This is a genomic window from Collinsella aerofaciens (assembly GCF_015560135.1).
GTDB lineage: Bacteria > Actinomycetota > Coriobacteriia > Coriobacteriales > Coriobacteriaceae > Collinsella > Collinsella aerofaciens_AN.
In genome coordinates this window covers 1-41,584 of sequence record NZ_JADMRH010000022.1, presented here as the reverse complement: position 1 = coordinate 41,584, position 41,584 = coordinate 1, and the positions used below count along the sequence as shown (strand labels likewise).

30 protein-coding genes and 4 tRNA genes are annotated in these 41,584 nt (G+C 58.3%); 14 read left to right on the top strand and 20 right to left on the bottom strand.

What is annotated here, in order from left to right:
- Window positions 1-225: 225 nt before the first annotated feature.
- The 16 genes from I2H19_RS08585 to I2H19_RS08510 form a co-directional block, all read right to left on the bottom strand.
- Window positions 226-1,758 (bottom strand): SpaA isopeptide-forming pilin-related protein, encoded by a 1,533-nt coding sequence (locus I2H19_RS08585; protein WP_271759850.1) that lies wholly within the window; start codon window positions 1,756-1,758, stop codon window positions 226-228.
- A gap of 106 nt (window positions 1,759-1,864) precedes the next feature.
- A complete protein-coding gene (locus I2H19_RS08580; RefSeq protein ID WP_195622377.1) occupies window positions 1,865-5,599 on the bottom strand; it encodes a Spy0128 family protein in 3,735 nt (1,244 codons plus the stop codon).
- Between the two features lie 425 nt (window positions 5,600-6,024).
- A complete protein-coding gene (typA, locus tag I2H19_RS08575; RefSeq protein WP_195622376.1) occupies window positions 6,025-7,863 on the bottom strand; it encodes a translational GTPase TypA in 1,839 nt (612 codons plus the stop codon).
- 117 nt (window positions 7,864-7,980) lie between these two features.
- A complete protein-coding gene (locus tag I2H19_RS08570; protein WP_055287538.1) occupies window positions 7,981-8,430 on the bottom strand; it encodes a hypothetical protein in 450 nt (149 codons plus the stop codon).
- A gap of 30 nt (window positions 8,431-8,460) precedes the next feature.
- Window positions 8,461-8,832, bottom strand: a complete 372-nt coding sequence (locus I2H19_RS08565) for a hypothetical protein (RefSeq protein WP_195622375.1) — start codon at window positions 8,830-8,832, stop codon at window positions 8,461-8,463.
- 18 nt (window positions 8,833-8,850) lie between these two features.
- On the bottom strand, window positions 8,851-9,351 hold the full coding sequence (locus I2H19_RS08560; RefSeq protein WP_195622374.1) for a bifunctional nuclease family protein: 501 nt from the start codon (window positions 9,349-9,351) through the stop codon (window positions 8,851-8,853).
- Between the two features lie 159 nt (window positions 9,352-9,510).
- A tRNA-Ile gene (locus tag I2H19_RS08555) sits at window positions 9,511-9,587 on the bottom strand.
- 4 nt (window positions 9,588-9,591) lie between these two features.
- Window positions 9,592-9,667, bottom strand: a tRNA-Ala gene (locus tag I2H19_RS08550).
- A gap of 67 nt (window positions 9,668-9,734) precedes the next feature.
- Window positions 9,735-9,811: transfer RNA gene (locus I2H19_RS08545), tRNA-Ile, on the bottom strand.
- 195 nt (window positions 9,812-10,006) lie between these two features.
- A complete protein-coding gene (gyrA, locus tag I2H19_RS08540) occupies window positions 10,007-12,718 on the bottom strand; it encodes a DNA gyrase subunit A (protein ID WP_195622382.1) in 2,712 nt (903 codons plus the stop codon).
- A 41-nt stretch (window positions 12,719-12,759) separates the two neighbouring features.
- Window positions 12,760-14,790, bottom strand: a complete 2,031-nt coding sequence (gyrB, locus tag I2H19_RS08535) for a DNA topoisomerase (ATP-hydrolyzing) subunit B (RefSeq protein WP_195622373.1) — start codon at window positions 14,788-14,790, stop codon at window positions 12,760-12,762.
- A 105-nt stretch (window positions 14,791-14,895) separates the two neighbouring features.
- On the bottom strand, window positions 14,896-15,459 hold the full coding sequence (locus I2H19_RS08530; protein WP_271745847.1) for a DciA family protein: 564 nt from the start codon (window positions 15,457-15,459) through the stop codon (window positions 14,896-14,898).
- Window positions 15,446-16,552 (bottom strand): DNA replication/repair protein RecF, encoded by a 1,107-nt coding sequence (recF, locus tag I2H19_RS08525; RefSeq protein ID WP_195444043.1) that lies wholly within the window; start codon window positions 16,550-16,552, stop codon window positions 15,446-15,448. Before recF ends, I2H19_RS08530 begins: the two co-directional genes overlap by 14 nt.
- A gap of 9 nt (window positions 16,553-16,561) precedes the next feature.
- On the bottom strand, window positions 16,562-17,665 hold the full coding sequence (dnaN, locus tag I2H19_RS08520) for a DNA polymerase III subunit beta (protein ID WP_195622372.1): 1,104 nt from the start codon (window positions 17,663-17,665) through the stop codon (window positions 16,562-16,564).
- Window positions 17,666-17,903: 238 nt separating this feature from the next.
- Window positions 17,904-19,628: a DnaA ATPase domain-containing protein gene (locus I2H19_RS08515; RefSeq protein ID WP_324252743.1), complete on the bottom strand. Its 1,725-nt coding sequence runs from the start codon at window positions 19,626-19,628 to the stop codon at window positions 17,904-17,906.
- Between the two features lie 15 nt (window positions 19,629-19,643).
- Window positions 19,644-20,996, bottom strand: a complete 1,353-nt coding sequence (locus I2H19_RS08510; protein ID WP_195622371.1) for an ATP-binding protein — start codon at window positions 20,994-20,996, stop codon at window positions 19,644-19,646.
- Window positions 20,997-21,341: 345 nt separating this feature from the next.
- Here I2H19_RS08510 and rpmH point away from each other — a divergent pair, with 345 nt between their 5' ends.
- From rpmH to I2H19_RS08465, 9 genes are all read left to right on the top strand, one after another.
- Window positions 21,342-21,476 carry a 50S ribosomal protein L34 gene (gene rpmH / locus I2H19_RS08505; RefSeq protein ID WP_019127408.1) on the top strand — a complete coding sequence of 45 codons (135 nt, stop codon included), beginning with the start codon at window positions 21,342-21,344 and terminating at the stop codon, window positions 21,474-21,476.
- 20 nt (window positions 21,477-21,496) lie between these two features.
- Window positions 21,497-21,835 carry a ribonuclease P protein component gene (gene rnpA / locus I2H19_RS08500; protein ID WP_006236191.1) on the top strand — a complete coding sequence of 113 codons (339 nt, stop codon included), beginning with the start codon at window positions 21,497-21,499 and terminating at the stop codon, window positions 21,833-21,835.
- Window positions 21,832-22,056, top strand: coding sequence for a membrane protein insertion efficiency factor YidD (gene yidD, locus I2H19_RS08495; protein ID WP_082222962.1), 225 nt, complete (start codon window positions 21,832-21,834; stop codon window positions 22,054-22,056). The genes rnpA and yidD overlap by 4 nt, the downstream gene beginning before the upstream one ends.
- Before the next feature lie 29 nt (window positions 22,057-22,085).
- Window positions 22,086-22,856, top strand: coding sequence for a YidC/Oxa1 family membrane protein insertase (locus tag I2H19_RS08490; RefSeq protein ID WP_022093803.1), 771 nt, complete (start codon window positions 22,086-22,088; stop codon window positions 22,854-22,856).
- 44 nt (window positions 22,857-22,900) lie between these two features.
- On the top strand, window positions 22,901-23,470 hold the full coding sequence (locus I2H19_RS08485) for a Jag family protein (protein ID WP_195622370.1): 570 nt from the start codon (window positions 22,901-22,903) through the stop codon (window positions 23,468-23,470).
- A gap of 102 nt (window positions 23,471-23,572) precedes the next feature.
- Window positions 23,573-24,304 (top strand): 16S rRNA (guanine(527)-N(7))-methyltransferase RsmG, encoded by a 732-nt coding sequence (rsmG, locus tag I2H19_RS08480; RefSeq protein ID WP_271745849.1) that lies wholly within the window; start codon window positions 23,573-23,575, stop codon window positions 24,302-24,304.
- A gap of 134 nt (window positions 24,305-24,438) precedes the next feature.
- The gene (locus tag I2H19_RS08475) at window positions 24,439-25,239 is read left to right on the top strand and encodes a ParA family protein (RefSeq protein WP_195622368.1); all 801 of its coding nucleotides are present in this window, start codon (window positions 24,439-24,441) and stop codon (window positions 25,237-25,239) included.
- A gap of 43 nt (window positions 25,240-25,282) precedes the next feature.
- Window positions 25,283-26,137 carry a ParB/RepB/Spo0J family partition protein gene (locus tag I2H19_RS08470; protein ID WP_195622379.1) on the top strand — a complete coding sequence of 285 codons (855 nt, stop codon included), beginning with the start codon at window positions 25,283-25,285 and terminating at the stop codon, window positions 26,135-26,137.
- Window positions 26,127-26,381 carry a hypothetical protein gene (locus I2H19_RS08465; RefSeq protein ID WP_195622367.1) on the top strand — a complete coding sequence of 85 codons (255 nt, stop codon included), beginning with the start codon at window positions 26,127-26,129 and terminating at the stop codon, window positions 26,379-26,381. Before I2H19_RS08470 ends, I2H19_RS08465 begins: the two co-directional genes overlap by 11 nt.
- Before the next feature lie 194 nt (window positions 26,382-26,575).
- On the opposite strand, the gene rlmN is transcribed toward I2H19_RS08465, so the two are convergent.
- Window positions 26,576-27,628, bottom strand: a complete 1,053-nt coding sequence (gene rlmN / locus I2H19_RS08460; RefSeq protein ID WP_195622366.1) for a dual-specificity RNA methyltransferase RlmN — start codon at window positions 27,626-27,628, stop codon at window positions 26,576-26,578.
- Between the two features lie 85 nt (window positions 27,629-27,713).
- Between rlmN and I2H19_RS08455 the strand changes: the two genes are divergently transcribed.
- Complete coding sequence (locus tag I2H19_RS08455) at window positions 27,714-28,679, top strand: D-alanine--D-alanine ligase family protein (protein ID WP_195622365.1); 966 nt, start codon at window positions 27,714-27,716, stop codon at window positions 28,677-28,679.
- Window positions 28,673-31,567 carry a helicase C-terminal domain-containing protein gene (locus tag I2H19_RS08450; protein ID WP_195622364.1) on the top strand — a complete coding sequence of 965 codons (2,895 nt, stop codon included), beginning with the start codon at window positions 28,673-28,675 and terminating at the stop codon, window positions 31,565-31,567. The genes I2H19_RS08455 and I2H19_RS08450 overlap by 7 nt, the downstream gene beginning before the upstream one ends.
- Here I2H19_RS08450 and I2H19_RS08445 read toward each other — a convergent pair.
- Window positions 31,564-32,481 carry a helix-turn-helix transcriptional regulator gene (locus I2H19_RS08445; RefSeq protein WP_195622363.1) on the bottom strand — a complete coding sequence of 306 codons (918 nt, stop codon included), beginning with the start codon at window positions 32,479-32,481 and terminating at the stop codon, window positions 31,564-31,566. The two genes, I2H19_RS08450 and I2H19_RS08445, sit on opposite strands and share 4 nt — an antisense overlap.
- Entirely contained in the window at window positions 32,468-33,490 is a 1,023-nt protein-coding gene (locus I2H19_RS08440; RefSeq protein ID WP_195622362.1) for a helix-turn-helix transcriptional regulator, read from the bottom strand. Before I2H19_RS08440 ends, I2H19_RS08445 begins: the two co-directional genes overlap by 14 nt.
- Before the next feature lie 198 nt (window positions 33,491-33,688).
- On the opposite strand from I2H19_RS08440, the gene I2H19_RS08435 reads away from it, so the two are divergent.
- Entirely contained in the window at window positions 33,689-36,862 is a 3,174-nt protein-coding gene (locus tag I2H19_RS08435; RefSeq protein WP_195622361.1) for a hypothetical protein, read from the top strand.
- Between the two features lie 21 nt (window positions 36,863-36,883).
- Window positions 36,884-37,102, top strand: coding sequence for a hypothetical protein (locus I2H19_RS08430; RefSeq protein ID WP_022094153.1), 219 nt, complete (start codon window positions 36,884-36,886; stop codon window positions 37,100-37,102).
- Between the two features lie 66 nt (window positions 37,103-37,168).
- On the opposite strand, the gene I2H19_RS08425 is transcribed toward I2H19_RS08430, so the two are convergent.
- Window positions 37,169-40,600 carry a SpaA isopeptide-forming pilin-related protein gene (locus tag I2H19_RS08425; protein WP_195622360.1) on the bottom strand — a complete coding sequence of 1,144 codons (3,432 nt, stop codon included), beginning with the start codon at window positions 40,598-40,600 and terminating at the stop codon, window positions 37,169-37,171.
- Between the two features lie 297 nt (window positions 40,601-40,897).
- Between I2H19_RS08425 and I2H19_RS08420 the strand changes: the two genes are divergently transcribed.
- Window positions 40,898-40,972, top strand: a tRNA-Gly gene (locus tag I2H19_RS08420).
- Window positions 40,973-41,584 lie beyond the last annotated feature (612 nt).

The window sequence follows — 41,584 nt, the reverse complement described above, 5'->3', positions numbered from 1 at the left end:
GCCGTTTGGCCCCACCCGCATAGCGGGTGGTTTCTGATGCGGCGCGCTGCGCGCCCCGCACAGGCTAAAGCCCGTAACGAGGCGGGGCACTCGGTCATATCGACCGGGTGCCCCGCTTTTCATGGAGGGTTCTCTAGTAACTTTTTCAAAACCAATGATCATCAGGTCGGTAGGCCTACGCATCACTCGCTACGGAGGCAGTTCGCCATTGAGCAGAGGGGATAATTATTTTTCACGGCGACCTCCTCCCCGCTTGATGACGAGCGCGACAACAATAACCGCCACTCCGATGGCAGCCAAAACCGCCACTAGCACCAACGTTCTATCTCCCGTCGAGGGCATAAAGCCTCGACTTGCTTCTTTGCTTGGGGTGTTGAGCACCGACAGCTCAATCGAACCCGTCCCGGCATCGGCGGTATCAACCCGCAGAGGGCTTTCGGCCGACACGGTCACCTTGGGCTTCGCGACTGCAACCTGTTTAACGTCCAATCCCTCGGCCGTAACCGTCACCGTACGTTTGCCTTCAAAGGCGGTGTAGCCCTTGGGAGCCGCGACCTCCTCGACGGTGTAGACACCCGCGTCAACACCGCTCAATTCCACATGGCCATCCGCGCCCGTGGTGACGCACGCGTCGGCATCCGTCGACCACGAGCCGTCGGTCGTTAGGATGCGCCCGCGGTCATCGATGATGCGCAATTTGGCGCCCGCGAGCGGTTTATCGTCCGAGCTTGAGCGCTTGATGAGGCTGAGTCCCCAGGTGTAGGCGCACGCGTCATCGCTCGGCGTGCGGGTGAAGCCGGCGTCACCGGACTGGTCGGCAAAGGGAGAGCGCGGGTAGCGCAGGTAGACCTCGTTGGGGTTGCCCTTCGCGATGCCGTGGTTGCATGCGCTGCTGAGCGGCGCATTGTACACGGCGACCACGCGGGCGCCCGCGGTAAAGGCGTCGGCCCCGCCGAGCGCGGCGATCAGGTCGCCGGTGCGCACGGTGAAGGTCTTACCGTCGACCGAGACCCCGCACTGGGCCGTGATGTCGGTCCAGCCCTTCGCGGGCTCGGTGCCGGCGCGGCCGTCCTTGCCGGTCGGGACGGCGTCAAAGCCGCCGTCCGCGCCCGCCGCCACGTACACGCGCATGCTCGCGGCCACCTTGGAGGGGTCGAGTCCCGCGCCCATGGTGTCGACGAACCGCACCGTATAGGTGTCGTAGGCCGTGAGCCCGGCCGGGACCGTAGCCGAGAGGCGCCAGTACAGGTCGTCGGCGACCGTGGCGTCGGCGGCCTTCTGCCATGCAGTGGTGCTGTCCTCCAGCACGTGCTTGGCGACCTTGGGCGTCGCAGCCTTGGGCTTGACGGTGACGGCGCTGCCGCCGACCAGGGCCATGATCGGCGCGGTGCCGGCCTCGCCCTGGGCGATGGCGTCGTCGTCGGCGACGATGAGCCAGTAGCCGCAGGGCAGCTCGGCCACCGTGCCCGCGTTAAGGGCCACGGAAGGGACGCCGGATCTGCAAATTGCTCTGGCGAGTTTTGTCGCCAGAGCGGTCGTCATGTGTCCGTCGCCATTCATCCATTCGGCAGCCTCTTGCGCCGTCGATGCCGAGCTATCAAGCCCCACGTCATGAAGCACCGGGAGAACGGCCTGGCAAACGGCATCATTCGCCCACGTTACGTCAGTTGCAATTTTTTGGTCAGTATCGGCGTCGTCGACAACGGTCGCCGAAAAGAGCCGGTACGCGTCATACCGCGTCGCAACCGTACCGTCCACCGTAATGGCTCCAGTGCCTGCCGCGCGGGCCATCCCGGGCAACATCGCAAAAGAGAGCATTGCGACCGTAACTATTGTCGCGATAGCCAACAAGCGGCGGCAAAGCCTACTCACGGCTACCACCTCGACCTTGATCGCGATGGCGACGAGTATGCATCCATGTCGCAGCAAAACACAGCATCGAAGCACCAGCTAAATACGTCATAGTCAAACCAGCCCCGCCCGCCTCAGGTAGCGTGGTCGAATACTTGTTGATAAAAGTCGGCGGCACCTGGGAGTCATCGTCATACTTGACGACGGTGTCGAGCTGCTCATTTTTATTGTCGATAGTCACGTTAACCGTGACATTGTGCCCGACTGTGTCGTAAGTGATGTGGTCCTTGACGTTGTTCTCGGCGCCCTCGGGGACGACCTCAGAGATGGTGTAAGTGTAGGTATCGGCCTTGTTGTAGTCGACGTTGAAGGAGACATTGCCCTCGGCGTCATTAGTCACCGTCTGGAGCACCTTGCCCTCGGCATCCTTGAGCTCGAACGAGAACTGTCCCGCCTTGAAGGTGCCACCTTCAAGCACTTTCTTTGCTTTAATAACCGCAGAGCCCGTTAGGCGATTGTCGTAGATCCAGATCTCGTCCTTTTTGTCATCGCCGATGATTTCGGAGTCTTTGACGATGCTCTTCGCTTTATTGAGCTCAGTTTGATACTCCTCATCGTCAGCATTGCCCTTAAGCATGATCCACGTGGGCGCCGCCGCGGCATAGCCGTCAGGCGCTTTCGTCTCCACGAGCTGGTAGAGCACGCAATTTACCATCGCCTTGCCTTCTGCGCCAAACGAGATTTTGCCGTTGGCGTCGGTGGGGACGGCTTCAAACTTAGTCCTTGCATTCTCGATACCCACCGTTGCAACCTGGTCCATATTCACGCTGTAGAGCGTAAACTCCGCACGCTCGAGCGTCGCACCGACCTGCTGGGCGTCGTACTTGGTCATCGTGATGCCGTAGCCGTTGCCACCTGCGCTGGCAGAAGCTTTTTTAATTTCCCATGTTTGATCATCAGTCGCAGAACCGTCCTTCACACCCGTAAGCATGGCGGTATTGGAAAGAGGAACCTTGTTGCCAGGATTTCCGCTCGGGATGACCTCGTACTCGACCTTGAGGTATTTCTCATCGGGCACGTTAAGTGTCAATCTCGTACATGAGCCAGATTCGTTGTTGACCTGCTCCATCTTTGACGAATAATCCTTATCGGCCAGCTCAGACCAATCGTTGTTCACGCGCTCATAGACCTTAAGCGTCGACGGCACCAGCGCGCACTTGGCATCCATGGTATCGACGAGCTCAAGGAAGTCGGTGCCATTTTTAAGGGCAACGGCAGACTCGTTAACAAGAATGGTGTATTTGATGCGATTGCTATTGGCAACCTGCTCGCCGGACTTTTTGATGACGTTGTTCTTAATGATGACGTCACCTTTACCGGAATCGAACTTTTTAACTCCTGACCCCGCGCTGGCCTTGTTGGTGAACTTCACCTCGTTTGTGGAGGTATCGAGCTCACCGCGCTTGACCGCCGTCTTGTACGTGAGCTTTGCGTAGCCGGCATAGCTTTCAAGCTCAGTCGTGGGGATGGAGAAGGTGACCGTATTGCCGTTGCGGCTGACGTTGTCGGCGGCGAGCGTCCGACCCGTAACGACCTCCTTGGCCTCGCCTCCGCGATGAAGCCCCGTATGTTTATCATAGGGGTTCTGCACGAGCGTATACTTTGCGGAATTCGCAACATAGCTCATACCATCCGGAAGGCTATCAACGATATTCAGCGGTTTCCCGCCCAGCTTTCCAGCTCCATAGTATTCGAACTCGCCATTTGCGCCCTTATTACCCTTTTGGCGGTTTGCATACACCGTCCAGTCGACGTTCCAGGCGCCCTTCTCATCCGAGCCGTCAACGGTATGCCAATCGAAGTTCTCAACCCAAGACACCTTCGACTCCGCTTCCGGCTTCTCGACCGCGGGCATCGTTTCTCGGTTGACAACGTACTTGATGGGTTCGGTGAACGGCCACTGTAGTCTCAGGCCCGGTGCTTCGACCGCTGCGAAGTTTGAGTACCAGCCCGACAGCGCTTCTGATGTAGTGTCGTAGGTGATAACGGCGTAGTCCTCGTTCTCGAGAGCGGCTTTCACGTTGTCGGTAACGATGATCTTGAGGTCGTAGTTTTTCTTTGTTTCATTACCCGGATAGCTGGTCGTTGGTCTCCAGTCGGTGCCCGGAACCAGCTCGGTATTGCCGATTTTAATGGTAATGGAGCTTTCGTCGACACCAAGTTTCTGCGACCATGCCGACTGAAACGTGTCCTTCACCGTCACCTCGCCTGGATGGGCCGCATTGACGATCGCCTTCAGCGCGACCTTCGTCTCCCACGTCGCCCTGCCCGTCGTCGCCGCCTCATCGTATCTCACGAGCCTCTTGGTGATCGGCACAACACCCGTCAGCTGCGGCGTGAAACTGCCATCATCCGTACCGGAAACGGAACCTTTGCGCTCGATGGTCGCGCTGTTGCGCACGGTGTCGTACGAGCTCGTATCGTTCATCTTGGTGTGATAAACGATGCAGTAGGTGGCGTACTTATCCTCAAGGTTGTTCGGGAACGTATGGGAAAAGTAATTATCCTTAGGTTCAAGTTTTCTTTCACAAATCTTGACTCCGCTCGCCTCCGAGTCGCCTTTGTAAACCGCAAAGTTGCCCGTATACGTCTGTTTTCCGTCCAGATTATCGGTGAACATGTATCCGCTCATGTCGGCCTTGAGCTTGCCTTGGTTGAGCTTGACCGTCCACTTGATGTCCGACGGCGTGCCTGAGCCATTGGACTTCTTGATCATGTCATAGCCGAATGTAACAGGCTCAGCCGTAGCTGTTCTGTTATCGCTGTCGCTTGAGCCAGCCCAATTCCACGTTGCCGTATTCTCAGCTTTGATCAAATCGCCGCCGTTCGCGGCAACGCCGCTCTTCAGCACCGTATCGTACGTGATCGTGTGGTTGCCCCGGGAAAGGTTGCCCAGGCTGTCGAGGGTTACGACCTGGCCGTCGATCATCGGCTGGGAGTCAAGCTTCTTGCCGTCGAGCTTGAAACTGTCGTTCACAAAGTCGAAGTTGTCGCCCAGCGTATCAGTGAAGCTAACGTCCGTAGCATACGACTCTACGGTAAGCGTAACAGTCCAGGTAACCTTGGCCACGCCATCTGCGCCCTGGGAGAAGGTCCCCGACTTCGTCCCCGTGACTTTGCCGTCCTTGATAGGGATTTTGATCGTTCCCACACCAGGGAACACGACAGATGCGTTGCCGCCTGAGCTGGTGTCCTTGTCTGCAAGCTCGAACGACAAATTGGCTCCGACATAAATCTCCGCAGGGTTTGACGCAAGCCAGTTTTTGTCAAACGCAAAGATGACCTTATTGTCCTTAATCTTCCACGTGCCAGCCTTGGCGGCAGTGGCTTCCGAACCCTCCATGAGGTCGCCGCCGTCGTTGTCGTCAACGACAATGGTGTCGGGCAGCTTATAGACAGCGATGTTCTTCTCGGGCGTAGGCGCCTTGCCGCCTTTGAATTGTGCCGAGAAAGCTCCATAGAGCGTCGAAGTGGACGTTACGGGATCCTCGAGCTTTTGAGTATGGTGCTCATCGGTATACAGCCTGACATCAACCGTCGCCGTATCCCCATCGATCGCAATCGGATCGGGCTTCGCAACGTCATCGGCGCGCACGGGGGCCGCACCGTAAAACACTGCGGCGGTGAGGCAAATCAAAATGAAAATCAGAGCCGCCATACCCAGCGACCGTGAGCGGTGTACGTCCATAGTTGTCCCCTAATTCCTACAACACAGTGTGGAATACGGCGAATCGTCGGATCGAACACAAGCCCCAACATCAACGAGAACCTACCTAGCGCATTGCAAGAACCCATTGGGGAGCACCTTCTAAGATGGTTCGTCTATGCCACAATGCATAAAATAATATATAGATACCAATCATGTAAACCGCAGGTCAATAGGTCTTTTAATTTAATACCAGTTGATATTTATCTGTTAACAGTTTTGCATCATACCGGCTATATTCAGTGGAATTATGTATATGTTTAAACAACTTTACTTTGGCTGGGAAGCCAATCGGAGGGATAGTCGCCCCAGCTGCGGTGCAAACTAACCCGTCCCCCTTGCACCAAAAAGGGCGCCGACCATCGCGGTCGACGCCCTTTCTTATTGGCGGTTATAAGCCCCAGCGCTTATTTGTTGACTTGGCCGGCGCGGACGGCAGCCTTCTTGCGGTCGGTGGCGTTGAGCAGACGCTTGCGCAGACGAATGTTCTTGGGAGTAATCTCGACCAGCTCGTCGTCGGCGATATACTCCAGCGCCTCCTCCAGCGAGAAGGTGCGGGGCGGCACCAGCTGGACGGAGATATCGGAGGTCGAGGAACGCTGGTTGCCCAGGTTCTTGGTACGGGCGATGTTGACGACCATGTCGCCGGCCTTGCTGCGCTCGCCCACGATCATGCCCTCATAGCACTCGGTGCCCGGCTCAACAAACAGCTGGCCGCGCTCCTGCAGCGTACCCAGGGCATAGGCAACGGCCTTCTCGGTGGTCATGGAGATCATGGCGCCGTTCTGACGGTTACCGATCTCACCGGCGTAAGGACCATACTCCAGGAAGGTGTGGTAGAACACGCCCTCGCCGTGGGTGACGTTCATGATGCGGTTCTTAAGACCCATGATGCCGCGCGTCGGAATCTTGAACTCGAGGTGCGTCACGATGCCCGAGGTGTCCATGCTCGTCATGATGCCACCGGAGGTACCGAAGACCTCAACGACCTTGCCCGAGTACTCGTCCGGGCACTCGACGACGGCCTGCTCGACAGGCTCCATCTTGTTGCCGTTCTCGTCCTTCTTAAACAGAACACGGGGACGGCCGACCTGGAACTCAAAGCCCTCGCGGCGCATAGACTCCATCAGGACGGACAGGTGCAGGATGCCGCGGCCCGAGACCTCGACGCCGCTCTTGTCCTCGAGCTCCTCGATCTTCATGGTCACGTTGTTCTCGGCCTCGTTGAACAGGCGCTCCTTGAGCTGACGGGCGCCCACGATGTCGCCGTCGCGACCGACGAGCGGGGAGGTCGAAGCCTCAAAGACGATGGACAGGGTCGGCGGGTCAATCTCGATGGGCTCGAGCTCGACGGGGTTCTCGGGGTCGGTGTAAACATCGCCGATATCGGTGCGGTCGATACCCACGACAGCAGCGATATCGCCGGCGCCGACTTCCTGGCACTCAGTGCGACCCAGATAGTCGAAGGTAAAGAGCTGCTTGACGGTAGAGGTGGCGCTGGAGCCGTCGTTCTTGACGACCAGAATCTGGTCGCCCTGGTGGATGGTGCCGGAGTACACGCGACCGATGCCGATACGGCCAACGAAGTTGGAGTGGTCGATAGTCACGCACTGCATGGCCAGCGGGGCGTTCTCGTCAACCTCGGGCGCGGGCATGTCGTCGATGATCATATCGAGCAGCGGGTACATGTCCATGTTGCCATCCTCGGGATCGAGGCGGGCAAAGCCATTCATGGCGCTGGCGTAGACCACGTGCTCCATGGCGAACTCAAGCTGGTCGTCGGTGGCGCCCAGGTCGGCCATGAGGTCCAGGCAGTCGTTGTAGGCCTTCTCGGGGTTGGCGCCCGGACGGTCGATCTTGTTGATGACGATCATGATCTTGAGGCCGGTGTCGATAGCGTGACGCAGCACAAAGCGGGTCTGGGGCATGGGGCCCTCAAAGGCGTCGACCAGCAGCAGGGCGCCGTCGGCCATACGCAGCACGCGCTCGACCTCGCCGCCAAAGTCGGCGTGGCCCGGGGTGTCGATGACGTTGATCTTGACGTCCTTGTACTCGATAGAGATGTTCTTGGCGAGAATCGTAATGCCGCGCTCGCGCTCCTGGTCGTTGGAATCCAGGACGCGGTCCTCGACCTGCTGATTGGCACGGAAGGCGTCCGTGGCACGCAGGAGCTTATCGACCATCGTCGTCTTGCCGTGGTCGACGTGGGCGATGATGGCGATGTTTCTCAGATTGTCTACGCGCATGTAGTTCCCCTATCTTCTATCTATACACAAACGGCACGCGTATGCGACCCGCCTAGCAACACAACGCTCGGCGGGAATATTGAGCCTTTTACCGAAAACTCGTTTATTTTAGCGATTTTAGATGAGAGGGGTTTCCTCACCTGCAGGTTCAGGGTCGCTCCACATAAAACCATCGCCGGCGCCCATGCCCTCATACAGCACATATGCCGAAAAACCGCTCTCGAGCGTAGTCTCAAAGAAGCTCACGAGCAGAGCGTCGTGGTAGCCACCGTCAATCTCGACGCAGCCGGTATAGCCGATGGCATAGCGGACGATACGGCCCAGGCCCTCGTCCTTAAGACCCATCTTGTGCTCGGAGATAAAGTTGGTGGCCGCCTCGAGGCACGCCTCTTCGCCATCCTCATCGAGCGCCGCCAGATATCGGTTGGAAGCAGCGTCCTCGATCGCCACAACTACGCCCGGATTCTCGCCGGCGGCAAGGTCGTCCAAGAACGCGCCGATCAGATCGCACACCATGGCGTCGAGCTCGGCGGAGACGTTACCGGCATCCTGCATATCCTGTGCCATCTTTAGACCTTCCCATCGAGTCTGGCGTCGTTACAGTTCTTGCGCCTCGGCGGCGATCTTAGCAGCGGCATCGCGGGCGCGCATCATGTCCGCCGCGCGTTTGTCGAGCACCTTGATCTGGCTAGTCAGCATGACCGCATCGACCACGCCCCAGATCACCAGGCCCGTAGAGATCGAAAACCCAAGCGCACCAACTGTACCACGAAGGCGCGAACAGATTGCCGCGACAAGGGCGGAGATGACAACCATCTTGATAAACGAACCGCGGCGTTCGCGAAGCGTGCGGGCCTGCGTCACATAGGCAATGCGAGCCGCCTCAGAAGCCTCCGAGCGCATCTGGGCCTCGCGAGCGATCGCAGCCGCCTCGGCCGACATGCCGCCGGCCATCAGCGAACGCTCCACAACCTGGCCGCCCCGCATTTAGAAATCATCGGGGGAGAGCGTATGGACGAACTCGTCGAACTTCTCGAACTCCTGCTCGTCGTCAACTTCCTCGGCATGGGCAGAAACGGTACCCAGGCGATTCATGATGTCGTCCTCCACAAACATGGGGGCATTGCTGCGCACGGCAAGGGCAATGGCATCACTGGGGCGGGCGTCGATCTTGCGCTCGTCACCATCGGCCAGTACGACGATCGTCGCGTAGAACACCGGCGGCTCGGCGCGAACGATCTCGATGCGCTCGAGCTTGGCGCCCAGGGCGCTAACAGTATCGAGCAGCAGGTCATGGGTAATCGGGCGCTCGGCGCGGCCGCTATCGATGCCGCGGCTAATGGCAGCAGCCTCAAACGAACCAGTCTGAATGGAAAGGGAACGCAACGGCGCGGGCGAGTCCGATTTGCTGCAGCGCTCGCGAAGCACGATAAGCGATGGCACGGGACCGGCGGCCATGACGATGGTCTCTATGTCGACACGAACCATGGAACACCTCCGGTACGTAGCGGATAACACGCGGCAGGGTCGCCGCATTGAATAGCTATACTACCCAATCTTTCGCACAGCACACAAAACCAAAATGAGATTTATCGCAGACAAGAAAAAAGCCCCGAGGCAACGCCTCAGGGCTCTTCACAGTTTTGATGGTGGACCTGACAAGATTCGAACTTGTGACCTCCCGGTTATCAGCCGGACGCTCTAACCAACTGAGCTACAGGTCCATCATGGTGGAGGTTAGGGGGATCGAACCCCTGACCTCAGGCTTGCAAAGCCCGCGCTCTCCCAGCTGAGCTAAACCCCCACGGAGACAGTAATAAACACCCCAGCGGCGACTCGGCTCTCGCTGGGGTGTTTATTGCGAAAGAAAGTGGTGGACCTGACAAGATTCGAACTTGTGACCTCCCGGTTATCAGCCGGACGCTCTAACCAACTGAGCTACAGGTCCATCGCGCAAGGGATATATTAGACGAGTCGTTACGCGCGCGTCAACAACTTTTTTGAAAATCTTTGGAGGGGTTCGCCCCGGCCGCCGGGCGGCCGGGGCGAACGCGGGTCCCTAGGTTTTCAAAAAAGCGGTCGGCGCGCAGGTGCGCCGACCGCCGATATATGGGGTCTGATATTTTCTACCAGCTAGGGCCTCTTACTCGTCTAGGAGATCTTCTGGCATGTCGTTGCCGTCGCCTAGATCGACAGGGGTTTCTTCGGGGGCAGAGCCGTTTTCCGTGGCTTCACCTTCGGGCTTCTCTTTGGCGGCTGTCATGCGGGCTACGGCGCAGATGCGGTCGTTGTCGTCGACGGTCATCATCTTGACGCCCTGGGTGGCGCGGCCAGTCTGGCTGATCTCGTCGGTCTTGACGCGAATGACCGTCGCGCCTTCCGTCACGATGAACAGCTCGTGCTGCGGGCCCACCGTCTTCATGGCCGCGAGGTTACCCTTACGCTCGGTCATTTGGATGGTGTAGACGCCTTGGCCACCGCGATTCTGCTCCGGGTAGTCCGCGACCGGCGTGCGTTTGCCGTAGCCGCGCTCGGTGATGACGAACAGATCGCCGTTGCCGTTAGTGACTTCCATGCCCAGAACGCTCACGCCGTCCTTCATACCGATACCGCGAACGCCGCTGGTATCGCGGCCGGTGGCGCGCACCTGCTCCTCGGAGAACATGATCGCCTTGCCCGCGGTGGTGGCCAGGATAATCTTGTCACCCTCGCGCACGCGGCGCACGTTCAGCAGCGCGTCGTCGTCACGCAGGTTGATAGCGATCAGGCCGTCGCGACGGCTGCGGTCGTATGCGCTCATCACGGTCTTCTTGACCATGCCACTCTTGGTGGCAAACATCAGGTACTCGTCGGCCGGGAACTCGCGGCAGCTGATGACGCTCGCGATCTTCTCGCCCTCCTCGAAAGGCAGCAGGTTGACGATCGCGGTACCGCGCGCTTGGCGCGTACCCACCGGCAGCTCGTGCACCTTCAGGCGATAGACCTTGCCCTTGCTCGAGAAGAACAGCACGTACTCGTGCGTGGACGCGATGAACATCTCATCGATAACGTCGTCCTCTTTGAGGTTGACACCCGACACGCCCTTGCCACCGCGTTTCTGGGCACGGTAGGCGGCCACCGGAATGCGCTTGACATAGCCGGTGTGGGTGATGGTCACGACCATATCCTCGTCGGCGATGAGGTCCTCGACATCCAGGTCCTTCTCAACCTGGCTGATCTCGGTGCGGCGCTGGTCGCCGAACTTCTTGGAGATCTCGCGCATCTCTTCCTTGATGACGCCCAGGATCTTCTCCTCATGCGCCAGCAGGTCCTCGTAGTAGGCGATGGCGCGGCGCAGGCCGTCCAACTCTTCTTGGATCTTGTTGCGCTCCAGGCCGGTCAGGCGGCGCAGCTTCATCTCGAGGATGGCCGTGGTCTGCTCGGGCGTAAAGCCAAAGCGCTCGATCAAGCGGCTGCTGGCCTCGGAATCAGTCTGCGAGGAGCGGATAATGCTGATGACCTCGTCGATATGGTCAAGGGCCATCAGGTAGCCCTCGAGGATATGCGCGCGGGCCTGGGCCTTCTTAAGGTCAAAACGGGTGCGGCGAGTGACGACGTCGACCTGGTGGTCGATGTAGTGCTGCAACATCTCGCGCAGGCTCAGGCATTTGGGAACGCCGTTGACGAGCGCCAAGTTGTTGGCGCCAAAGGTCGTCTGCAGCGAGGTGTACTTATACAGATTGTTGAGTACGACCTGCGGAATGACGCCCTTCTTGAGCTCGATGACCAGGCGGATACCCTTCTGGTTGGACTCATCGCGCATATCCGAGATGCCCTCGATGCGTTTGTCGTTGACGAGCTGGACGATCTTCTCCTGCAGGGTGCCTTTGTTGACCATGTAGGGAATCTCGGTAAAGACCAAGCGGCTGCGGCCGGTCTTGGTGGACTCCACATGTGCCTTGGCGCGCACGGTAATGGAGCCGCGGCCGGTCTCGTAACTCTGCTTAATGCCGGCGCTGCCCATGATGATGGCGCCGGTGGGGAAGTCCGGACCGGGCATGATCTGCATGAGCTCGTCGACGGTGGCGTCGGGGTTGTCGATCAGGTAGCAGGTGGCCTCGATCGCCTCGGTGAGGTTATGCGGGGCGATGTTGGTGGCCATGCCGACGGCGATGCCCTGGCTGCCGTTGACCAGCAGGTTGGGGAAGCGCGCAGGCAGCGCCACGGGCTCGGCGAGCGATTCGTCGTAGTTGGGCTGCCAGTCGACGGTATCCTTCTGCAAGTCACGCAGCAGTTCCATGGCGGGCTTTGCCAGACGGCTCTCGGTGTAACGCATGGCCGCCGCGCCGTCGCCGTCGATGTTGCCGAAGTTACCGTGACCGTCGATGAGCGGCGTGCGCATGGAGAACCACTGCGCCAGGCGGACCATGGCCTCATAGACCGCGAAGTCGCCATGCGGGTGGTACTTACCGATAACTTCGCCGACCGTCCAGGCCGACTTCTTGTGTGGGCGGTTGGGGTAGATGCCGCTCTCGTTCATCGCGTACAGAATGCGGCGGTGCACCGGCTTTAAGCCATCGCGCACGTCCGGCAGGGCGCGCGCCGTGATGACCGACATCGAATACTCGATAAACGACTGCTTCATCTCGCGACCGAACTCCGAAATCTGGAGCTGGCCGCCATTGATATCCTCGCCGGCCGAGGCGCCGCGATCGACTTCGCCAAAGCTCTCCTCGAGCTCGCCGTCGTCGTCCTCTTCCTCGTCATCATCGGCATCGGGGTTATAGGCGTCCGGATCGCCGTCCTCGCCCTGCTCAGCACGGGCAAGCAGGCGCTTCAGATCGTCGGGCATGCCGGCGTCGCCGGCCTCGCCCATACCCTCATTGTTGTTGATATCGTCTGCCACGTTACCTCCTCTTAAGCATCAAGGAATCGTGCATCATGTGCGTGCTTCTCAATGTACTCGCGGCGATAGCCGACCTCGGAACCCATCAGCTCGCGCACGGCGCGGTCCGCCACCACGGCGTCCTCGATCGACACACGCTGCAGGATGCGGGTCTTGGGATCCATCGTCGTCGAGGCAAGCTGCTTGGGATCCATCTCGCCCAGACCCTTGTAGCGCTGGACGGTATAGCCCTTGCGCTTTTTGGTGATCTTGCCGTCCTTGGCCTTGCCGTCCTCGTCGTTATCGTCGGGGTTCAGGCCCAGGCCCTGGATGGTGTCGCGCAGGATCTCGTCTTCGGGCTGGCGGCCGTTGGGATACACGTAGTGGATCTTGTTGCGCACCTTAATGCCAAAGATGGGCGGGCAGGCAACATAGACGTACCCGGCATCGATCAGCGGACGCATGTACTTGTAGAAGAACGTCAGCAGCAGGATGCGGATGTGTGCACCGTCGACGTCTGCATCGGTCATGATGATGATCTTGTGGTAGCGCGCCTTGCTGATATCGAAGTCGCCGCCGTCGCCGGCGCTCGTCGTGACGCCGCAGCCGATCGCGGTAATCAGCGACTGGATGGTGTCACTCGAGAACGCACGGTGGTCGCCCACGCGTTCGACGTTCAAAATCTTGCCGCGCAGGGGCAGAATCGCCTGGATGTCTCGGCGACGGCCGTCCTTGGCCGAACCGCCTGCCGAGTCGCCCTCTACGATGAAGAGCTCGGTCAGCTCGGCATCGCGCACCGAGCAGTCGGCGAGCTTACCGGGCAGGGACGCCGTCTCGAGCAGGCTCTTGCGACGGGTCGCTTCGCGCGCCTTGCGGGCGGCATTGCGCGCCTTGCAGGCCTGTTGCGCCTTCTTGACGATCTCGCGAGCGGGCTTAGGGTGCTCCTCGAGGTAATCGGCAAGGCCGTCGGTCACGATCTTGAGCGTGAGCGCGCGCATATAGGAGCTGCCGAGCTTGGCCTTGGTCTGGCCCTCAAATTGCGGGTCGGGCAGCTTGACCGAGATAACGGCCGAAAGGCCCTCGCGCACATCGTCGCCGGTCAGGTTGGCGTCTTTTTCCTTGAGCAGGTTCTGCTTGCGCGCGTAATCGTTGATCACGCGGGTGAGCGCGGTGCGGAAGCCCTCAAGGTGCATGCCGCCCTCGGGGGTGTAGATGTCGTTGGCAAACGACATGACGTTCTCGCCGTAGCCGCTATTCCACTGCAGGGAAACCTCGACCTCGCCCATCTTGGTCACAGGCGCGTCCGGGTCCGATTTGCCCTCAATGTAGATGGGCTCCTTAAAGGCCTCGGGGACGTCCTTGCCCTCGTTGAGGAACTTGACGAAGTCGATGATGCCGCCCTCGTAGCAAAACTCCTCCACGTGGGGAGTCGCCTCGCGCTCGTCGGTCAGCACGATCTTGAGGTTCTTATTGAGGAACGCCGTCTCCTGCAGACGGTTGTGCAGCGTATCGAAATCGTAGATGCAGGTCTCGAAGATCTCGTCGTCGGGCCAGAAGGTGACGGTGGTGCCCGTCGAATCCGAGGTGCCCACGACCTCCATCTTCTTGACGGTCTTGCCGCGCGAGAACTCCATCTCGTAGGTGTTACCATCGCGACGAACCTGAACGACCACGCGCTTGGACAGTGCGTTGACGACGGAGATGCCCACGCCGTGCAGGCCGCCCGAGACCTTATAGGCCGAGTTATCGAACTTACCGCCGGCGTGCAAGATCGTCATGACGACCTCGAGCGTCGGGATCTTTTTAACAGGGTGCTCGTCGACGGGGATGCCGCGCCCGTTGTCGACGACCGTGATGGAGTTGTCGGCGTGGACCGTCACCTGGATCTCGGTGCAGAAACCGGCCATGGCCTCGTCGACGGAGTTGTCAACGATCTCCCACACCAGGTGATGCAGACCGCCGGCGCTCGTCGAGCCGATATACATGCCCGGGCGCTTACGAACGGCCTCGAGACCTTCGAGAATCTTAATCTCGCCGCCATCGTAATCGTTTTCGTTTGCCACACGTCCTCCTTCAGTCAAGAAAATGTGTACAGCCTTACTAGTTTATCGTAAAAAAATACCCTCGGGAACGAGGGTATTTGGCTCTACAAGGCCACCAGATGCGATTTAAGGCTCTTTTTTGCTTTGCACGCCCTTGGCCCACTCGGCACTGGCTCTCATGGCATTCTCGAGGGCCTCGCGCAGTTTTTGGTCTTCGATGGGCGCCACTTGGCGCTCAATCTCGGTGCGCTCGGCCTCACTGAGGTCGGCGTGCGGGGCCGACGGGCGCTCGGTCGTCGCCGGGCGCAGGCGCTCCTTGGCGGCGGGCGGCGTGTGACCGGGCGCGGTGGTTTTGAACACCAGACCGTCCACATGCGCACCGGCGCGCTCCATGCGCGCGCGAATGATCTCGCGCAACAGCGTCATTTCCTGCGTCCACGAGGGCGAATCGAGATATACCAGCAGCTCATTGGACTCGGGCAGGTAGCGCAAGCCCGTCACATGCCGCCCCTCGCGCGTGCCCGAGCACACCGCGTTCCACGCGCGATAGACCGCGCGCGACTCCTCGGCAGCCTCCATCTGCGCGCGGCGCTCAGGTGTCGCGGCCGTCAGGATGCGCTGACGCTCTGCGTTCAAAAATCCACTGAAGGCAACCGTTTCGCTCTCGCGCTCGTAATTAGCACGTCTCACCCATGCTCACCACCTTGGCTCGATCAAGCAGGTCATCGGTAAAGTACCCCAGGTTGGTCGTGGTTATGACCGTCTGGATATCATCGCCGATCAGCCGCAGGAAAGCACCGCGGCGTTCGCCGTCGAGTTCGCTCATCACGTCGTCCAAAAGCAGCAGTGGGGCGGTGCCCAGGACATCGCGAGCCACGGCCACCTCCGCCACCTTCCAGGCCAAAACCAACGTTCGCTGCTGACCTTGGCTGGCAAATGAACGGGCGGAGCGGCCCGCCACGGCAAACTCAATCTCATCGCGATGCGGTCCCACCAACGTCACGCCGCGGCGAATTTCCTCGTCGGCGCGCTCATCAAGGGCAGCCAGCATGCGCTCGTACGCCCAGCCCTTCAGCTCTTCGCGATCCTCGACCTGGGGCAAATCCCCCAGCGTGGACGCATAGGACACGTTGGCGGCTTCACCGGACGCCACTTGCCCGTAGGCAGTACGCACATGGCCCGCCAGCCGGTCGAGCAGGGCCAACCGGTGCACGAGCAGGGCCGAGCCCGCGCGGGCAATCGAATCGTTCCACGCGCCGAGCATCTCGCGGCAGCACCAGGTCTCCTTGAGCAAGGCGTTACGCTGGGTCACGCAGCGCCCATAGGCGCTCGCAAGATCGGCATAGCGTGCGCTCAGCTGCATGCCAAAGTCATCGAGGGCGGCGCGGCGCACACTGGCGCCTCGCTTAACCATGTCCAGATGGTCGGGGCAAAACAGCACACTCGGCAGAACGCCGCGCACACCGGCGGCAGAGCATCTCTTGCCGTTGCGGCTAAACGAGCGCTTACCGTCCTCCGCGCTCAATCCCATATCAAGTACGCGGCCGTCGCCCTCGAGCCTCAGCTCGGCCTTGCACGAGCCCACGCCGTCATGGACGAGCTCGGCTGCGGTCGGATGCCTAAACGAGGCGCCGCTCGTCAGCAGCTGCAGCGCCTCTATAAGATTGGTCTTTCCCGCCGCGTTGGGTCCCGCAAGTATCGTCACGCCCTCGTCCAGGGCAAGGCGATAGCTATCGAAGCTGCGGTAGTGCGCGACGGAAAGATCGCGGGCGAACATGGTCATGGCGCAGCGCTAGATGCGGACCGGCATGACCAGGTACAGGTAGTTGATCTTGTCGTAGGACTTGAAGATGCCCGCCTGCGAGTAGCTCTTGAGCTCCAGCGTGATCTCCTTCTCCTTGGACAGGGCATTGAGGCAGCCGAAGATGTAGTGGTAGTTGAAGGCGATGGTGCCCGACTCGCCCTCGGCCTCGACATCGATCGTCTCCTGCGCAAGGTCCTGGTCATTGGAAATGGAGGACAGGCCCATCTGCCCGTTCTCGACATCGATCTCGAACTTGACGGTGGGGTTGGCGCTCGCGATAACGGCCACGCGTTTGAGGGCGGCGTTAAAGGCGGCGACGTCAATCTTGACGCTCGTCACGCACGAATCGGGGATGAGCTGCTTGTAGTTGGGGTACACGCCCTCGATGCGGCGAGACACGTAGGTGGTGTTGCCGGCCTCAAAGACAACCTGGGTGTCAGTAGCCCCGATCATGATGGTGGCCTGGCTTGCCATGATGTTCAGCGCGTCGTTAAAGGCATCGGCCGGAACGTTGAGCTCAAAGGAGCCCTCGAGGGTCGAGGTCTCGACCTGCGTATCGCACACGGCCAAGCGGAAAGAATCGGTCGCCACCAGGCGAACGGTGTTGTTCTCGACCTTCATGTGCACGCCACCCAGGATGGGGCGGGCCTTGTCGGTCGAGGTGACGCGCCACACGCGGCCGACCATTTCGGACAAGATATCGGTCGGCAGCTCCACGGCACTCTCGATGGCATAGGCCGGAAACTCGGGGAAGTCATTGACATCGAGCGTGTTCAGGCGGAAAGAGCTCTTCTCGCAACCAATCAGCACCTGGCGCTCGGACAGCTCAAAGGTGACCGGGGCATCGGGGAGGGTCTTGGTGATATTGGAGAGCATCTTACAGGGGATAACCATCTCGCCCTCTTCCTCGACATGCGCCGCGATGCGATGACGGATCGAGATGGTGTAGTTAGAGGTCTGGAATTCCAAGATGCCGTCTTGCGCCTTGACGAGCACGCCCGACAGGATGGGAAGGGTGGACGCCGAAGCGACACCCTTCATAACGACGCCGATGGCTTGTGTAAGCGAGCTCTGACTGACGGTGAACTTCATCTTTTAATACCTTTCTTTAGATATAAATATCTTAATAATAGTAATAGCACTGACGAAACTGTTGATTACTCCCAAAGACGCAGGTCAGACCCAGAAAGAAAATCGACAGTAACCTGTGTGCAACGGGGGTGGTTTTCCACGTTCAAAACCTGCGCAAAACTTTTCATCACCGTGGGTTGGGTTTTAGACACCTTATGCCCGTGGTTTTGACAAGTTTTCAACAGGTGTCTCTATTTCCCTACGAGCGCAGTGTAATTTTATCGCGCAGCGACTTGAGGTCTTCGGTGACGGTGCGGTCTTCCTGGATCATCTTCTGGACCTTTTTGTAACTCGTGCTGACGGTCGAGTGGTTGCGGTTGCCAAATTCGGCGCCCACCGCCGTGGTCGTCATCTCGCACATCTCGATGGCCAGATAGATGGCAATGTGGCGTGCCTTGGCGATATTGGCGTTGCGTCGCGGGCCGATGAGCTCCTCGTGCGTCACGCCGTACTGCTCTTCAATGACGGACTGAACCGTTTGCACGTTGATCTTTTTGGCCGATGTGTCGAAGTACTGGCTGGCGATGGCGTCGATATCGTCAAAGGTGAGCTCCCCGCCCTCGCGCTCGCGGTCGCCCGCCTCGCCGGCGCAGCGCTCGCAAAAGCTCTCGAGTTCGCGGATGTTGGTGCCCGAGACTTCGGCCATGTGTTTAAAGTGCTCGTCGGTCAGGTGCCCGCCGTCGCCCCCATAGGCCGCCAGCAGCGAGTCGTCGCCTGCCTCGGGAGCGGCGACGATGGTGTTCTCGTAATAGCGCTGCAAGATCTTGTATTTCATCTCGTAGCTGGGCTCTGCGACCAGGCAGAGCATGCCGGCGTTGAAGCGGCTGGTCAGACGCTCATCCATGCTCAGGTCCTTGGGGGCGCGGTCTGCCGCGATGACGACCTTCTTGTTGTTGCGGATGAATTCGTCCATGAGCTGGAAGAAGTAGTCCACGCTCGCGCGCTTGCCGATGATGTTTTGGATGTCATCGATGATGAGCACGTCCACGCCGTGGTACGCCTGCATGATGGGGGCGTTGCTCTTCTTTTGGCGGTCGAACTCGGTCATCAGGTCGTCCAGATATGCCTGGGAGTTGGCATACTTGACCTTGATCTCGGGCGACTTCTCGGCGAGCTCGTTTTTGATAGCGAGCAACAGGTGGGTCTTGCCCAGGCCCGATTTGCCGTAGATGAACAGTGATGTGCACGTGCTGCGCTCGTCCGCGAGGGCGGCAAACTTGAGTGCCGAGCGATAGGCATGGCTGTTCTCGGGGCCGTAGACAAAGTTCTCAAAGGTAAATTTTGAGTTCGCGGCGAGCGGGGCTCCATCCGTATTCTGCTCGGCCGGCACGGTCGGTGCTGGCATGGGTGAAGCGGGGGTCGCAGCTTGCGTGGATTTAGTCGGCGCTCCACCCTTCATCTGGTTCATCATGCGACGAAAATCATCGGCCGAGAGCGTGTTCTTGATTGCGATGCCCGAATCAGCGCCCGCCGCTGCGTCGTGAGCGATGGGCATGTGCGTGACGGGTGCGCTCGTTGACGTCGCTGCCGCTGTCGGCAACGGTGCCATGGTTTCACGGGAAACATCGCTGCGCTGGTGCTCGATTGTCGGCACGTCGCCTGCGGAGGCCGGCACCGCCGGGGAAACAGCGGGAGCCGTGGCGGGCGCCGTCGCGACAGCGGATTCCGTCGCGGCGCCTTGCGGTGCCACGATGTCGAGCGCAATCGGTGCAAAGGCGATTTCTTCCAGATAGGTCTCAATAGTCGGCTGATGCTTTTTGAGCTGCGCGATGGCAAAGCGCGAGGGGGCCTCGATCGTGAGCGTATCTTCGGTCAGGCTTATGGCGCGCGATTGCCCCAGCATGTTGATGAGGCGTGCATCTTGGCCGTCGCGCTGGCAAAAGGCGATGGCATCCCCCAGGATGATGCTTGCTTCCTCGTCCACTGTCTCTCCCGTTCTTTAGCTCTGAGCTCGCACGCGAGCGGCGCCGAGTTCGGTCAGATGGTATTTCTGGCCATGCTTGATGACCAAGCCGGCCTGCGCCAAGTCATTGAGCGTGCGTGACCAAGTGGGGGCCGAGTTTCCAAACGCCCTCGCCAGATCGGTTGCACCGCACGCTTGATTTTGCGCCAGATAGCCCAGCGCGGCGTTGCCGCGATCGCTTACGAACACGTCCGGTTGTGGCTGTGCATACTGATTTGCTGCATTAGGATACATCATTTGAGCTGCTGGTTGTTGAGAACTCTGCATCGGCGGCATTTGCTGTTGAAAACTTTGAGGCCACTGTTGGTAAGGCTGCAGAGGCATCTGTTGGGCCCAGGGGTTGTACTGCTGCTGCGGCATCTGCTGGTACGGCTGCTGATATCCCTGCTGGTACTGCTGCGGGAACTGCTGGCCATACCCCAGTGGCGGCATCTGCTGATATGGATATCCCCGTTGGTACGGCTGATAGCCCATTTGCTGGCCACCCGGTGCCCCCGTCGCCTGCTGCATTGCTGCTGCATCCTGATCTGCCAGCGGCATGGCCTCTGGCATGTTTGGCGTCATCGACATCGAAGTCGCCTGGGGCTCTTGTGTGGGAAGCATTCCGGGCTGCTGCATCTGCCCCACGGGGGGCTGCATCTGCTGCGTTGCCATGGGCTGCTGCGCAAAAGCTCCCGGCAGGGGATATGTGGGCTGCTCCGTCTCGGGCCGCACGGCAGCACCGCGTCCGCCGGCACGCTCGATTTCCTGCACGCGTTTAGGGTTCAGGCTTACCGTAACCACGGTGCCGTTGCCCATGTTGTCCTCGATGGATACGGCACCGCCGGCGTTTTCCAAATACTCCTGCACCATGGGAAACCCTGCTCCGGTTCCACGGATATAGCGCTTCATCTTGCTGTTTGCGCTGGTAACGCCAAAGTCGAAAGCGCGTTCCTTGTCGTCGATGCCGGGTCCTTGGTCAGCAAAGCGGATGGTGTCTCCGCCGTCCAGAATCGAGATGATGGGCTCTGCAAAGTGTGCGTGGATAAAGTTTTCGACAATCTCGCGGATGACCATGAGCGAGATATGGCCACCTTGTTCTTTCATGCACTGGTAGACGGTGTTGGTCGTCTCTTCCAAATACGTGCGGACATCTTGCGGATCAATGACGATCACCCGCGGTGTCGACAGCATGTCGTCATAGACGGCGATGCGCGCGGCGTACATGGCTTTTGGCGCCTGCGTGGTCGTCTGCTCGCCTTCCGCACGCTCTTCGCGCACGCCGGTGATGTGCTCGTTGTCGGGTGCCGGGTCTCCGGAATCGACCATGGTGTAAAAGTCGTCAGACATGCCGCTCGCAATCTTTCAAAAGGTTTCGAACAAATAGTAGCTCACCGTGCAACGTTTCTCATCTTTCGACAACTTTTCAAAACTTGTTGAAAACTTTGGAAAACGGGCGAAAAGTTCTCAACATTGCCAACATGACCTGTTGAAAACTCGATGAAATATCGTGAAAGGTTGCCATGAGGCGCAAATTTCGGTTGTGCTTATGGGGGAACCGTGTGAACTGCGCAACCTTTTACCTTTGATTTCTTGACATTTGAACATTGATTTCCCTACAATCTTCAAGCTCACGTGTCTATATCTGCGTCCGCGTCCCCGCGGACACTCGAAATGCAGCAGGAGGAACTTAAGATGAAGCGTACGTATCAGCCTAATAAGCGTAAGCGTGCCAAGACCCATGGCTTCCGTGCCCGTATGGCCACTAAGGGTGGTCGTGCTGTGCTCGCCCGTCGTCGTGCCAAGGGCCGCAAGCGTCTCACTGTCTAGCAGCGATACACACATCTCGCATGAAGACTATTAAGTCTCGGCAAGATTTCGAGCATGTGTTCAGTCAGGGGCGTCGTTTCAATCACCCTCTGATTCGAATGACCATATGTGAATCGGTTGGCGAAGGCGACTCCGGAAGGGTCGCCTTCGTTGGTGCTAAACGGCTCGGTTGCGCTGTCGTGCGCAACCGTTCTAAGCGTGTGATGCGCGAGGCCGCTCGCAGCTGTGGATTTCCCGTTGCGGGTTATGACATCATCTTGTTCGCAACTCCCAAGACGAGGGTTTCCTCGCCGCAGGAGATGGACAAGGCGTTGCGTTCGCTTATGAAACGCGCCGGCGTTGCCGGGGAGGAGCGATGAGCAATCACGTTTTGCGACGTGTTGCCATCGCTCCTATTCGCATATATCAACAGGTTATTTCGCCCTTATTGCCTGACGCCTGCATTTATTACCCAACGTGCTCGCAATACGCCATCCAGGCGATTGAGAAGCACGGTGTTTTGAGAGGCTGCTGGCTTGCCGTGAGGCGCATCGCTCGCTGCAATCCCCTGCACGTCGGCGGTTATGACCCTGTGCCCTAGCGGGCACTCGCTATCGGAGGAAAACTTACATGTGGGATTGGATCGTTAACATCCTTTTCGAGCTGCTCAAGCTCATCCAGACCTTTGCGGTCGACTGGGGCCTGTCCATCATCATCCTGGTGGTCATCATCCGTCTGCTGCTGACGCCGCTCATGCTCAAGTCGACCAAGTCGACGGCTCGCATGCAGGTGCTGCAGCCCAAGATGCTCGAGATCCAGGAGCGCTATGCCGACGATCCTCAGCGTCAGGCCGAGGAGATGCAGAAGTTCTACAGCGAGAACAAGTTCAACCCGATGGCTGGTTGTTTGCCGCTGTTGATCCAGATGCCTGTCCTGTTCGCCCTGTTTACGTTGCTGCGCAACCTGCCGCAGTACTTTAACGACGGCACGTTCTCGTTCTTCAACATCCTGCCCGACCTGACCACCACGCCGAGCGCTTCCTTTGCCGATGGCTTTATGGTTGCGCTGCCTGCGCTGGTCTGCCTGATTCTGTTCGCCGTCCTGACCCTGATTCCGCAGCTCTATATGTCGCGCAACCAGACCGGCCAGCAGGCTCAGAGCATGCGTATGATGGCCGTTGTCATGACGGTCATGATGCTTTGGATGGGCTGGAGCCTTCCCGTTGGTGTTCTGCTGTACTACGACGTCTCGTCTGCTTGGCAGGTTATCCAGCAGATTTTTGTGACGCAGAAGGTCATCGACAAGGCGAAGGCCGATGAGGAGGAGCGTCTTAAGAACGCTCCGCTGCAGGTTGAGGTCACTCGTCGAGAGAAGAAGCCGCGCCCGCACAAGAAGAAGTAACGGGATATCAATCTTATTTAGGTACCTAACTTTTGGAGTACGTTATGTCTGAAGTGATCATCGAGGATATGCTTGAGGAGGTTGCCCCGCAGGTCGCGGGCGATTATCCCGAGATTGCACAGCGCTACAAGGCTGGTGAAGAGCTGACCGATGAGGAGCTCGACACCATTGCCGATGTTGCGATTTCCATCCTGCGTTCCATCCTTTCGCACTTCGATGCCGCCAACTCTCCTATCGATGAGTATGAGGGCGACGAGGGTGAGCTGATTTTGGATGTAACGGCTCCCGACCTTGCTGTTCTCATTGGCCGTCACGGTCGCACCCTTGATGCCCTTCAGGTTATGTTCTCTTTGCTGGTGAGCCGCAAACTTGGCTTTAGGTATCCGGTTGTGGTGGACGTAGAGGGATACAAGAGTCGCCGTCAGGACAAGGTTGCTTCCATGGCCCAGTCTGCTGCCGAGCGTGCCATCCGCACTCATAAGAGTGTTTCGCTTCCGCCCATGAATGCCTACGAGCGTCGACTGGTTCACATTGCACTTCGTGGCAATGATGCCGTCGATACTCATTCTGAGGGTTCTGACCCTGATCGCCATGTGGTGATTGTTGCTCGATAATCTTCTCGAGCTTATGCTAAGGGGACGTGGTTTCCACGTCCCCTTTTTTTTGTCAAAAGTTCTCGATACACTGATTTTTGTCAGAAAGGAGTCGTCTTGTTTGTGTTGACTGATGAGCAAGCAAACCAGATGCTTATCCGTCTTGCTTCGTATTGCAAAGACTATTCATTGAAGGTTTCCGATGACGAGCTTCGGGCCTGTATTCAGCACCTGGATCTTGTATTGGAGACCAATAAGGCTACTAATCTTACGCGCATTCTGAATGTTGACGATGCTGCAGTTCTTCACATTCTGGACTCACTTGTATTACTTCCTTATATCAATAAGGCCCCTGAGGGTGCGCTGCTTGATATGGGTACTGGTGCTGGTTTCCCTGGTATTCCTCTGACTATTGCCAGTGGCCGTAAGGCAACCTATATCGATTCAGTTGGTAAGAAAGTTGATGCTGTTAACTCTTTTGTTAAGAGCCTTGGCCTGAAGCACGCCCATGCTGTTCATGATCGTCTAGAAGAATATGCACGTTCTCATAAGAAGCAATTTGCTGTTGTTACTGCTCGTGCACTTGCTCCGTTCCCGGTTCTTGTTGAATATGCTTCTCCTTATTTGAAAGACGGTGGACTCTTTGTCATTACTAAGGGCAATCCCACAGATGAAGAGCTTGATTCTGGCGAGGCTGCTTCTAAGATCTGCGGCTTTACAGCGCTTTTCACCGATGAATTAGATTTGCCTGATGGCTTAGGGCATCGTGAGTTCATCATTCTTAAGAAGTCTCGTCCAGCATCCGTTACTCTTCCGCGTGCTAATGGCATGGCGAAGAAGAATCCGCTTGCTTAGATGTTTCACGTGAAACATAATGGATAGTGTCGACTCAAAATGTTTCACGTGAAACATCGTAGTTGATAACAAATCGGAATGTTTCACGTGAAACATCCTCCGTTTAACGGCATTAATACACACCAGGAGGGACCGTGGGATTTCGCGACGTTAAGCGTTCCAAGAGCGCAAAAAACACGCGTATCATTGCAATCATCAACCAAAAAGGCGGTGTTGGTAAGTCGACGACGGCTGTAAATCTTGCCGCAGCACTGGGTGAACAAGGTCGGAAGACGCTCATTGTCGATTTTGACCCGCAAGGTAATAGCACGAGTGGTTTTGGAATCGAAAAAGAAGACCTTAATCACTGTATTTATGATGCATTGTTGAATGACGTGCCTGCAGAATCGCTCGTTCTTGATACGAACTGTAAAAAGGTGTTCGTTATTCCGGCAACAATTCAGCTTGCAGGCGCAGAAATTGAGCTTGTGAGTGCAATTGCACGCGAAACACGTCTAAAAGATCTGCTTGAGCCGATTCAGGATGAGTTTGACTTCATCTTTATTGACTGCCCGCCTTCGCTTGGACTTCTAACCATCAATGCACTAACGGCTGCAGATAGCGTTTTGATCCCAATTCAGTGCGAGTATTACGCGCTTGAGGGCGTAACGAAGCTTCTTGAGTCAATGAAGATGGTTAAATCGCGTCTGAATAAGGGTTTGGATACTTATGGCGTGCTTATGACGATGTATGACTCGCGTACTTCTCTTTCAAATCAGGTCGTTGAAGAGGTTCAGTCGTACTTTGGCGACAAAGCATTTAAAACATTGATTCCTCGTACAGTTAAAATCTCCGAAGCTCCGTCTTTTGGTGAGCCTGTAATTACCTATGCACCCCAAAATAAGGGTGCAAAAGCATATATGAACCTTGCAAAAGAGGTGATCAAGCGTGCCTAGTGTGAAGAAGCGCGGTGGATTAGGCCGTGGACTAAACGCGCTCGTGTCTGAAGCTGAATATGAGACCGGTGGTTCTGCAGCTTCAGCTTCAAATGCTGCAGCAGAAACGAAGCTTCCGATTGAAGATATCGTTCCAAACCCGAATCAGCCACGTATTCACTTCAATGAAACTGAACTCAGGGAGTTGTCCGAGTCAATTCAGGAACACGGTGTTTTGCAACCGCTGTTGGTTCGCAAACATGGTAACGGTTATGAGATCATTGCCGGTGAACGCCGTTATCAGGCGTCGAAACTTGCTGGTCTTGAAGAACTGCCCGTCATCATTAAAGATGTTAATGATGAAGAGATGCTTGCCCTGGCGCTTATCGAGAATCTTCAACGTTCCGATTTGAATCCCGTTGAAGAGGCAAAGGGGTATCGCCAGCTTATCGATGCAAGTGGTATGACGCAGGAAGCCCTGTCAAAGGCTGTCAGTAAGTCGCGCTCTGCAATCACCAATTCCCTCCGTCTTCTAGATCTTCCTGACGTTGTTCAGCAGATGATTTTTGAAGGAAAGCTTACCGCTGGCCATGCAAGGGCGATTCTGGCTGTTCCCTACGAAGATGCTCGGATTCGACTTGCCGAGAAGGTGGTTGCAGAAGGTCTTTCGGTACGTGCGACAGAAAATCTTGCTCCATTGTTTTCTGCCGGAGAGACGCCGAAGACACCCAGACCCGCAACGCCTCAGTCGTTTAAGAAGGCTGCTCGTGTTCTTCGTCAGGTTTTCAATACCAACGTGCGAGTGAAGAGCTCCCGCGGTAAGAATAAGATTGAGATTGAATTCAAAGACGAAGAAGAGCTTTCCCGCATTCTTGGCGAAATGATTCAATTTGGTCAGGAGGATCAGGATGAAGAATAAGTTCCTCACAGTGATTGCTTTGGTAACCACCGTCGCCGCTGGTGCCTTTGCCGGATATAAGATCGCGACAGACGAGGAGTTGCGAGGTCGACTGCTTCGTGGAGCGCAGGATATTGTCGACACATCTAAGAAGAAAATGGATGTAATGACGGAAGATGTCGCTATGCGAACCGCTCAGGTAACTAAGAATCCCAAGATTAATCAGGATTGGGTTAATCATCAATGGGAGAACGTTGGTTATTAGGTACCTAACAATTACTCAGCAATTCTAAAGGGGTCCTTGTCTGATACTTAAGACAAGGACCCCTTATTTCGACTCAAAATTGTTTAATAAGTTTGAGTGCCTAAGTTCTTTGGATATAAATGAAACGGCCTCGATTGCAATTTCTGCAATCGAGGCCGTCGATGTTTCACATGAAGCGCTGTCGGGTGTCTCCCCTACGCGTTCTTTTGAACTTTGAATCGCTGCTTCAGCTGACCGCAGGCAGCGTCAATGTCGTTGCCACGTGAATTGCGGATCGTGGTCTCAATACCGCGGGACTCAAGGCGACGCTGAAGATCTTCGACCTTATGGATCGGAGACGGCTTGAGCGGGCTGCCCTCAATGTCGTTGAGCTGAATCAGATTGACGTGGCACAGCGTTCCCTCGCAGAAGTCGCAAAGTGACTGCATCTCAGGATTAGTATCGTTGACGCCTTCAATCATTGCGTATTCGTAGGTCGGGCGGCGTCCGGTCTTCTCGGTGTAAAGCTGCAGGGCCTCGTGAAGGCGCAGCAACGTGTATTTCTTAACGCCGGGCATAAGCTTGTTGCGCGTAGACTGGATAGCGGAGTGCAGCGAGACGGCGAGCGTAAACTGTTCGGGAATGTCGGCGAACTTGCGAATGCCGGGAATAACGCCGCTGGTGGACACGGTAAGGTGGCGTGCACCAATACCGATACCGTCGGGATCGTTAAGAATGCGAAGGGCCTTAAGCACCTCATCATAGTTGGCGAAGGGCTCGCCCTGGCCCATAAAGACGACGCTCGTCGCGCGCTCGCCAAAATCGTTAGAAACATGGAGCACCTGGTCGACGATTTCCTGTGCGGTCAGCGAGCGTTTAAGGCCGTTGAGGCCGGTGGCGCAAAAGGCGCAGCCCATGCCACAGCCGGCCTGGGTGGAAACGCAGACGGACAGCTTGTTGCGGCGCGGCATACCAACCGTCTCAACGGAAATGCCGTCGTGATACTCGAGAAGATACTTGCGAGAGCCGTCCTTGGAAACCTGCTTGGTGAGCTCTGTCGGCGTATCGAAGGCAAAGGCGTCTTTAAGCTGCTCACGGAAAGCCTTGGGTAGATTGGTCATATCATCAAACGAACAAACGTTCTTCTCAAAGACCCATTCGATGAGCTGCTTTGCGCGGAAGGCGGGCTGGTCAAGTTCGGCAACAAGCTCGCGGATATCGTTTTGGCTCAAGTCGCGAATGTCCTGAGATTTAGTCCTGGGATTCATGGAAGCCTTTCGATTTTGGGGAAACGTAGAGGGTATCGCTACAATATGGTATCAGCTGCAGAAATTATAGAGGAGGAGTCTGCCCATGCCGGGTAAAAGCCTAGAGAACATGCACGTAGCGGTCTTGGCGGGCGGTCATTCCGCTGAGCGCGAGATCTCGCTCAATTCGGGAAAGAACGTCGTGGTGGCCCTGAAGGAGGCCGGCTACACTTCGGTGGAGCTGCTCGACACGGCTGCCGATGATTTTATGGTAACCATGGCGACCGGTGGTTTCGACGTGGCGTTTATCGCCATGCACGGCGCCGGCGGTGAGGATGGTGCCATGCAGGGTGCCATGGAGACCCTGGGTATCCCCTACACGGCCTCGGGCGTGCTCGCGAGCGCCTGCGGTGCCGACAAGGAGGTCTCGAAGCTCCTGTACGCCAAGGCGGGCATTCCCGTTGCCCCCGGCCTTGCGCTCGAGGTGGGCGATGAAGTCGATATCGATCATATCGTCGAGGTTTGTGGCGAGCGCTGCTTTGTGAAGCCGGCCGTAAACGGTTCCAGCTATGGCATTTCCCTGGTCCATGAACCCTCCGAGCTGCCCGCGGCAATCGCCAAGGCGTTTGAGTACGGCGACAAAGTGCTGGTCGAGAAGTGCATCGAGGGTACCGAGATCACCGTCGGCGTGTACGGCGAGGATGACGTGCGCGCCCTGCCGATTGTTGAGATCCGTAAGCCTGAGGACTGCGAGTTCTACGATCTGGACGTGAAGTATGTGGACCCCACGGATATCCATCGCATTCCGGCGCAGATTTCGCCCGAGAACTACGCTCGTGCCCAGGAGCTCGCCTGTGCTGCCCATAAGGCGCTCGGCTGCCTGGGTATTTCGCGCAGCGACTTTATCGTGAGCGAGGATGGCCCCGTCATCCTCGAGACCAACACGATTCCCGGCATGACCGATACGTCGCTGTATCCGGATGAGATTCGCCACACCGATGACATGACGTTCCCGCAGGTCTGTGACAGTCTGATTCGTATGGGGCTTCGTCGAGCGGGCGTTGCATGCTAATCGAGGACGCTGTTTCGTCGGGGACGCCGCAGTTTGTCATCGATTCCTATGCCACGCTTGCCGAGCGCGCCAAAACCCAATCGTTTGGTCTCATCGAGGAAGACGTTATCGTCCTCGATACCGAGACCACGGGTCTTTCGGTGCAGGACAATGAACTGATTGAGATCTCGGCTGCCCGTCTTTCGGGCCGCGAGATCGTCGACCGGTTCGATACCTTCGTGCATCCCAAGCAGCTGATTCCCGCCGAGATTACCGAACTCACGAGCATTACAAACGCCGATGTGGTGGATGCCCCATCGGCCGTCGAGGCCGTGGCCGCTCTCGCCGATTTTGTCGGCGGCTGCCCGGTGATTGCGCATAACGCCACCTTCGACCGTTCGTTTATCGAGTCGGTCAAGGGCGGTGTCAACGTCAGCGACATCTGGATCGATTCGCTGGCACTGTCGCGCATCGCGCTTCCGCGCCTGGCCTCGCATAAGCTGTCTTTCATGGCCGACCTGTTTGGCTGCGACTCGGTGTCGCACCGCGCCAACGCCGATGTCGACGCCCTGTGTGGTGTGTGGCGCGTGCTACTCGTGGCGCTTACCGACTTGCCTCAGGGCTTAATGGCGCGCCTGGCCGACATGCACCCCGACGTGCCCTGGTCTTATCGTCCCATCTTCTCGTTCTTGGCGGGACAGAACCCCGGTTCCATCTTCTCTCTCAGCGCCGCCCGCACCGACGTACTCAAGGCCGATCGGGCCGATGATCGCGTTGATGCGGACGAGCTACCGGTCCTTAAGATGCCGAGTCGCGAGGAAATCGAGGCGGACTATGCCCCGGGCGGTCTGGTTAATCGCATGTATCCCACGTACGAGCCGCGTGATGAGCAAATCGCGATGGCGCTCGAGGTCCGTGACGCGCTCGTTACGGGAACGCATCGCGTGATTGAGGCGGGGACGGGCGTCGGCAAATCGATGGCCTATCTGGTGCCTTTTGCCGAGGCCGCGCGCCGCAACAACATCACGGTTGGTATCGCGACTAAATCGAATAATCTTGCCGACCAGCTCATGTATCATGAGCTGCCCAAACTTGCCGAGCAGCTGGACGGAGGCCTCTCGTTTTGCGCCCTCAAGGGCTATGACCACTATCCATGCTTGCGCAAGCTTGAGCGCATGAGCCGTAGCCAAGTCGAAATTACGACTAAGCGTGATCCTGCCGACACACTTACGGCAGTCGCGGTCATCATGGCGTACGTGTGTCAGTCGGCCGATGGCGACCTCGACTCGCTCGGCATTCGCTGGCGCAGCGTCAACCGTCCCGACTTTACGACGGCGTCGCGCGAGTGCGCCCGTCGCCTATGCCCGTTCTTCCCCGATAAATGCCTGGTCCACGGCGCCCGCCGTCGCGCGGCGCATGCCGATGTGGTGGTCACCAACCATTCCCTGCTGTTCCGCAATGTTGCGGCCGAGGGCAGAATCTTGCCTCCGATTCGTCACTGGGTGATCGATGAGGCCCACTCCATCGAGCGCGAGGCGCGCCGTCAATGGGCGCGCGTGGTGTCGGCGGATGAATCGCGCGTTCTGTTTGAGCGCCTGGGTGGCTCGAGCACCGGTGCGCTGAGCCAGGTTTCCCGCGATTTGGCAACCTCGGAAGGCTCTACGCTCTACCTAGGCCTTACCGCCAAGGCGACGTCGACGGTTGCACGTGCGAGCATGGCGATTGCCGATGTGTTTGACGGCGTTCGCGAGCTTGGCCGCCGTGCGCGCGGGGGCTATGACAATGCGAACCTATGGATTGGCCCCGAGCTGCGCGAATCTGACGACTGGCATGATTTCTTACAGTCTGCCTACACTGCCATCGACGCATTGGAACAAGCGGACAAGAGCGTCGACGCGCTGGTACAAGCCGTCGCCGCCGACAAGCCCGAGGTTGTTGTCGACCTGGGTGATATCTCGCGTCGCCTGCATGAGCTTGCCGAGAACCTCAAACTCATCATTGACGGTACCGACGAACACTACGTGTACTCGCTGCAAGTCAATCGCAGATTGCGCGCCGGCGGCGAGTCGATGACCGCGGAGCGCATCGATATTGGCGAGGCCTTGGCAACCGAGTGGCTGCCCGAGGTCCACACGGCTATCTTCGCATCGGCGACCATGACGGTTTCCAAGAGCTTTGAGCACTTTAACCACGCCGTCGGCCTCGATCGCATCGGTACCTCGACATCATCGTCTCTGCACTTGGATTCGAGCTACGATTTCGATTCGAATATGGCCGTGGTCGTGGCTGGGGATATCCCCGATCCGCGCGACCGCGAAGGCTATCTTTCGGCGCTCGAGCGTGTGCTGGTCGACGCTCATCTTGCCATGGGCGGCTCGGTGCTCACGCTGTTCACCAACAGGCGTGACATGGAGGAACTGTACGCTCGTGTCGAGCCCAAGATAGCTCGCGCGGGTCTGGAACTCAACTGCCAGCAGCGCAACTCGTCTCCTCGTCGCCTGCGCGATCGGTTTATCAACGAACCGACCTCGTCGCTCTTTGCGCTTAAGGCCTTTTGGGAAGGGTTTGACGCCAGCGGCGAGACGCTGCGCTGCGTCATCATCCCCAAGCTGCCGTTCTCGAGCCCCACAGACCCGCTCTCATGCGAGCGCAATCTGCGCGAAGACCGCGCTTGGGCGCGCTATTCGCTGCCCGAGGCCGTGCTCGAGGTCAAGCAGGCCGCCGGTCGCCTCATTCGCTCATCGACCGATTGTGGCGTACTCATCTTGGCCGACCCGCGCCTGGTGACGAAGGGCTACGGCAAAAAATTCTTAACGTCGCTGCCCACGAGCTCCTATCAGCGCATCGAATCGGCACAAATCGGGCACTATCTACAGCTGTGGCGCGCACGCCACGAGCGGCGCCGCTAAAGCGGACAGACGAGGGATTTTGCCATATCGCACAGACGTTCTGACAGGGCGGGGTCATCCAAGATGCGGATGGCCCCGCCCGCTGCGATTACCTGGCTTAACAGCCAGCGCTCGGAGCCGTAACGCACATTCACCGTTGAGCTGTCCGCCCCATTGGGTTCAATCGACATGATGCCGGGCCAGTCTAGGCGCTCTGCCAAGGCGCGCGGCATGAGAAGCTTCGCGCTCCGCTCCGCCTGGGCGAGGGAGTCGTGGAGGGTCGCGGGTTCCGGTGCGTGGCGCACGACGGAATCGTCGGTCAAGACCAGGCCCTCGATTTTATCCATACGATAGGTACGCTGTTCGTCGATCGCGACATCCCAGGCAATCAGATACGTTTGGTCGCCGTTTGTTGTGATGCGCAAGGGGTCGACCAAACGCTCACGCGCTTGTGTGTCATCCATCGAGCGATACGAGATACGGCAGCGAACGCCGTCCCGAATGGCGCAGCTCAGCTGCTGCCAGTGCGATCCGTGGGCGACGGTGTCAAAGACGCGCTGGTTGTAGCCGAGCTCTTTGGGAAGAAGGGCGCGCCGTATTCGAGCCGCCGCTTGGGGTTCGATCCCCAATGATTCAAGTTCATGGTTGAGCACAGCGCCCTCGGCGGCACTCAGGCGCAGCGGTAGCACGCGCCCCGCGTCACCGGTGAGGACCACGCACTCGCCGCGGCGTTCACAGATAATACGTGCACCCGATTCTCGGTCCGCAAGCGTCGAGACGATCTCGAGAATCTCGTCGAGCGATGCCCCCGTGATATCAAAGCGGCTGCAAAGCTCGTCTCGTGTCATGCCATTCTCGCCGGTGGCGTAGAGGGCCTCCATGATGTCGATGGCGCGCGAGAGTCTTTGCTCGCTGGTGAGTTTACGCACGGGCATGCTCGTGCACCGTCCTTTCGATGAGGTGATTCCACGCCTGCTTGAGAGAATCGGGGGCGACGGGCCTCATGCCATCCATGGCATGGGCCATGCAAAACGAGGCTGCGGCTTCAAAGTCGCGCACGTCAACGGTCCAGGTCCAACCTGCTTCGGTGCGCATGAGCTCGCCTCGTCCGCGTGTGAGACCGCTGATCATATCGGCCTGCGCTTCACGCGCGAACGAGAACGTAGCCGCAACAGGTGGGCGGTCGGCAAAATCAAACTCAAAGAATAAGTAATCGTTGAGGTTGAAATCCGCAGGAATGGCGTAGGCTTTCGAAGGTCTCCAGGCGCGAATGATGCGGTCGCAGCGGAATGTTCTGATATTGCCGGTGGCATTGTCGAGGCCACAGAAGTATGCCGTACCCTCGCGCTCGAACATGCCGTAGACGCAAACGGTCCGCTCGCGTTGCTCGCCGCGTCCGTTTTGGTACAAAAAGCGCAGTGCGCAACGCTCGGCAAAGGCACTCCATACCGCATCGACGGCGGGAGAGCGGCGGATCGGTGCCTCTCCTGTCGCCGACATGCCGGTGAGGTAGGCAATCTTGGAGCGAATGTCGGCAAGCGGCGCGGCAAAGGTGGATGAGCCTGCCGCGAGTGTCTGGTCGATGGCATTGAGCAGGATGTCGGCATCGTCTGCGGTGATGAGACCGCCCGCGGCAAACGTGTGCTCGCGGTCGATCGTCCACGCGCTCTCTTCGGTTTCCTGCGCTCCGGCGGCACGAACCTCCCTGATAACGATGCCGCGCTCGAGCAGCTTGTCGCGATCGCGGCGGAACTTGCGCTTGTCTGAGTCGATATTGCCTGAGCCGTATCCCAGATCGGAATCCAGGACGATTTGCTCGGTCGTCAGCGGTTCGGGAGAACTGTTGAGTACAAAGAAAAGGTTGAGGATGCGCTGAGCCGTTTTATCGAAACCGGGCTCGGGTGCCCCCTTTTTAATTGTCGCGGTCGCGTCGCTTGCCGTCATAGAATCCTCGCATGAGAAGGTCGTTTGATGCCATGATTTTAGTCCGATATGGAGATTAGGCTATATCCTTGTCCGCTCGCGGCGTTAAGATGGCCCGAATTCGGTCGTTTGCGCTCGCTCGGGGTATACTTTCGACTATATACGGTTCTAATGTGCATGCATTGGGCCTATTTGTCGGATTATGGATGTGGAGCGCACATGGCGAACACCCAGAACTATATTAACCACCTGCTGCAGAACACCGGCATTACGCCGGCGTGCAGTGAAGAAGAGCGCCTGGCTGCTGAGGATATCGCTCAGATTTTCCGCAACCACGGCTTTGATCCCGAGGTGCAGGAATTTAATGCTCCCGCGCCCAGCAGGTTGGCGTTTGCTGTTACCGGTATTCTGGCGTTTGCCGGCGCCCTGCTGATGGGCATCGGCGGCGGTATCGGCTTGGTCGGCACCTTGCTGGCCATTGTCGGTGCCGTGCTCTACGTGCTCGAGCGCACGGGACATCCCGTGGTTTCGCGCCTGGGAAAGACCGGTGTGAGCCAAAATGTCATCGCCTATCACAAGGCCTCGGGCCCGCTTGCGTCTCCGCGCAACCGCCCGGTCGTCGTGGTGGCCCACTATGATTCCCCCCGTGCCGAGCTCCTTGCTCGCGAGCCCTACGCTCCGTATCGCGCGCTCATCGCCAAGCTCCTGCCTGTCGCCACGATCGCGCCCGCGGCTGTCGCCATCCTGCGTATCCTGCCGCTCCCCGGCGTGCTCAAGGTGCTGCTGTGGGTTGTCGCGATTTTGGCCTCCCTTGTGGCACTGGCCAATGCCGCCAATATCATCTCCAACCGTTTTGTGCTTCCCTACACGTCTGGCGCGGTGTGCAACAAGTCCTCTGTTGCCGCTATGCTCGGTGTCATGGACAACGTTGCCCCCTATCAGGGCGAAAACGAGTTCCCCGACGACATTCCGTTCGATACCTATTTTGGCGAGCAGAAGCGTCGCGCCGAGGAAATGGCGCGCGCGGCGGCCGAGTATGCCGCGGCCCAGCAGCAAAACGACTACGGCAACACCATTGAATATGAGGAACCTTCCTACGATGAGGACGAGTTTGGCCAGCCGGTAGCGCCTGTCGACGCACCCGAGCAGGACGAGGCTTTTGATGGACAGATCGATGGTTTTGAGGGTGCCTCTGCCGACGAGACACTGATCGGCGTTATCGCCCCCGAGGCTCAAGACCAGACTGTCCAGGCAGAAGTGTCCACCGAGGAAGAGTCCACCGCCGAGCCGGCGGAGGAGCCCGCGGTGGTCGAAGTCGCCGAGCCCAAGCTCTATCGCAATGCCGCCGGCAATATCCGCTTTGGTTCGGATGCCATCCGTGCGCTCGGCATGCTTCCCGAGTCCTGCGCGCTCGATTACGAAGAGGGCGAGGAGCCGACGTTTGAGCCCGAGCCTGCGCCCGTTGTCACTGCGGATGATGAGTCTGCCGCGGTTACCGCTGCCGTTGCCGAGCCCGAGGCGGTGTCTGCGATCGATCCCGCGGCAGGACTGGACATTTTGGCTCCCGCCGCGCCGGCGCAAGACGTTGCGGACGAGTCTGACGACGATTACGTTGAACAGCCGAGGCGCGTGTCTTACGAGAGCGATACTGATTTCTCTGCCGAGATTCCCGCGGCAACGCCCCATGCCGATATTGCATCCGCGTTCTCTTCGATTGGCGCCAGCGCTTCCAGCTTCTTTAAGGGTGCGCTTGCAAAGGGCAGGAAATTTGTCGACGATTTCGAGGAGAAGCGCGCTGCCGCACGCGAGGCTGCCGAGCAGGAGGCTATCGCTCAGCAGCAGGCAGCCGAGGCGGCACGTGAGCGCGCGGCGCAAGAGTTTGAGCAGAACGAGGCTATGCAGTCCGGGCCCGTCGACGCTGCCGAAGCTACGACGTCCTTTGAGTCCCAGCAACCGACGTCAGCGGATGTTGTTGAGGCAACAACGTCTTTCGAGGCTCAGCAGCACGTCGATAGCACCATGTCGTTTGATGCCGCGCAGTTCGATTCCACGATAACGTTTGAAAAGCAAGGCACCGCAATTGCCGAGCCCCTTCCTGTTTCCGATGAGCAGGGCGACACGGCAGACGATGACGAGCCCATTGATGCTGCCGAAATCCAAGATGCCGCCGAGGACGAGTCCGTCGAGGCCAACTCTGACGAAGAGCAATACGCGGCAGCCGATCAAGGTGATTCGACCGAGGTCGAGCAGGAGGAAGTGCCTGCGGTTTCCGAGACTCCCGAGACGGATGAGTCGAGGCCTTACTCCACGCAGATTTTCACCATGCCGACCCCGAGTGGTTCCGGTGCCACGGTTGCCAATGTCGCTCCCACCCAGGACGAAACGGTCGATTCCCTTATGGCCCAGATTTCCTCCCAGGCATCGCCGCGTCCGCAGATGAATGTTCCCGATCCGGCGTCGGCACCGTCGCCTGCGCCCTCTTCGTCTCCGCTGGCTTCGGTCCCCGATCCGTCGCTGCCGTCGATGAAGCAGGCAAACGTTGCGTCTCGCACGTCGCTGTTCGACCTTCCCGATCCCTCTGCCCAGGTCAACGACCCTTTTGCTACTGCTCAGGGTCCCGAACCCACATCGGCACCCGTTGCGCCTCCTATGCCCGTTGCGTCGGGCGCGCAGCCGATCGAGACCATTTCGGCTCCCGCCCCGGCGGCACCCAAGTCTCGTAAGCGCGGTCTGGGTGGCCTGTTCGGCCGTAAAAAGAAAAACGAGCAGGACAGCATGAGTGACTGGCTGGGCGTCGAAGACGATTACGATGCCAAGAAGTCCGGTCGCGGTATCGGTTCGTGGGATAACTTCGAGGACGATAACGATGGCTGGAAGGGCGGCGCTACGTCTTCCGATGGCGCTTCTTCCGAAGATATGCTCTCGGCTGTCGCCTCTATGGGCGATGATGAGCTGCTCGGTCACGATATCTGGTTTGTGGCAACGGGCGCCTCGGATTGTGATGGCGCCGGCATGAAGGCCTTCTTGGCTTCGCATCGCGATAAGCTCCGCGGCGTATTCTTCATCAATCTTGAATCCGTCGGCGCCGGTAGGCTTTCGGTGGTGACGGTCGAGGGCGAACAGCAGCTGCTCAAGGGCGATCGCCGCATCATGAACCTGGTCAGCAAGGTGTGCAAGTCGTTCCATGTCGATTGTGGCGCGCTCGAGATGCCCTATGCCAAGACCGATGCCTATGCCGCGCTCGAGGCGAGCCGCCGAGCCCTCACCATCGCCGGCGTGGACGGCACGCGTCTGGCTTGCGCTCGTACCGAGGACGACCTGCCCCACAATGTCAACCCGACGAACATTGCCACGGTATCCGAGGTCGTGACCGAGGTTATCCGCCGTTCGTAGACGGAGCTCTAAGGAGTCAACGTGTTTTCGTATATTAAGCGCCATTGGCCTGTCTACGTGATTTTGACCTTGATTGCCATTGCGTTAGGATTTGGGGCTGCCTACATCGTGGGTGCGAAGGGCTCGACCCCCGCCTCCGCAATCAGCGAAGAGGTGGAGCAAGAACAGAGTACGGGTGCCGATGGGATTCCTGAGTCCGAGCAGGCAATCGTTGATGGTGGATCTTCGTCTGCAGAGTAGATACGGCGATTTACATGATTGAAAGCGGGCGAGCCAGTCCCCTGGCTCGCCCGCTTTTTCATCGCGCTAGCGCTTCTTTGGGATCGACCTAAGGCGAGCGAACCATAGGGCTGCGGCACCCGAGGTCAGGAGCGCGGTGATGCAAGCGGCGATGGGAACTGATCCTGTTGCCGGTAGGTCCTGCGGTAGGGTACAGCGTTGAATGACGCTGTCCTCGTCATGCGACTCAAGTTTATCGCCGCCACCGTTGCGGCAAAGATCGACGCGCGCGCTGTTGGTGAGTGCGGTTTGGGGCGTATAAGCCGACGTTGCCTGCATGTGTACGACTGCGCCCCGAGCGTCTGTGCCAAGGATTGCTTTGGCATCGTCAAGGTCGTCGTGCTCATCTTTGAGATCATCGCGGGTCCAAGAATCCGCATCGCTTCGAGTCGTAAAGTCGGCGGCTACCGCACCGTATTCAATGCGAATGCCCGTTACGACGGTATTGGACGCAAGGTCGAGTTCTTTCGCCTCGAGTGTGGTGGATTCCGTGGTCGAGACATCCGCCTTCCAGAGGTGCCAGCCGTCGTAATCGACGAGGCGGCAATCCTCACCCAGACTTTCCCTTACTTCGTCGGACTCAAGCCAAGGATTTTCGTGCCCATCGTCAAGTGTCGCGTTTGCCGGCTCATCGACGTCTGTCGAGTCCAACGGCGTCGTGCGATACCACACGTTGCACAGGCCATTGAGGTCGCCGATGGCGACGGGGGTTTCGATTGAGACGAATCTCGCCGTATCGTCCTCGGCACACTCAAGATCATCGGTAATTGTGAACTCATCAACCCAGGTAGTTGAATCGTTTCGAGCGTCGATGGTATAGGAGAAAAGCCCATCCGTATTGGTTTGCATCGCGGCACGGTTTTTACCATCGCCGTTAGCCAACAGGCCCTTTTCGATAGGTTGGACAAGTTCCTGACGCTTGTCGACCTGCCCCTTGATCTCGATGGGCGCATCCTTCATCGCGACGGATTGGACTTCTCCCGTATCCTTTATTTCAAACGTTATCTCCTCGGCAAGGTCATAGGTCCGCGGAGACATCATTTCGCGCAACGAGTAGGTGCCGGGTGCAAGATGTTCGACGCGGTGCGGCTTGTCGGATGAGGTCCAGGAGTCTATTTCGGTTTTATCGGGACCATATAAGGTGAGCTGTGCGCCTTCCACTTCCTGCTCACCGCTTGCATCGACCTTGGAGATATCAACCTTGGTGTAATCGTCGGATACGTTAAGCCGTGCTTCTACAACGGGTGTTTTCTGGTCGGCATAAGTAAGGTCGACAATATGGGTTGTCTGATCGAGCAAGAAGCCTGCCGGCGCTTGAGTCTCGACAACCTCGTAGCGTGCGGTGCCAGATCCCAGTGGGAGGTTGTCCGCGCGTGCTTCTCCAGTTTCATCCGTCGTGACGGTCGCGACGGTCTCACCGTCGAGCGCGGCAATGCTACCGTCGGGGCGCACGATATCACCCGAGGCACGGATCTCAAAGACGGCGCCCGCGAGGCTGCTGCCGTCTATGGCATCGGTTTTAACGATCCTGATGTTTCCGGTCGCGGCGTGGTCATAATACGAGGCGATTGCAACGGGCGTTAGGTTCATGTCGGCGGGTATGTTTGCCTCGATCTCTTCGCCGACAAGATAGGGCTCTTTGGCCGAGGTTTCGCGTACATAATAGGTGCCCGGCATGAGCGATTCGGGCAGTGTGACGGTGCCGGTCGCGTCAGTCGTAAAGGTGTCCATTACGTTATGTGCTGGATACCAGCAAGTTTGTGAGACAGGTTCGTGATTGCTGTCGAGGAGTTGGAAGGTGAATCCGGCTAGGGGAACAGAAGCGCCTGTTTGGGCATCGCGTTTTACAATCTGGAGATGCGTCGACAGAGCGTGGTTGTCCACAATATATTGAAGCTCGGCCCCGTCGGAAATCTGATTGGCCCCGACGGTCCATTCCCCTGCACGTTTAAAACCCTCGGGGACGGTTTCCGGAACCTCGCGAATCGTGTAGCCGGCACGGTCGTATGGGACAGCTCCGTGGACACCGGCGGGTCGCTTGCCTGTGCCGAACCATGCTTCGGGCTGATCTTTGGTGGAGGCAAAGCCATAGATGTTTGTGGTCAGTGTGCCAACAACCTGCTGAGAGCTGTTGCTGACAACCTCAAAGACAACACCACCCGCCGGCTGCTCCAGGCCGGATTGGTCGCTATTGCCGTAATCCTTGAATTTGGAAATCTCAAGGTCAAACGCAATGGGGATATCGGAAATGCGGGATTCGATCTCGACCACGCCTGAATCGCCGAGCTGGTCGGCTCCAACGGTGTAGGACCAACTGTCACCGGAGGGCAAATAGCCCTCGGGCGCCTTCGATTCATAGATGGTAAAGGTTCCCAGGGGGACATCGGTGAGGGTAGCTCGACCGCTTTCATCGGTCCTGAGAGTTTGTGTCCATCCAGGGGTTGATTGCGATACGCACACGAATTCTGCTCCTGCGAGCGAAGCCCCAACTTGGGGGCCTGCATTCGTTGCGGCGTCGAGCTTTACAATGCACAAGGTAATGGTGCCGGGTTGTTCATCAATGGTGACGTATCCGCCGTTATTCGTCGTGGTAAAGGCAATGCGATCGTGCAGGGGGATATAACCAGCTGGCGCTGTTGTCTCAACTAGGTAGTATGCCGTGTTGGGTAGGAGTGTTGCCTGCGCTCGACCGTTGCTGTCCATCTGGACGGTGCCGACACGCGCGCCGCTGGCGCTCTCAAAAACATCGAATGTTGCCCCGTCAAATTGATAAGTATTGTTTCCGCTGGTAATGGCAGCGTTTGCAGACTGTTTTTGGAAGGAAACAGAGACCGCCGGCAGTACATAGAGCATGTCTTGACGTTTGCTGCCGCCCGATACGGTTCCTATATAGCGCCGCGCGCGGTGCGGAGCGGCTTTGATGCTTCCTGATTTTGCGCTGTCGTGGAGCCACCGCGCTGCCGCCACGACTTCATTGTCGGCGGTAAAGTGCCCACTCTTGGTTTTGCCCTGAGCGGTCGTGTAGGAGTAGGTGCCGTCGACATGGGTAGTGCCGTTGAACATCCATACGGCAAGCTGGGTGGCGGCGCGGGCGCGATCGGGTGAAAGATGGTAACCGCCAAACGACGTGGCGGTAGGATATCCGTGACAAACGATTGCCGCGAACTCGTCGTCGAGCCACACCCAGCCTTGATCAAAGTTGAGCCATGGGCCGCCCGGTTTGGTGGGGCCGGGGCGCTCCTGGTTCATGCAGTAGGCAATCGAGGTGTCTTGAGCTTCATACTTGCCGATGAAGAAGGGTCCACAATCATCGCTAATAGTGCGGAAGCCGAGCTGGTCGTAGCCATCGACGGCAAATGCGGCTCCCGGTGCCAGGCAGCCGAAAAGCAGGAAGAGGAGCAGGAGCAGCGGACCTGTTGCGATTGCGCTGTGGACAGAGTGCGTGGGTGCGTTGGACATGGCTGCTCCTTATCCCTCGTGCGTCGCACGGGGAGGCTGCGACGCGTAGGATGAGGCTACCCCCGAGGTTCATGCGGGTAAGTACCGGAGCCTGACCAAAAGCTTGCCCAATTCCTGACAAATTGAGCTCAAATACAACAATCAAGCAAAAGCGCAGGTAGAAGATAAGGGGAACAGGAAGTCAAAGGTCCTCGTCTCCACAATTGACGCGATTTTCAAACGAATCTCCACAGCTAAAACAAGCATTGCCACCCTTGTATCGAACAAGACAACCGCGTTATACTATCCCCCACATATGCGGGCATCGCCAAGTGGTAAGGCATCAGCTTCCCAAGCTGACACTCGCGGGTTCGAGTCCCGTTGCCCGCTCCAGTTAAGAGCACAAGCACGGCACCATCACGGTGCCGTGCTTTTTTCAATAAAGTGCCGGGACTCGAACCCGACAGGGTGCGAGCGTTAAGCAAACGCGAAGCGTTTGTAGCGAGCAGGCGAAGGCGCCGACAGGCGCCTGAAGCCGGTGCGTATTTGCGAAGCAAATACGCGGACGTCCCGTTGCCCGCTCCACCGAGCGCGGAAGACCTCGGGACGGCCAATTCAACAAAGTTTTCCCCATCGTCTCCGTGAATCCGAGGAGATCGCCGCAGCCGGTGCGCGTCCGCGACGCGGGCGCGCGGACGTCCTCATGGTCGCTCCAATTCCAAAGGTTGATTTCCGATCTCAGCCGAACACATTGAGCGGATAGGACGTTCCCGCAGCTAGCCGAACGCCCCCGAGGCCCCTCGCGGGCCCCGGGGGCGGCATTTTCCCAGTTGAAGGAACGGTGGAGATGTGTTTCGATGGGTCCGGTGGCCATGCTCCGCCCTCCGTCCGGCACCTCTTCCCAGACTCAGCCGGACGGTCGGTCCGCCTATTCCTTTTTTCCCTTCAGGCTAGGACAGCGGGGCATCGCCCCTCTCTGCGCGCGCCCGCCCTATCAGCCCCGGC

What these genes read in the sequence shown, in the direction of transcription:
- recF (WP_195444043.1), bottom strand. Translation starts at nt 16,552, where the DNA reads ATGACCATGTTCGCCCGCGATCTTTCCGTCGCGCACTACCGCAGCTTC.
- I2H19_RS08450 (WP_195622364.1), top strand. Translation starts at nt 28,673, where the DNA reads ATGCTAATCGAGGACGCTGTTTCGTCGGGGACGCCGCAGTTTGTCATC.
- I2H19_RS08435 (WP_195622361.1), top strand. Translation starts at nt 33,689, where the DNA reads ATGGCGAACACCCAGAACTATATTAACCACCTGCTGCAGAACACCGGC.
- typA (WP_195622376.1), bottom strand. Translation starts at nt 7,863, where the DNA reads ATGCGCGTAGACAATCTGAGAAACATCGCCATCATCGCCCACGTCGAC.
- rpmH (WP_019127408.1), top strand. Translation starts at nt 21,342, where the DNA reads ATGAAGCGTACGTATCAGCCTAATAAGCGTAAGCGTGCCAAGACCCAT.
- I2H19_RS08485 (WP_195622370.1), top strand. Translation starts at nt 22,901, where the DNA reads ATGTCTGAAGTGATCATCGAGGATATGCTTGAGGAGGTTGCCCCGCAG.
- I2H19_RS08560 (WP_195622374.1), bottom strand. Translation starts at nt 9,351, where the DNA reads ATGGTTCGTGTCGACATAGAGACCATCGTCATGGCCGCCGGTCCCGTG.
- I2H19_RS08570 (WP_055287538.1), bottom strand. Translation starts at nt 8,430, where the DNA reads ATGGCACAGGATATGCAGGATGCCGGTAACGTCTCCGCCGAGCTCGAC.
- I2H19_RS08455 (WP_195622365.1), top strand. Translation starts at nt 27,714, where the DNA reads ATGCCGGGTAAAAGCCTAGAGAACATGCACGTAGCGGTCTTGGCGGGC.
- I2H19_RS08465 (WP_195622367.1), top strand. Translation starts at nt 26,127, where the DNA reads ATGAAGAATAAGTTCCTCACAGTGATTGCTTTGGTAACCACCGTCGCC.
- yidD (WP_082222962.1), top strand. Translation starts at nt 21,832, where the DNA reads ATGAGCAATCACGTTTTGCGACGTGTTGCCATCGCTCCTATTCGCATA.
- rlmN (WP_195622366.1), bottom strand. Translation starts at nt 27,628, where the DNA reads ATGAATCCCAGGACTAAATCTCAGGACATTCGCGACTTGAGCCAAAAC.
- I2H19_RS08440 (WP_195622362.1), bottom strand. Translation starts at nt 33,490, where the DNA reads ATGACGGCAAGCGACGCGACCGCGACAATTAAAAAGGGGGCACCCGAG.
- I2H19_RS08510 (WP_195622371.1), bottom strand. Translation starts at nt 20,996, where the DNA reads ATGTCTGACGACTTTTACACCATGGTCGATTCCGGAGACCCGGCACCC.
- dnaN (WP_195622372.1), bottom strand. Translation starts at nt 17,665, where the DNA reads ATGAAGTTCACCGTCAGTCAGAGCTCGCTTACACAAGCCATCGGCGTC.
- I2H19_RS08490 (WP_022093803.1), top strand. Translation starts at nt 22,086, where the DNA reads ATGTGGGATTGGATCGTTAACATCCTTTTCGAGCTGCTCAAGCTCATC.
- rnpA (WP_006236191.1), top strand. Translation starts at nt 21,497, where the DNA reads ATGAAGACTATTAAGTCTCGGCAAGATTTCGAGCATGTGTTCAGTCAG.
- I2H19_RS08425 (WP_195622360.1), bottom strand. Translation starts at nt 40,600, where the DNA reads ATGTCCAACGCACCCACGCACTCTGTCCACAGCGCAATCGCAACAGGT.
- I2H19_RS08445 (WP_195622363.1), bottom strand. Translation starts at nt 32,481, where the DNA reads ATGCCCGTGCGTAAACTCACCAGCGAGCAAAGACTCTCGCGCGCCATC.
- gyrA (WP_195622382.1), bottom strand. Translation starts at nt 12,718, where the DNA reads ATGGGCGAGGCCGGCGACGCCGGCATGCCCGACGATCTGAAGCGCCTG.
- I2H19_RS08580 (WP_195622377.1), bottom strand. Translation starts at nt 5,599, where the DNA reads ATGGACGTACACCGCTCACGGTCGCTGGGTATGGCGGCTCTGATTTTC.